The organism is Pseudodesulfovibrio sediminis, assembly GCF_020886695.1.
GTDB lineage: Bacteria > Desulfobacterota > Desulfovibrionia > Desulfovibrionales > Desulfovibrionaceae > Pseudodesulfovibrio > Pseudodesulfovibrio sediminis.
On the sequence record NZ_AP024485.1, the window covers coordinates 195,001 to 252,119 of the forward strand.

Below are 57,119 nucleotides of genomic sequence, written 5' to 3' on the forward strand. Positions count from 1 at the left end.
GATCTATCCATGAGCAGGCTGAAGCTTGAGTAAAATCAAGTGGAGGGCCGAACCAGTATCGGTTGAAAACGATTTGGATGACTTGTGGATAGGGGTGAAAGGCCAATCAAACCCGGTGATAGCTGGTTCTCTCCGAAATATATTGAGGTATAGCGTCACATTAGTTTGCCGGAGGTAGAGCACTGACAGGGCTAGGGGCCTCACCAGGTTACCAACCCCTATCAAACTCCGAATGCCGGTAAATGTTGTGTGGCAGTCAGGCTATGGTTGCGAAGGACCATGGCCAAAAGGGAAACAGCCCAGACCAACAGCTAAGGTCTCGAAATCAATGCTAAGTGGGAAAGGTGGTGGAGTTGCTGATACATCCAGGAGGTTGGCTTAGAAGCAGCCATCCTTTAAAGAAAGCGTAATAGCTCACTGGCCTAGCGATTCTGCGCCGAAAATGTAACGGGGCTAAGCATTGTACCGAAGCTTTGGGTTCATACTTTGTATGAGCGGTAGGAGAGCGTTCTCAGATGGGATGAAGGTGGACCGTGAGGTTAGCTGGACTAATGAGAAGTGATCATGCTGGCATGAGTAACGATAAAATAAGTGAGAAACTTATTCGCCGTAAACCTAAGGTTTCCTGGGTAAAGCTAATCTTCCCAGGGTAAGTCGGCCCCTAAGGCGAGGCAGAAATGCGTAGTCGATGGGAAACAGGTTAATATTCCTGTACATGTATATGTGTGCGATGGAGGGACGCAGAAGGATAGATGATCCGGGTGTTGGATATCCCGGTGCAAGCGCGTAGGGTTGAACTGTAGGTAAATCCGCAGTTCTGTATGCCTGAGACGTTATGCCGAGTCTTTAATCGACGGAAGTCATTAATTCCATACTGCCAAGAAAAGCTTCTAAGTTTAGCATATGCATACCGTACCGCAAACCAACACAGGTAGGTGGGTCGAGCAGACCAAGGCGCTTGAGAGAACTCTGGTTAAGGAACTCGGCAAAATGACCCCGTAAGTTCGCGAGAAGGGGTGCTCGAAATTGTGATCATTTAACTTTGTGAGCGATTTTGAGACGCAGAAAATCGGGGGGGGCGACTGTTTACTAAAAACATAGGTCTCTGCTAAGTCGTAAGACGATGTATAGGGACTGACGCCTGCCCGGTGCTGGAAGGTTAAGAGGTGGGGTTAGACTTCGGTCGAAGCTCTGAATCGAAGCCCCAGTAAACGGCGGCCGTAACTATAACGGTCCTAAGGTAGCGAAATTCCTTGTCGGGTAAGTTCCGACCTGCACGAATGGCGTAACGATCCCCCCACTGTCTCAACCAGAGACTCAGTGAAATTGAATTCCCAGTGAAAATGCTGGGTACCCGCAGAAGGACGGAAAGACCCTGTGCACCTTTACTGCAGCTTGACATTGGTATTTGATTAATAATGTGTAGGATAGCTGGGAGACTTTGAAGCATGTTCGCCAGAGTGTGTGGAGTCAACCTTGAAATACCAGCCTTTATTACTTAGGTATCTAATCCAATGCCGTGATCCGGCTTGGAGACAGTGTCTGGTGGGTAGTTTGACTGGGGCGGTCGCCTCCTAAATAGTAACGGAGGCTTGCAAAGGTTACCTCAGGCTGATTGGAAACCAGCCGTTGAGTGCAAAGGCATAAGGTAGCTTGACTGTGAGAGAGACATCTCGAGCAGGAACGAAAGTTGGTCTTAGTGATCCGGTGGTTCCGCATGGAAGGGCCATCGCTCATAGGATAAAAGGTACGCCGGGGATAACAGGCTGATCGCGTCCAAGAGTTCACATCGACGACGCGGTTTGGCACCTCGATGTCGGCTCATCACATCCTGGGGCTGAAGCAGGTCCCAAGGGTACGGCTGTTCGCCGTTTAAAGTGGTACGCGAGCTGGGTTTAAAACGTCGTGAGACAGTTTGGTCCCTATCCTCTGTGGGCGTAGGAGAATTGAAGAGGGTCTGCCCCTAGTACGAGAGGACCGGGGTGGACGAACCTATGGTGTTCCTGTTGTCACGCCAGTGGCATTGCAGGGTAGCTATGTTCGGAACGGATAACCGCTGAAAGCATCTAAGCGGGAAGCCAGCCTCAAGATTAGTTCTCCCTGGACATTTATGTCCCTAAAGATCCCTTGAAGACTACAAGGTTGATAGGCTGGAGGTGTAAGCAACGTGAGTTGTTCAGCTGACCAGTACTAATAGATCGTGCGGCTTATTTAAACATTATATGGAATTCTCTCTTCCCCTATTTACTTATATATTTGAGTAAATATTACTCAACTCTTTTTTCTTGGTGACCAAGGAGGAGGGGGTACACCCGGTCCCATTCCGAACCCGGTAGTTAAGCCCTCCATCGCCGATGATACTGCATGGTAGCGTGTGGGAAAGTAGGTCGTTGCCAAGGAATATTTCTAAAGCCCTGATTCATACGAATCAGGGCTTTTTTGTGTTCTATCCACAAGGCCTGGAGCCCATCCCGCCATCCAAGGCAGCCGTACCCGCACCAGGTCAACACCCGGCTGTTCGGCAAGCACCCACAGCTTCAAGTGGTGAGCGCCGGCTACAGGGACTGGCGTTGCCGATGACGCCTGATCCAGCCAGAACAATGCAGACTAGCTCACGGTTTCCCACCGCTTCGGCCTGTACTCCTATCTGTCTTTAATGATAGACGATCCTTGTGTGCGGCAGCGCCGTCTGCAATCGTTCATACCGTTGCTGGCTGATGCCGTCGCATCCTCATATGTCGAGCCGTTCAAGCGAAGTGTGCTTGGCTAGCTCCGGCACGGAAGCGTCAGTGATATCAGTGAACGAAATGAAAAGAAAACGAAGCGGCATCCCGGAAAATACGGACACACCCGCATCCGTAATTTTTATTCCGGGTGGGGTTCATATTTGAATTGTCGGTTTGTCAGATTGGTCTTCTTGATTTATGATAGATTCAAAATCATTAATATATTCATACACAAGGTCTATGTTGTTGATTCGAAGTTTTTTCTTCTCAGAAGGTCAGAAATCAGGAGTTGAGTATGTCACACCTCCAAATTGTTCCCAAGGTTATTCCAATACGAAATAAGGAACAGACAAAAGAAAAACTCATTCGAGCCGTAGGGAAGGTCGTGGCCGAAGTCGGATTCCAACGTCTTGGGGTTAATATGGTCGCTCGCGAAGCTGGTGTCGATAAGAAGCTCATATATCGATATTTCCGTGGGCTTCCTGGCTTGATGACGGAGTATGGTAAGACGATAGAGTTTTGGCCAACTGCTGAAGAGTTGATCGGAGATGATACAGATATCATCAGAAAGACTCCTCCTGGTAAGCTCATGGGGATTTTCTTTAAACGGTATTTACGCGCTATACTCAAGCGGCCTTTAACGCTAGAGATTCTTGCTTGGGAGGCAATAGAGCGCAATGAGCTGACTCAGTCCTTGGAAGATGTTCGCGCCAAGACAGCTTTAGAGTTTTTTGAGATGATGGAAGAAGATCCGCCAGATGAAATTGATTTGACCGCTCTCGTTCTTATTATGGCAGGGGCGGTGAATTTCCTGGCGGTTCGATCAAGGATTCATCGGACTCTAGGCGGGGTAGATATTCAGTCCGAAGACGGTTGGAAACGTATTGAAGATACAATTGACCTTATGCTGGAACGCACATTAAATCTGTCCTAAAAAAAGAGGCCCGGGTATTTCCCGAGCCTCTTTTATCACTTAGCTGTTCTGGCCTCGTTTCGTCCAGAGCTTCATTTCTTTCATTTTCTTTCTGCGTGCTCTTTGCAGGGATTTACATACCAATGGCAGTTTTTTCTTATAGCCATATTTTTCCCTGTATTCTTCAGGGGTAAGTCCATGGCTGGCAAGATGCTTTTTGGTGATGACTTTAAAAGACTTGCCGCAGACACAGCAAAGAATGGATTTTTCGCGAATAGCTTTTTGAGGATCAACTGCTGTTGATTCTTCTGCTGCGACAGGTGCTCCTTCTGCGATGGCCTTGATGCCAGTAGCCAGTTTTTGCACCATTGAAGTGATTTCGTCCTCAGTCATAGTCCTGACACTTGCCTGTGCTTTGACTATTTCCAAGGCTTCCTTCAAATAATCTTCCATAAAATAACTCCTTATATGTGTTAAGTAAGTATGCACCCGTATCTATGCCAGGCTGCAATAGTGTGAGTGCCTGTCGTGAATACAATAATACGAGGTGCAGAGTTTGTTAGGTTGCTCTTGATGTTAACATTAATAGTATACAGTATACTATTTTCAATATGTCAAGAAAGATTGCTAATAATCATATATGAGTTTGTGTACAATGGTAACTCTGTTATATTTGTCCATTCTTTATGTACTTTTACTTGGGCCTTGATTCCAAAACTGCCGTAGAGTAAGCTAAAATAATCGGCACTGCACTTATAAATTTAGATTACTGGAGAATTCAATGTCTATTGATAATAATGTTCATAAATTGAAAACAGTCAAACCTGATGAGTCACAGGTCGGGGAGTCTGAACAGACGGTTCAGGCCTCTATGGATCAGACTCAACGGGATATGAGCAAGGTCGCTATAATTGTCTCTCTGCTTGTTGTGGTACTTCTGATCATTTTCTTTTTTGGTATGAATCGAAATATTGCTGGATTGACCGATGAAGTGAAAAGCCTTGGAGCTTTGCGTGAAGACGTGTCTTCCCTTGATCAACGAGTTGTTCAGATGGAAGAAGATATGCCAGCCAAAATGAAACGCATGATCGCTCAGGATATTGTAAATGAAATGGCCATGCGTGCAGCTTATCTTGGTAATACTTTGGACGATGAAGCTCTTAGGGTAAAAATGCAGGAAATCTTGCAGAATCTTAAGGAAGTCCGTGGAGAATTGGCTGAGTAAATTCTAGCTCTCATATACAGTGCATTGGATGCGTCGGACATTTCCGACGCATTTTTTTTGTTTTTGATGATTTCTATTGATTGTTCATTGTTGTTTAAAAATATGTTGACAATAAAGAAAATTAACATTTATAAACATAGTGAAGAGCGATGATCAACAAGTGAGTAAGGCTATGAATAAAAAATTTATCAGCTTGAGAGAGGTTGGTCGACAGTTGGATATTCCGCCGTCGACTATCGTCTATTATAAAGATAAATTTGCAAAATATATCCCATCAGAGGGCGGAGAGGGGCGGCGCACGCGCTACCCAGTTGAGGTTCTTGAAATCTTCAGGAGGATTAGAAAGATGTTCAATGACAACTGGTCTACTGAACAAATTGAACGAGAATTAGCTCTCAAATTCAGTGTGTTAATGAATGATCAACAGCGTGATCAACTTTTTGAACAGCCTCTTTCGCGTCAAGGGTTGGACCACCTTTCAGGGGTGTTGTCCAAGATGTCTGACGTGCTGGAGAATCAATCACTCTTCAGGAGTGAGATACGTTCACTTCGGGATGAGGTCGCTGAGTTGCGCTCTGAGCGTGACGCTGAAAATTTGCGTCAGCAGGAGTCGATTGTCTCACTTCAGCAGGAGTTGGCTTCCCTGAAACGGCGTGTAGCTGGACAAGGGGGAGGCGACGGCATTGATTTCCCGCCTGCTGATTTTTTGGCCGGGCCGTTGGTTATTGAGTCCGGTGGTGAGTATCTTGGTGTGCAGGGGCGAGGAAAAAGTCCTTTTTCATTGGCTGATTTTGTTCAGCTTATCGAGCGTAAGCAGTCTGATGTCGTCTCGGTTGAAACTTCATGGAAACGGCAAAACGGTCATTGGGTGCTTGTAGTGAGTACTGATGACGCTGAAAACGGTCGTGAGCAGAATATTTTTTTGGTAGCCAGACAGACTGTGACGCCAAGCAAAAACACTGTTACCGAGATTATTCGATTGAACATCGATGGGCAGGATGCGCCGGATGCTTTGCTGCTGACTTTGTTCCGTCAGTTGAAGACCGTTTTTAATGGATAGTTTCTCTATTTTTATTAATAATATTCTAGAAAAACTCTTGATTGATTTGCGCGTTTCACTTATATAGCTACTGCTGATGAAACTAAAAAAGTATGTTTCGCCGGTTCATTTGGAGGAGACGGTATGCCCCAGGTTGCAGCTAGAATTACACATGATCAGGAAAAATGGCTCAAGGACTATTTTAAGACCAAGAGCGCTGGTGCAGAATTCATCCTGCCATGGGCTGTGGATGTCTTTTTCAAGTCTATCCGAAATGTCTCCAGTGACTTTTCCGTCGCAGAACTGAAGACCATCTTGGAGTCGCACAAGGAATTGAAGTTACTCCCGAACCAGTCGAAGCAGGCATATCTACTGCTGAGGGTCGAGGAAGCGTGTGACGAACACAGTGTGCATATTCAACACGGTGCAAGTAAGTCTAACCTCGAAGTGAAGCTTCGTCGTCTTTCTGATCTGCAGGCCACTGCCCTGATGATATGGGCCACGGCATACTGGGTATCCAAAGCGTGGAACGGAGTTTCTGTGGAAGATTATGTGAAGCTCTCCTGCGGTTAACCTTCCGCATAGTATTTTTTTAATGCGAATGTCGTGTGCCGGTGTTAGTACCAGCACACGACATTCGCATTTTTGGAGGCAAGAATGGATCGACTCCCTTGCATACTGACCATTGCCGGTTCGGATTCCGGAGGTGGGGCAGGTATACAGGCCGATATCAAGGCCATAACCATGCTCGGTGGATACGCAGCTAGCGTCATTACCGCGCTGACTGCTCAGAATACCAAAGCTGTGACGAGCATCCATGCTCCGTCGGCTAAGTTCGTGGCGAAACAGCTGGTCACGGTTCTAGATGATATAGAAGTGGATGCAGCCAAGACGGGCATGCTGTTTTCGGCTGCCATTATCAAGGAGTTGGCTCCCGTCCTCGCCAAAAAGACTTTCCCTCTGGTTGTTGATCCTGTCTGTGTAGCGACTTCCGGCACTAAGTTGCTAAAGGACGATGCGTTGGATGCCTTGATTGAGCACATCTTCCCGCTGGCTGACTTGCTGACCCCCAATATTCCGGAGGCCCAGCTTTTTACCGGCATTGAGATAAAAGGGAGGGATGACGTTTTCAAAGCTGCCGAAAAGTTGCTTGCAATGGGCCCGAAAGCTGTTTTGATTAAGGGGGGGCATTCCGATTCATTTGCTGTTACAGATTGGTTTGTGACACCCGGAGCCCAGCCTATGCCATTTATGCAGCAGCGAGTGGATACGAAAAACACGCATGGAACAGGGTGTACGCTTTCTGCTGCCATTGCTGTCGGATTGGGCCAGGGTTTGAACATGGGGGCAGCCATTCTCAAGGCCCAGGATTACTTGAATCTGGCTCTGCGGGCTGGGTACCGCCTTGGAGAGGGCGGCGGGCCACCTAATCATCTGGCTCCATGGTTCAAGGAGCAGGCGCGAAATGACGTTCTTGCACAGGTGGATGAAATAGGGCGACGGCTTATTGCAGCGTCTGGTTTCAAGGTCATGCTGCCGTTGGGACGTGCCAATATTGCAGTGGCATTGCCCTATGCTGACAACGTTTCTGAAGTTGCTGGATTTTCTGGTGGTTTTATAGTTTCCTCCAGGGATCATGTGTCTGTGGTTGGGTATCCTGAATTCGGTGCTTCGCTCAGGTCTGCTTCCGTCCTTTTGGCTGTGAACCGGCTACAGGGACAGTTTGGCGCTTGCATGGCTCTTGGGTCTACCCCGGTCATAAAGCTCGCCTTGGAGAAAGCAGGGGCGGAAGTCATCTGGATGGATCGGGATGGTATGCCGGAATCCATGCGAGATGAGAATGGGAGTTTTGAAGAGTGGGGCGCCTTTGAAGCTTACAAAAGTTGCACGAACCCCGAAGCTGTTCACGCTGTCGGTGATCCAGGTGCCATTGGGCGTGAATCCGTTATTTACATTCTGGCCGAAGACACCGAGGCCTTGATGGAAAGAATGCATGAAATAGCCGATGTTTTGACCGCAGATGTGGACAGTTTATAGTTTTAATGGTTTCAGTCGCCTTATAAGGTTGACATATCTTGAGGAGCTTGCTTAATAAGCACGTTCTTTTCGCGGGCGTGGCGGAATTGGTAAACGCGTCAGATTTAGGATCTGGTACCTCACGGTTTGGGGGTTCGAGTCCCTCCGCCCGCACCACAATTGCCATATTACGCGCCAACAGTGGCGTTTCAGGAGGATACATTTCATGGAATACAATGTTGAAGAGATCTCGCCGGTAAAACGGAAAATTACGGTCGAAGTCCCTGCCGAAGAGGCAAACGCCGCTATTTCTGCTGCCATCGCCCTGTATCGTATGCAGGCTGACGTCAAAGGTTTTCGTAAGGGCAAAGTGCCTTCTACTGTTGTGGAGTCCAAATTCCGCAAACAGATTTATGGCGAAGCTACTACTGATTTGATCAACTATCAGATCAATGAAATCATGAGCGGTCTGGCCATGCAGCCCATGTCCCGCATCGATGTCGATGCCAGGGAAATCGTTCGCGATGAAGATTTTTCGTATGCCATCGAATTTGAAGTGGCTCCCACTCTTGATCTTCCCGAGTACAAGGGGCTTCCTGTCGAGGAAGCCGATGTTTTCGTTTCCGACGAAGAAGTCGCCGAAGTGGAAAGCCGCATTCTGGCCAACAACGCCGAAGTCAAAGTCATTGAAGATGTGCGTCCTCCCAAGGATGGCGAAGTCGCTTCCGTGAGCTTCGGTGCGTATCAGGGAGACCAGATTGTTGAGGGCATACAGGCCGAAAACTTCGACCTGGTGCTTGGCGAGAATCAGGCCCTGCCCGAGTTCGAAGACATGCTCAAGACCATGACCACCGGCGAATCCGGTGAGACGGATGTCACTTTCCCGGCTGACTTCATCAATGAAAAGCTGGCTGGACAGACTGTGACCATGAAGGCCAAGCTGCATGCCATCAAGGAACGTATCACTCCCGAGATGAGTGATTCCGTTGCTCAGAAGGCCGGTTTCAAGGATGTTGAGACCATGCGTAACGGTATCCGTGAATCCTATTCTTCCCAGCGCAAGCAGATGAACAAGGCTGCCGCACAGTCCAACCTGCTCAACACGATTATTGATCAGATTACAGAATTCCCGCTCCCTCCTGCAATGGTCGAGGATCGCATCGATCGTCTGATTAAGGATCTGGAATACAAGCTTGACCGTCAGGGTAAAGGCTTCCAGTCTCTGGGCAAGAGCCCTGAGGAATTGCGTTCCGACTTCCGTGGTGAAGCGGAGTCGACCGTTAAGGCTGAAATTTTCCTGTTGGCTGTTGCTGCCGAAGAGTCTCTCGATATAACTCCCGAGGAGATCGAGTCCACGCTGGGCCAGCTCGCCATGCAGTCCCGTCAGCCGCTGCACGAACTCAAGAAGTACTATGAGGACAATAACCTCATCGTGCCTTTGAAGGATCGTCTGCTGTGCGACAAGGCTTCCGAACTGATTTACGACGCTGCCGAAGTAACGCTGGTAGCCGCTCCGACAGAAGGCAAGAAGGCCGCAGAAAAAGCGCCGGCCAAAAAAGCTGATGCTGCTACCGCTGACGGTCCCCAGTTTGCTTCCAAGGCTGAAGCCGTTGAGTGGGCCGTTGCCAACCTCGGTATCAAGGAAAGCACTGCAAAGGGATACTCTCTGGCAAAGCTTCAGGAACGGGCTGACAAGTTCACTGAGCAGGAAGCGTAAGTTCTTCGTTTACTCAGTCTCGAATGAAACGCGGCGGCCTGGATTCTCCGGGCTGCCGTTTTTTTATTGCTTCAGCCCTTGACCTTGGCTGCCAAATACCTATTTGGGACAATGCCGAGTAAAGAAGTTTCCCCTTGTCCTTGCAGGGGAAATATCTCATACTGATCATACTTGAAATAGAGTAAAGACGGCTGCTTTTTGATTGATACAAGCGGTAATGTTTTTACCTCTACCGTCCGATAACAAGCTAACGTTCCCATGAAGGAGACATACATGGTCGCCATCCCCATGGTCATCGAAACCACCGGTCGCACTGAACGTGCCTACGACATCTACTCTCGCCTGCTTAAAGACCGGATTATTCTGCTTGGCAGTGCCATTGACGACCACGTCGCCAGCCTCATTTGTGCCCAGCTTCTTTTCCTGGAGTCAGAAAATCCGGAAAAGGAAATTTATATGTATATCAATTCGCCGGGCGGCGTCGTGACCGCAGGCATGGCAATCTATGATACCATGCAATATATTTCAGCGCCCGTGGCCACACTGTGCCTTGGGCAAGCCGCCAGCATGGGCTCGCTCCTGCTTGCGGCAGGCGAAAAAGGCATGCGGTATGCACTGCCTCATAGCCGGATCATGATTCATCAGCCGTTGGGAGGAGCCCAGGGGCAGGCCACGGACATCGAAATCCAGGCTAATGAAATCCTGAGACAAAAGAAAATACTCAATCAAATTCTCGCCGATCATACCGGGCAGAAATTGTCCAAGATCGGCACGGATACCGACCGTGACTATTTCATGTCTGCTGAGGAGTCGGTAGAATACGGTCTCATCGACAAGGTCATGAAGTCCCGTGAAGATGTGAGTGAAGACAGCAAGGGTTAAAAACCATGAGTGAAAAGAAAGAAAATTCATCTGATTTGAGCTGCTCCTTTTGCAGTAAGAATCAGGTCGATGTACAACGGCTCATAGCCGGACCTGACGTGTATATTTGCGATGAATGCGTTGCGTTATGTAATGACATCATGGCTCAGGAGACCATCAGTGAAGAGTTCGAAGATGGTCGTCTGCTGCCGCCGCAGGAAATCAAGGCATTACTTGACGAGTATGTGATCGGACAGGAGCAGGCCAAGAAGATTTTGTCTGTGGCTGTGCACAATCATTACAAACGCGTTTTTTATGCTCAGGCCAACAATGGCCCGGATGAAGTGGAGATCGACAAGTCCAATATCCTTCTCATCGGTCCAACCGGGTCCGGTAAGACGCTTTTGGCCCAGACATTGGCGCGTGTGCTTAAAGTGCCGTTTGCCATTGCTGACGCCACCACATTGACCGAAGCTGGCTATGTGGGCGAGGATGTTGAGAACATCCTGGTTCAGCTGTTGCAAAATGCAGACTATGACATCGATTCCGCTTCTCGCGGCATTATCTACATTGATGAGATCGACAAGGTCGCTCGAAAGGGCGATTCCCCGTCAATTACTCGTGATGTTTCGGGTGAAGGCGTCCAGCAGGCGTTGTTGAAGATCATTGAGGGTACGGAGGCCAATATCCCGCCCAAGGGTGGCCGGAAGCATCCCCAGCAGGAGTTCATCCGCATGGATACCTCCAACATCCTGTTTATCCTTGGCGGTGCGTTTATCGGTCTGGACAAGATCGTACAGCAGCGCAATCAGGGCACAGGAATGGGGTTTGGCGCCAAGGTCGAGGCCAAGAAAGAGATGCCCCTGGACGAATTGTTCAGCATGTCTCAGCCCATGGATCTCATCAAGTTCGGGCTTATCCCCGAATTCATCGGTCGTATTCCGGTGCAGACAGCACTGCAGGAATTGACCGAGGATGATCTTGTTCGCATCCTTCAGGAACCCAAGAACGCTTTGGTCAAACAGTATCGCAAGCTTTTCGAGCTGGACAAGGTGGAACTCACCTTTACCGACAACGCGCTCAAGGCCATTGCTCGCGAGGCAGTGGAGCGCAAGACCGGTGCTCGTGGACTGCGCAATGTGCTGGAAAAGACCATGCTTGAGATCATGTACAAGCTGCCGGCCATGCCGGATGTACGCGAGTGCGTGGTCAACTCGGCTGTGGTGGAGAAGGACATGGAGCCGCTCCTGCTCTACCATCAGGAAGTGAAGTCGGCGTAAAGCCGATATCCGGGCGTTGACTTTCAGAACTCGGGCCTTACTTCCATTTTATCGTAGGCAATCGCTTCCCCGTTACTGCGGGGAGGCGTCGCTCCATATATAACCCCTCGGAGGAATAGATGCCGACATTTGGATTCGACGGCAAGAAGTCCCCTGAAATGCTGACCCTCCCCATGATGTCTCTTCGGGAAGTGGTCATGTTTCCAAAATCGATCGTTCCGCTGTTTGTGGGACGTGAGGCCTCTATCAAGGCTATTGAGACTGCTGTGGCCGATTACGGCAAGCAGATTTTTCTGGTAACGCAGAAGTCCCCGGAAAAGGAACATCCCGAACCGGAAGATCTGTATCGAGTGGGTACGGTCTCCAAGATTTTACAGATGCTCAGGTTGCCCGACGGAACCATCAAGGTTTTGTTTGAAGGCGTGTCTCGTGCCGTGTGGTCTCCTGAAGATGATATGCTCCAGTATGTCGAGGAGGAAGAAGGGGGGTATCCCAAGGCGAGATTTGCTCCCCTTGAGGAGTCGGGCGAAGCCTCCCCGGAGGCCAAGGCTCTTATCCGTGCCACGCATGAAGCGCTGGATGAATTCGGCAAGGTCAACAAGAAGGTGGCCCCGGAAGCAATTCTGGCAATGTCGACCATCAAGGATCCGGGGCAGCTTGCCGATCAGCTTATGCCCCATCTCAAGATTGATTTTGCTCGCAAGCAGGAAATCCTGGAAGAGCTGGATGCATCCAAGCGCCTTGAGCGCGTGTATGAGTTGTTGCTTGGCGAAATCGAAATCGTCTCCATTGAGAAACGCGTCAAAGGGCGCGTGAAAGATCAGATGGAGAAGAATCAGCGCGAATATTATCTCAATGAGCAGGTCAAGGCCATCAACAAGGAGATGGGCCGCGAGGATGATCCTCAGGCCGAAGCTCTGGAGCTGGAAGAGGCGCTTGATGCAAAAGTCATGACCGAAGAGAATCGCGAGCGGGTTCGTAAGGAAATCAAGAAGATGCGGACCATGCAGTCGTCCAGCGCGGAATATACCGTGGTTCGCAACTATATCGATTGGGTGCTCGATCTCCCGTGGGGCTCAATCAAGGACGATAAGGACGTTGATATTACCAACGCCCGGGCCATTCTTGACGAAGATCATTATGGTCTGGAAAAGCCCAAGGAGCGCATCCTTGAATATCTGGCGGTGCAGACACTGGTCGAGACCATGAAAGGTCCCATCCTTTGTTTTGTCGGCCCCCCTGGCGTGGGCAAGACATCCATCGCCAAATCCATTGCCCGGTCCATGGACCGTGAGTTCCTGCGTCTCTCTTTGGGCGGCGTGCGTGATGAGGCCGAGATTCGCGGTCATCGTCGGACTTACGTTGGCGCTATGCCCGGCAAGATTATTCAGTCCCTGAAACGGGTGAAGCACAATAATCCGGTCATTTGCCTGGACGAGGTGGACAAGATGTCCGCTGATTTCCGTGGCGATCCGTCTGCCGCGCTTTTGGAAGTGTTGGACCCGGAACAGAATTACGCATTCAATGATCACTACCTGGATCTCGATTACGATCTGTCCAAGGTGTTTTTCATTACTACGGCCAACAGCCTTGAAGGTATCCCCTTGCCGTTGCAGGATCGTATGGAAATCATACGACTGCCCGGTTATTTGGAAACTGAAAAGGTCGAGATCGCCAAGGGATTCCTGTTGCCCAAGCAGATTGAGCAGCACGGACTCAAGCCCGAGAACTTGAAGTTCTCCGAAAACGCCATTCTGGATGTTGTGCGGTATTACACCAGAGAAGCTGGTGTGCGTAACCTGGAGCGAGAACTCGCCTCCATCTGTCGTAAATCCGCCATGAAGATCGTGGAAGAGAAAGATCGCGACAAGGTTATCTCTGTCACAAAGCAGTCTCTGTCCAAGATGCTCGGTGTGACCAAGTTCTCTTACGGCGAACGTGAAAAGGAAGCGCAGGTCGGCGTCTGTAATGGTCTGGCCTGGACCCAGCTCGGCGGCGAGATGCTGCTGGTTGAGGTCGCGCTTATGCCCGGTAAGGGGAAGGTTGAGATCACCGGTAAGCTCGGCGATGTCATGCAGGAGTCGGCACGTGCTGCCATTTCCTACATCCGCGCTCGTTCTGACCTGCTCGGCTTGAAACCTGATTTCAACACCAAGGTCGACGTGCATATCCATGTGCCCGACGGTGCGACCCCCAAGGATGGTCCCAGTGCCGGTATTACCCTGACCACTGCGCTCATTTCCGCGCTGTTGAATATCCCGGTGCGTCATGATCTGGCCATGACTGGTGAAATCACCCTGCGTGGTCGCGTTTTGCCTATCGGTGGTTTGCGTGAGAAGTTGTTGGCAGCGCATCGTGGTTTGATTAAAACCGTGTTGATTCCGTCAGAGAATGAAAAGAACCTGAAGGATGTCCCCAAGGATATTCTCAAGGATTTGGAAGTTATTCCGGTCAAGACCATGGATGAAGTCATCGACAAGGCGCTTAAGGGTGGTCCCGAGACCGTCTGGAACAAGCAGCATGGCGAGGCACCGGTCGCGGCTGAACTCCTGAAGGAAGACAGACCGCAGGCTTCGCCTCAATAGACCTGGTAAAAAATGAAAAGATCAAGGCCGGACGATACATCGTCCGGCCTTTTTTTTGTCTGCGTTCAACGAGTTAGGGCAGTGATGGTGCCGCTTGTGTGTCTGTTGCTACAATCGAAAATGATCCTGGCATCCACTGCGCATTCCATATAAGGATGAGCTTGTCGGCCATGCCCAAAAGTCAATAATTCATGGCGGGGTGATCTCTACGCTCGCCGATATTTGCGGAGGATTCGTTGTCTGGGTCCGTTGCAAGCCAGAAAATTTTATTGCCATGATCACATTGAGAGTCGATTCTTTACGGCCTGCAGTGGCTCAGGATTTGTATGCAGAAGCGACAGTGCGTTTGCTGGGAAACAAGGTCGGTAACTCCCACGTTGTTTTTGGGTCAAAAAGGAGATCTGAAAACGCCTGTTGCCGAAGGGAGAGGTGTGTACAACATAAAACGTGGTAGATCATAACCATATTGTCCGGTTCAATTGGTTCGCGACTGCACGGACAAACGAATAGAGGCGGGTGGAATCTTCGCCGCTACGATATGCGAGTTTTCTGGCGTTGCTTTGGCCTCTTCAGTGCTGACTTCACGCGTGGAGTCGCACTGATATATTCTTCAAAAGAAAGCCCCCTGATTTCAGGGGGCTTTTTGATTAATCCCGGCATTATGTAGGAAACGCACAAGGGAGTGCTGAGCCTTGCTTATTGATCACGGTTTGCTAGGTGCTGGCAAACGTCTTCAGAATAATCATAGTCACTTACATCTGACTGCAACCCCAAGCTCATCCTGAGCAAAATGTTGATTGGGTCAGCAAGGTAATAAGGTGCAGCTGATCTTTCTATCGAATCTACACCAAGTACCTTTTTTATGTGAAACATATTATCAAAGTACGGCTCCTCTCTGTATTTGATGTTTTCTTCTTGCACAACAGGTATGCCGTATTTGGAGCAACGTGAGACATATTTTGCAGTGTCTATGAATGGTATTTTGTAGAAGATATTCCTTATTTCAAATGTTGCATAGCAAGAAGTTTTTTCACCTATTTTATCAAGCATATGCAGATACATGTTACACATTGAACGCAATGCTAACCCAATATGCGAAAGGTCGCAGAGATGTGTGCCATTAAAATTTTGTTCTTCGTATTGTGCATAAAAATCGGCAAAATACTTGTAGCTCTTTGCTCCCGTCTGCGAAAAAATATGATCAGGTGTTCCTGTATTGACTGGTATCTCAAAACGAACAGAGCGATCATGCCAAAACCTAATTGACGCAGTGGCCAATCCTGGGTCGTTATCCATTACTTGTTTTGCAACAAATCCATTTTTACAGGGAAACATAGTTTGCATCGGCATCAAATCGCCAAAATCTTGCTTATCTTCCGGATTTACACATGAGCAAAAATCCTCAAAAGACAAATCCTTTCCAGTTTGAATCGTATAAGGATCTGGCAATATGTTAACGTATACAAATGAATTTCCCTCTTGTTTTGTATGTACGCGCGGGATGTTGTTTATGTTGTCAGAAATCCTTTTTTTTGTTTTTTCGCGGCGGTCCAACATTTTATCCAGTAAGTATCTATCGGTAACAGGTTTGGGTTTAGATTGATCCGCTTGACGGATATAAATTTTACCACTGGAATGAATATGGGGTGGTTCAAAGCTGGCGAATATTTGTATTATTACAATAGCGCATTTATCTTCAAGTCCAATTTTCTCGCATGGCCCTTGTATCACTGCTTCATCATAAACGATGGGCGGGGAAGCATGTTCGTCAGAAGCTTCTCGTACGAGTGTTAAAGCCTTTTCAACATCACTTGAAGAGATACCATTAAAAACTTCTGCTTTGCGCTCTTGGTCAGATGATTCCGTAACTCCGAATATGAGATACCCACCAAATTGATTTGCAAACGCACATAAGTGCTTGCCTATATCTTTGATATTGATCAGTTTTCTTTTGTAGTCAACATACCACCCTTCGGAAATATCTTTCAATTTTTCAAGATCTTCTGCTGTTACATCGGACAATTTCTTACCAAAGGGATTGAAGGACATGGCTTTCCTGGATGTTAAGGTAAATGCAAACAGGGATACTATATGATCGATAAAACCTCATTTCAAGCTATTCAACTATGAATACTGCATATAATACCGGGGGTTGCGTATTCTAAAAGTCATGCCCCCATCTTACAACGGGGGCATGGTCTATCTCAACATGAGCCTTGTGCGGCTCCTACATAATGCCGATTAATCCAGTTTGGAAGTGATGTTGTATTTGATCCAGGTTCCGTCCCACCATTCAAAGGGTTGGGTGGGGATTCCGGCGACCGTGATGCCGTAGTGGAGGTGATCGCCTCCGGCCAGTCCGGTGGAGCCTGTATTGGCTATGATTTGTCCCTTGGTGACCATGTCCCCTTTGAGCACGTTGATGGAGCTGAGGTGGGCGTAGAGTGATTGCAGCCCCAGACCGTGGTCTATGACAACCACATTGCCATAGATGCCCAGGAAGTCGGCAAAGACGATTTTACCGTCATTGCCTGCCGGGACAGGAGCGTGCTTGAGGCTGGCAAGGTCCAGCCCCAGATGGGTCTGGAAGTCAACCTTCTTGCCTTGGTACATGTAGTCACGCGCGTCAGCGAATCGTGCGCGGTTGGCTGCGTTAGGCAGGCGGGCAAAGGGGCCGTTCCACAACATGGTCGGGCTGGTTTCCCTGCTGAATTCCACCAGTTTGGCCCTGTTTTCCTTGCGAATGGTATTATTGATGTAGAGGTACTGATCAAGCAGAGATCCCTGATTGGGAACAAGTCCCTGGAACTCGGGAATGGTCCGTTCCATGAAACTGTCGGAAAGGTTGATTTTGTCACGGCGGAACGTGCGGGCGTTAGTGTGGTAGTTGAATGAACGCTTGGCACTGTTGCCAGCCGTATCAGAGGCAACGATAAATGGCTTGAAATCGGCGACAGATGTGTCCCAGGGGTGGGCGAACATGCATTGATAGACGAACTTGCCGTTGCCCCCGGGCTGGAGGTAGGCCGGGAAGAAGCGTTCGCCAACCTGGATACCGGCCTTGGGGGCTTCCTCTGACAGGGCAAATACCATGAGTCCGCAACCACCCTGATTGAGGTTGTTGGTATGGGATTGGACAAAAATACGAGGCGGAGTGGTGTCCAGCGTGTATGCCCGTTCTGCGGAAGCCTTTCCTGCCGCACCAAAGGGATAGATCGAGGTATCCTTGGCGGTGATCTCAATGGTGAAGTCGCCTTCCTTGATGGCGTTCTCCCCAATGGCGATCTCCTGTTCGGTCTGCATAATCTTGCCTGTGAAATTCTTGGACCAGAGCAGGATGCGCTTTTGGCCTTGAATGGCTTCAATTTTGAGGAACTTCAGGCCGCTGTCTTCATCAATAACCTTGACTGTGACAGTGGAAGCCTTGCCCAGTTCCGTTGTATCCGGTGAAATTGATATTGTTGGCGGGGTCGTGTCACGGAACAGCATGAAAATGCCTGCACCGAGAGCGAGTACGACAATAATGGAAATGAGGGATCCCGGGATCCCTTTTTTACTTTTCTTTTTGCTCAAACTAACTTCGTTACTCATGATCCATCCTATAATGTAAATGTCTAGACTATTTCTATAGGACTCCGGGGCAGGAAACAAGGGGGAGACGATAGAAAGTCACCAATAAAATCATAACTATTTGGTATGGCAGGAGAAGCCGCATTCAGCTGAATGCGGCTTGTTGAGAGGACGGAGTGCTTTTCATGGTTTCGAATTCAGGCCGTCCATTAAATTGATGGTCAGGCGGAGGAAATCGGCCTCTGTGAGAATCCCTATCAAATCACTCAGTTGAACCACCGGCAGACAACCATATTTGTTGTTGAGCAGAATCTGGGCCGCTGATTTGAGCGAGGTCTCCGGCTCGACACTGGCGATGTCTGTGCGCATGATTTCCCGGATGGGGATGCCGATATCAATCTCTTTCTGGGTTTCAGGGTCCAGCTTGGCCAGATGCGAAATAGTCGCTGATAAGATGTCGCGGTGAGTGACCAGGCCGATGAAGACGTTTTCGATGGTTACAATAGGGATGTGGCGAATGCGTTGTAAGTTCATGAGTTCTCGAGCACTGTGTAGTGAATCGGTCTCTCTGAGAGAAAATACTGGTGAAGACATGAGGTCCTTGACTTGAAGCATGAACACCTCCTGATTATGCATTAATTATTCGTGAATGTTGTAAATCTGTCAAGAATTTGCGAAGTAATCCTCTGGGTTTTTCGTGCCTTCGGTTGACTTGATGGTCAAAATCTGTTCAGCATCCCGCAGGTGTTTCGACTGTCGGAGCACAGTGATTTTCAGGAGTTTGCATGGTTGATCCGGTACGGCTCAGGGAGCGCATGGTGCGCGAACAGATCATGGCGCGCGGTGTGACGGATTCGTCCGTGCTTGTCGCCATGAAGACAATCCCCCGCCATCTTTTCGTGGAAGAAGCTTTGGCATTCAAGGCATACAACGACAGCCCCCTCCCCATCGGGGAAGGGCAGACCATTTCACAGCCCTATATTGTGGCGCTCATGTCCGAATTATTGGAAATCGAACCGGGCATGACCGTCCTTGAAATAGGTACGGGGTCCGGCTATCAGGCTGCGGTTCTGGCCCAGATGGGAGCCGATGTTTTTACTGTCGAGCGGATCAGAAAGCTGTTTTACACCGCCCGGAAACGGTTTATGGACATGCGCATGTTCAATGTGAAACTTAAGTTGGATGATGGAACCATGGGGTGGCCGGAACAGGCTCCCTATGATCGTATCATAGTTACTGCAGGCGGCCCCGAGATTCCTGAGCCTCTGATAGATCAGCTCGCGGAGTCGGGCCGGATGCTAATACCCGTAGGTGAGACCAAGCGAAATCAGACTCTCGTTCTTATTGAAAAGAAGGACGGTAAGATCATTCGCACTGACAAAGGAAGTTGTGCCTTTGTTGATCTGGTCGGTAGCCACGGATGGTAAGGAATATTCACTGTGGTCAACAATTCCAGGTCTCTCAGGGACGCTTTCATGTCCACCCCCGGACCGACTTCCCTCAAGTCGGCGTTGTTGCTTTGGCTCAAGGGAGTCTGCATGGGCGGAGCGGATATCATCCCCGGTGTGTCCGGCGGGACAATCGCCTTTATTACAGGTATTTATTCCCAGCTTGTTGACGCTATCCGCTCCTTTGATCTCGCTTTTGGCAAGCGGCTCATTACATTTGATTTTCCCGGTGCTCTGCGCACTGCCCACCTTCGTTTTATTCTGATTTTGCTTTTTGGCATCATGACGGCTATCGTGACCATGGCGCGTGTCATGAACTATATGCTGCACTCGCATCCTGTGGAAATCTGGTCGCTCTTTTTCGGTCTCATAGCTGCCTCCATTTTTGTGGTGGGTCGGGAGATAAAACCACTCAACGCTGTCAATCTCGCGGGAGTGGCTTTGGGGGCCGTGGGCAGTTTTCTTCTGGTCGGTATGATTCCGGTAACGACTCCCGAAACCCTGCCGTTTGTATTTTTATGTGGTTCCATAGCTATTTGCGCAATGATATTGCCGGGCATCAGCGGAGCGTTCCTGCTGTTGATGCTGGGTAAATATGAATATGTGACCCGGACATTGAAGAATCCTTTTGTCTGGGACAATTTCGTGATCATCGCGGCCTTTGCGGCTGGGGCGGTCTGCGGTATAATGTTGTTTTCCCGCGTGCTCCATTTTTTGTTGCATAGATGGCATGCGGCCACCATGAGTGTCCTCACAGGGGTGATGATCGGCGCGCTACGTAAGGTCTGGCCGTGGAAGGAAGTGCTCGAATCAGCTGTCATTCGTGGCAAGATGCTTGTTCTTCGTGAACAGAATGTTCTGCCGGGTGAATGGAGCTGGGAAGTGGGGGCCGCCTGTTGTCTGGTACTTGTCGGGGTGATGATTGTTGTTGCCCTTGAATGGTTTTCACGGGAAAAGAAATCTGTTTAGTGTATCCCGAACGGGACAAATATAAAGAGAGAATTATCATGAGCGATTGCAGTTCCGGCTCCTGCGCTAGTGCAGGAAAACCCAGTGCAAAAATGAAAATTCAGGATGAGATGATCAAATCCACCCTGGGAAAGATCAAATATAAGCTGTTTATCATGTCCGGCAAAGGCGGAGTGGGCAAAAGCTCCGTTTCAGTCAATGTGGCCGCCGCTCTGGCCGCACGTGGCTTCAGGGTCGGTCTGTTGGACGTGGACATCCACGGCCCGAGCGTACCGACTCTGTTGGGAATCTCCGGTAATCTGGATGTTGACCGCGGTTCTTTGATGATACCCAAGGAGTACAGCGAGAATCTGCATGTGGTTTCCATGGAATCCCTGCTCAAGGATCCTGATCAGGCGGTTTTGTGGCGCGGCCCCATGAAGACATCGGCGATTCGCCAGTTCGTCTCTGACGTGCAGTGGGGCGAGCTTGATTTTCTCGTGGTGGATTCTCCCCCCGGTACCGGTGACGAGCCTATGACCGTCCTCAAGACTGTGCCTGACGCTCTGTGTGTTGTTGTGACGACACCGCAGGAAGTCTCTTTGTCTGATGTTCGAAAATCCATCAATTTTCTTCAGTATGCACAGGCCAATGTACTCGGCGTGGTGGAAAACATGAGTGGGTTGATCTGCCCGCATTGTCACGAGTCCATTGATTTGTTCAAGAAGGGTGGCGGCAAGGAGCTGGCAGAGAAATACGGTCTGCAGTTTTTGGGAGCCATTCCGCTTGATCCGGCCACGGTGGTTGCCGGTGATCTTGGTAAACCGGTTGTCTTGCTCGAAGAAGATTCCTTTGCCAAGACAGCTCTGATAGAGTTGGCTGACACTATCGCAGAGGCAGCCCAGAAGAGCTTTGAGGCTGCTTCCACAACTCACGCTTAGGTGGTTTGGATGAATAAGGATATTTATAATCTTCCCAATTGTTTGACCATGGCCAGAATTCTGGCCGCGCCGATCATTGTCTTTATGCTGTATCTGGAGATGTGGTATGAATTCAAATTCGGCTCCTACTTTGGTTTTGGTTTGTACTTTATTGCTTCCATCACGGATTACTTTGATGGCAAGATTGCCCGCGAGCAGAATATCATTACCAATCTGGGCAAATTTCTCGATCCCCTTGCAGACAAGCTGCTCATCGGTTCGCTGTTGATCATGCTTGTCCGTCTTGGTGAAGGATGGTGTGTACCGGCCTGGGTTGTCATTATAATTATCTGTCGAGAGTTGGCTGTGACCGGGATGCGTGCCATTGCGGCCGAAAAAGGGCAGGTGGTTGCCGCTGACAAGCTGGGTAAGGCCAAAACAATGGCCCAGTCTCTGGCTGTCGGATTCCTGATTTTCCACTATCCTTTCTTTGGTATTGACGTGCGTCCCATTGGCCAGGTCTTACTGTATCTGGCGCTGATTCTGACTGTGGTTTCCGGTGGTAATTACCTGTACGACTTTTACAAGACCTGGATTGTCTCTTCAGAGTAGTGTGCCTTTTATTGTTATGTCGCATCTTTAGCCGCGTCAATTGGTCAGAATCTCTGATCCCTTGGCGCGGCTTTTTTGCTGCCTGTGATGGTGTCGGCTCTAGAAAAAATTGAGAGAAAATCTTGTCTTGAGTTGAGGCGTTGTGCGTAACGTGTTGTTATTGTGTCTTAAAATGGGTGGTGACAGGGGCCGAATTACATGATATTTGATAGCTTGAGTCACTGTACAAAATCCCCGAAAAAGGGTTATTGAATCAGGGAATTGAATAATACCACGAGATGCTCATGACAGATTCCAGTTCGGTTAAACATCTTGTTCGCATAACCAACTGTCTCCAAACCATTCTGGACCTTGAGTCCCAGCTTGAAAACCTGGAGCACGGAAATTCGCTTTTGGACGAATTTGCCGTGCTTAAGTCTTTTTTGGAGAAGATCGACAAGGTGGATCTGAGTGAGGGCGATGTGGAGCGGATAGAGATAGCTACAGCCAACTTCCTCAGGGAGTTGGAGGGACCGTTGTCCAAGAGCCGGATACGAAAGAAATTTGAGCGGAGACTACAGTAACCTTTATGCGTGGTCGTGTCGTCATTATAGCCGTGCTCCTTGTCATCAATGTGTTTCTGCTTTTCAGATTAATCTGGAGCGATCAGGGGATGTTTACCTATCTTGAACTCAAGAACAGGTATGATGTCCTGCAGCAGCGCATAGATAACGTTGATGAGAAGAGTCTTGATTTGAGCCAGGAAATACGCAGATTGAAATCAGACAAGGGCTACCAGGAAAAAGTGGTCCGTGAGCGTATGAATTTTGTGCGAAAGGATGAACTGCTGTATATATTCCCGGACGAGAATACCAACCTCGGTGGAGATGGAACAGATGAGCAATAAAATTGAATGGTACCAAGAGGTTCTCTCCCTGGAACCCGGTTCAAGAGTGTTCTTTCCACTCGCCAAGCTGTTCGTGGAGAACGGGATGCCCGAAGAGGCTGTCCAGACACTTCGCCAAGGCCTGGATCGTCATCCTGATTATCTTGAAGCGCGTATGTTGCTTGTGGAGCTGCTCACAGAGTTGGAGCGGGAAGATGAAGTGCATGACCAGTTGGCCCGCGTTATCGATCCTTTGCGGGACTATCCTGCTTTTTGGCGAGGGTGGGCCAGGAGTCTTCCAGAGAATGAACGGGATTTATCCGTCTTTTTGATGTTGGTGGCTTCCAATATTTCCGGCGACACCATCAAGTGGACCGATGTGGTTTTTGAGGGTATTGGTACTTTGGCAGACCGTCTGGTCGGCGCACCGTTGCCACCGCCATGCGAATGTCCTCCTCCCTCGCAACCTCGGTTTGAGGCTGTGAGTGATGCAAATTTCGACGCCCCAGATGCGGAATTCAAGCATGGGGCCGGTTCTTTTCGTACCAAGACCATGGCTGATCTTCTTGCGTCGCAGGGGGATGTGGCCGGAGCACTTGAAATCTACCGGGAATTGTTGCAGTCAACGATGTCCGACGAACGTCGAGCCGAATTGCAGGAACGTATTGTTCAGTTGGAACAGAATCACAATAGTGGTGCCGGTTTGAATGCGGAACTCAGTGATGCTTTCAGCGTCCATGCGAAGAACCGCCTTATCAGCACCTTGGAAACACTGGCTTCGCGTTTTGAGGCCAGGGTACAAAGTTAATTCATCAGATACGCAATCCAGGACGCATCGATCAGATGATGCGGATGTCCATGTATCAAGCGGGAAATATGAAATATATCTTATTGAGCCTATTGGCGGCTGCGATGCTGCTTGGCGGCTGCAGTGTGTGGGATACCACTGCTGAAGTCACCAAGGATTCGTGGAATTCCACCAAGGAATTTGTCGATCCTCCGCCGGAGATCGACACGGAAAGGTACCAGTTCACCAACCCGAATCAGGAAAAATTGGCCAAGCTTATTGCTCCGGTTGACGGCCCGTTGACTTCCCTGTCGCAGTTTGTCGACAATACCGACACACTGCCTGGAGTCGACTGGCTTGACCTTCTTCGTGCCAGATATCCGTGGGTAAACCGCGTACTGGTAACCGATGAAGAGGGCACGATCATTTTCATGCAGCCGGAGCTCCCTGTAAAAAAGATTACCAAGCCGCTTATTTTTAAAGGGGTATGGCGTTCGATCAAGCTGCTCACCGTGGTTGATTACTCCGAGTTGGGAGCCGAACTCTATATTGGTCGCCCCTACTTCAAGGATGTATCGTTCAGCGGGCTTATCGGCGTCGGTTTTGATCCGAGGGCGTTGCTTCGGTTAAGCCCCAACCCTTCTGAATTGATTATTATTCATCCTGGCGGTGGCGTATGGTCCATCGGGGCTGATATCGATGAAGAAGCGATCATGGCAGTCCCTTGGGAAGAGATACTCAAGGAAGATGTCCATGGTGAAATCAAGGTTGGAGAAAAGTATTATACCTGGCTGACACGCTACGTCGGTGAAGACCAGTATGTCTATGCTACGGAAAGCGTTGATCCGGGAAATACCGGTTCTTCCTGGTACTGGCCGTTTTAGGCGATAACTCAGATTACTGGCTCATACGGTCAAGGATACTCTATGCCACAACAGGTAACGGTTACAGAACACTTGCTCCTGCATCAGAAGATGGTGCCGGGTGCGACCGGGCAGTTTACCCGGCTTTTCAATGAAATTGTTTTATCCGCAAAGATTATATCCCGTGCCGTGAACAAGGCGGGGCTCGTTGACGTGCTTGGCTTTACCGGCGACGTCAACGTGCAGGGAGAGGAAGTCAAAAAACTGGATGAATACGCCAATCGGATTCTGATTCATCGTCTGGCCCGGTCTGGTGTGCTCTGCGCCATGGCTTCCGAGGAAAATGCGGATGTCATCGAGGTTCCGGAATCGTTGCCTCGTGGCGATTATATTATTATTTTCGATCCGTTGGATGGTTCCTCGAATATTGATGTCAATGTCAATATCGGGACGATCTTTTCCATCTTCAAGCGAAAAAGCGTTCCGGATGCTGCGCTCATGTCCAGTGATGTATTGCAGAAGGGGAGTGAACAGGTCGCGGCGGGGTATGTTCTATACGGCTCCTCCACCATGCTGGTTTTCACCTGTGGTGAAGGCGTACACGGGTTTACCCTGGACCCCAGCGTGGGCGAATTCATCCTTTCCCATCCCAACATCCGTATCCCCGAACAGGGAAAGATCTATTCGGTGAACGAAGGATATGAGCGGTACTGGGATCGCGAGACCAAAAAGGTGCTAGCCTATTTCAAGTCGCCCAAAAATGCTCTTCGCAAACCCTACAGCGGCAGATACATCGGTTCTTTGGTTGCCGATTTTCATCGCAATCTCATTTATGGCGGTATTTTTATGTACCCCGCTGATTTGCGCGATCCCAAAAAGCCGGAGGGCAAACTGCGGCTGACCTGCGAATGTAATCCTATGGCTTTCATTGTGGAGCAGGCAGGAGGGATGGCTACCAATGGTCTGGAGCGCATCATGGATGTCGACCCCGAACATCTGCATCAGCGTATTCCGTTTTTCTGCGGCTCTCTCAATGACGTTCAGATCGTCAAGGACATTTATGAAGCAGGCTCTCGGATAAAGAAGAACAGGTAATGTTAACACTTGGAATCGAGACTTCCTGTGACGAAACTGCTGTCGCCCTTGTGGAGGATGGCCGTCTGCTGGGTGAGAAGCTGGCTACGCAGGTGGATATGCATGCCTTGTTCGGTGGTGTGGTGCCGGAAATAGCCTCGCGCGAACACCTTCGTGTGCTGCCTCGTCTCTATAAGGAGCTGCTGGCGGAAACAGGTAAGGAGCCGGGTGAAATCGACACAGTGGCTGTGGCCCGTGGCCCAGGACTGCTCGGTAGTTTGCTTGTGGGGGTCAGTTTTGCCAAGGGGCTTTCCCTTGCCATTGGCGCACGACTGATCGGTGTCAATCACCTTTGGGCTCATCTGCTTGCTCCCGGTCTGACGGGCGACTTGTGTTTTCCCGCTCTGGGGCTGCTCGTTTCGGGAGGGCACACCCATATCTATCGCATCCAATCATCCATTGAGTTCGAATTGCTCGGAAGAACTCTGGATGACGCTGCCGGTGAGGCCTTTGACAAGGTCGCCAAGCTCATGAATTTCCCGTATCCTGGTGGCCGGTATATCGATGACCTGGGGCAGGAATCCACGCCCGATAAGAAGCTGTTTCCCCGTCCCTATATCGATCATCCCAGTCTTGATTTCAGTTTCAGCGGCTTGAAGACGGCTGTTGCCCTGCATGTGGCGACTCGTCCTGATCTGGTGTTTGAGACCATGGCCGACCCGGAAGCTGTGGCCAATCTTGCAGAGGACAAGCGGGCAGATATCGCAAAGATTTGCGCCTCATTCAACTGGAGTGTGGCGGATACGCTCAGGATCAAAGTTGAACGGGCCTTGGATTCCATGGAAGGGGTCAAGAGTGTCATCGTTGCCGGAGGCGTGGCAGCCAATTCTTTGGTTCGCAAGACCATGGCCGGCGTCGCCAAAAAGCACGGGCTGGAATTGACCTTGCCCGATTTGGCCTTATGTACGGATAATGGCTCCATGATTGCGTATGCCGGATGGCAGCTCGCCAAAGCCGGTTGCAGTCATGGGCTTGAGCTTGAAGCCATTCCCAGGGGGCAGGTTGTTCCCCTTGATTGGAAAATTTCCTCACAATCCGTAGTGGGTGCATAATATTTTGTTCCATGCTTCTTGACAGTAAGGGACATGGAGACCTATTTTAAATAAATTGTGAGAACAATTGCGGCATGTGGCCGCTCCCGGCATGAGCCGGATACTGAGAATGCGACGGTTTTTTGCCGGTAAAAAAAGGAGAATAACATGGCGAATCAGATCACTGACGGCACTTTCGAACAAGACGTCCTGCAGAGCGAAGTCCCCGTTCTTATTGATTTTTGGGCTCCCTGGTGTGGCCCGTGCCGTGCGATGGGACCTGTGATTGATGAATTGGCGGAAGAATTTTCTGGCCAGATTAAAATCGTCAAGATGAATGTGGATGAAAACTCCGCAACTCCTGGCAAATACGGCATTCGTGCTATTCCCACTCTGATTCTGTTCAAGGACGGCGAAGTCGTTGACCAGTCCACTGGTGCAGTCTCCAAGAGCAGCATCAAGGAAATGATTACCAAAAAGGCTCTGTAATTTATGAAATCTTATGACGCCGTAGTCATAGGGGGCGGCCCGGCAGGAATGACGGCTGCCCTTTATCTTTTGCGGGCTGGCGTGAAAACCGCCATGATTGAAAAACTTTCACCCGGTGGTCAGGTCCTCATGACGGCCGAGATAGAAAACTATCCCGGATTTCCAGAGGGGCTTCAAGGGTGGGAGTTGGCGGACAAGTTTGCCAATCATCTGGACAAGTATGACCTGGATCGGATCAATGACGAAGTGCGCGGCATCGAAATCGGTGCCCCTTTTCACACCATTAAAGTTGGTGATGAAGATGTGCAGGCCAAGGTCATTATCCTGGCTACCGGCTCCAGGTATCGTCGACTTGGAATTCCGGGTGAGGAACGTTTGCTCGGCAAGGGCGTCTCTTACTGTGCGCTGTGTGACGGAAACTTCTTTCGTGGTCAGGAGGTCGCAGTTATCGGCGGAGGCAACTCCGCTCTAGAGGAAGCCCTGTATCTGGCTCGTCTTGTGAACAAAGTGTATCTCATTCATCGTCGTGATGAGTTTCGAGGATTGCTCTGTTATCAGGACAAGTGTCTTACCAATGACAAAATCGAGCCTATCCGGGCAACTGTTGTAGACGAGATTCAGGGTGAAGATCAGGTCGAATCCCTGTTGCTCAGAAATGTCAAGACTGATGAAACTTCCGAACTCAAGCTGGATGGCGCGTTCATTTTCGTTGGATTTGAACCCATTATGGACTTTGTGCCTGATGAGGTCGACAAGGAACAGAACGGTGTCGTGACTGACGTTGAAATGCATACCAATATCCCGGGCATTTTTGCTGCGGGAGATATTCGGGCCAAGATGTGTCGTCAGGTCGCATCCGCTGTTGGCGACGGTGCCACAGCTGCCACGGCTGCCTTTTCGTACCTTGAGCAGATGGAAGACTAGGAGTCTGTATGCGTCGATTGATGGTGCCTGTTCTGGTGGCAACCCTTCTCTTGCTTTCCGGTTGTATCTGGATAGATTCGTATTTCCTGCCGCCTCCTGAGGATACGGCTCAGGAATTGTACGAAGCAGGTACGGACGCCATGGCCGAGAAGGATTACAACGATGCCCAGGAGTACTTTAGCAAGCTCAAGGATAGGTTCCCGTTCAGTCCGTTTGCCCTCAAGGGTGAGCTGGCGCTCGGCGATGCCTATTATCTTGATGAAGAGTATGTCCTCGCGCTGGAGGCGTATAAGGAATTTGAGGCGTTGCATCCGAGCAACGAGAATATTCCCTATGTGCTTTACCAGATCGCCAAAGCCAATATTGACATGTTCCGATCCATTGATCGGCGGCAGGAAAATATCAAGGAAGGGCTGGAGTATCTCTACCGACTTGTGGATACCTACCCTGATTCTCAATACGCGGAAGCTGGCAAGAGTCTGATCGTGAAAAGTCGGAGAATTCTGGCTGAGCATGAAGTGTACATGGCGGACTTCTTCTGGCGTACTGAGCAATATGGTCCGGCCTGGCATCGATATCAGTATGTGGTTGAGAACTTCTCAGATATTCAGGATCTGCGCGACTATGCTGCCAAACGTGCTGAATACTCCTATTTTGAGTATCAGAAAACGTTGTCTGAAGAAGAGAGACAACGTATTCAAGGCAGTTGGATACGCTGGATCAAACAGTGGCTCTAATCTAACCCACGGTCTCGGACCGATATGACACATGCAGAAAACGGAGTTTCAGTTTCCCGAATTCATTAATGAACTCGTTGTTGACGACACTCTTTTCGCGCGTGCCTATCAAAATTCGGTCGACCAGGATCGAGCCGTATTAAAAACATGTATTGCCGGGCTGTACGATTGGTACGGCCCGCGCAAACAGACTGCTCAACGTTCCACTCAAGTCTGGCGTAGCGGCCTCGAAAGCACGCTGCATACAACGCCTGTCGATTGTACCATCATCCTTTTCGATGCCTCGCTTTGTTCCCCAACCCGCCTTTTGGCTGCGTTGGTTCCAGCCGTTGCCTGTGGCGTTCGCAATGTGTTGGTTGCACGCATTGGTGATGAAGACAGTCCCTGGCCTGAGGCTATATTGACCGGGTTGGAGTTGGCTGGGCTGGAACTGGCCGTCAACATGACCGGAGACCAACTCGACGAGCTTTTGGAATCGGTGCAGCACGGTGGTGGCACTGGCAGAGTCATTGATTTTCGTGAGGATGCTCTGCAGTGTGCCACAGCAGGTAATATCATGGTCATGTGCCCTCGATTTGACTCGGTTGGCGCGATTTGGTTGGATGAAAGAACCGGTTTGGACCTCGACGCCGTGGCCTTTGCGCATCCCGACATGACATTTTCCGTTTTTGGTGCAGAAGTACCGCTTCCCAATGACCGGTTTTCATACTGCAGCGCCAATATGGACGATTTTCTGGCAACTCCCTGTACTGTTGCTTTTACCCAGACGTTTTCTCTCGACATGGTGCCCACATCGTCACAATTGGTGCTGGGGCCAGGGCTGGAGGGATCCTGGATATTGCCCGAATTGCATCCTGAATTTTTTGAATCCCATCGTATCTTCTGGACAACCGGAGTCTGATCGTGAGCAAGACACACGCCCCCTCGGCGAAGGTGCTTGGCACTCTTCGCAATATCGGTATCATCGCGCATATTGACGCTGGAAAAACCACGTTGACCGAGAGAATCCTCTATTATGCCGGGCGTATCCACCGGATCGGTGAAGTCCATGAGGGGACCGCTACCATGGATTATATGCCGGAGGAGCAGGAGCGGGGCATAACCATCACCTCGGCCGTGACCTCCTGTCAGTGGAATCCATGCATGATCAATATCATTGATACTCCGGGGCATGTTGATTTTACCATTGAAGTGGAACGTTCCCTGCGCGTATTGGATGGCGCTGTCGGTGTATTCTGTGGAGTGAGCGGGGTTGAGCCGCAGTCCGAGACTGTATGGCGGCAGAGTGAAGCGTACGCTGTGCCCAAGTTGGTCTTTGTCAACAAGATGGATCGGCTGGGAGCCGATTTCGAGAGCGTGCTCGACTCAATGGTCACGAAACTCGGCGCCAACCCGGTGGCTATTCAATATCCTGACGGTGCCGGGCAGGAATTTGAAGGGGTATTTGACCTCATTGAGATGAAACGCCTTGAGTTTGATCAGGATACAAACGGAGCCGAGTTTACCAGCCGGGATTTGACGGAGGAGGAAGCCGACAGGATTGCTCCCTGGCGGGAGAAACTTATCGAGGTTGCTTCTGACGAGGATGAAGACATTTTGGATTTATATCTGTCCGGGGAGGCTGTCCCTGCGGAGCAGATCCGGGCGGCTGTCAGAAAAGCCACGCTGGCCCGAACGATCGTTCCTGTACTGGTGGGATCGGCTTTGAAGAATGTCGGCGTACAGCCAGTGCTTGATGCTGTCTGTCACTATTTGCCCAGTCCGCTTGATGTACCGGTGCCGGTTGGTGTCGACCCTCGAAACAATACGAAGAAGTCGTTTGCGGTTGCTCACAATGAGCCCTTATCCGCTCTGGTCTTCAAGGTAGCCATGGATTCAGGGCGCAAGTTGGCCATGATGCGTATTTATTCAGGCAGGATCGGCGCCGGTGACTCGGTGTACAATGTGACGCAGGACAAGACCGAGAGGGTGGCACGGTTGTTCCGTCTCCATGCCGGGCACAAGGAAAAGATCGACGCTGCATATGCAGGGGATATGGTCGCCGCCGCAGGCATGAAATTCGCTCGAACCGGAGATACCCTGGCCGAAAAGGACGCTCCTATCATTCTGGAGCAGATCGCAAACTACAAGCCGGTCATTTCATTGGCCATCGAGCCGCGTAATTCCGAAGAAGGTGACAAGCTCGATGAGGTGCTGGAAAAGTACATCATGGAGGACCCGACTCTTGATTTGAAGCGGGATGAAGATACCGATCAGATCATCCTTTCCGGCATGGGCGAGTTGCACCTTGAAGTTATTCTTGAGCGCCTCAAGCGCGAGTACAAGCTGGAACCGAGGGCCGGTAAACCTCAAGTTGTGTATCAGGAAACAGTCGGCTCAAAGGGTGTGGGCAAGGGTGTCTTTGATCGCGAACTGGGTGAAGTGGTTCATTATGGAGCCGTTGAGCTTTCCGTGGAGCCTGTTGATCGGGATGTTGAACGCAGCATTTCTTTTGAAGTGGATATGGAGGCATGGCCGGACGCGTGGCTGGAGGCCGTGGAAGATGGCATTTCCGATGGATTGCAGAGCGGTGTGATTCGTGGCTACCCTGTACAGAACGTACGGGTTCGGGTGCGTAATCTGGAAAAACGGGATAGCGACTCCAGTCCTGTGGGGTACCGTATGGCATCTGCCATGGCGCTGAAGGACGCGCTTGTCCAGGCTGACTCCAAGCTTATGGAACCCATAATGTACGTGGAGATTGGTGTCCCTGAAGAATTTATCGGAGAGGTGGTCGGCCTGCTTGGCTCAAAGGGAGCCAAGATTGAGAACATGATTGATCGTTCCGGTCAGAAAGTCGTTCAGGGATTGGCTCCATTGGCCAAGTTGTTCGGATTTTCCACCGAACTTCGTTCAGCGACTCAGGGAAGGGCTGGATTTGTCATGAAATTTTCCTGCTTTGATGTGATGGAGTAAGAGTTGGCAGATATTCGACGTCATGATGCACGCCAGGAGCCCAAGGTGGGACGTTTTCGTGTGTGGTGGACAGGCAGCAAGCGGTGGACCAAGTATTGGTATCTCCGACTTATGCGTCAGCAATCATCTCCCAAGAATCTTGCGACTGCCTGCGCTCTGGGGATGTTCATCGGAGCATTGCCGATTATTCCGTTTCAGTCCGTTGTGGTCATTGCCCTGGCTTTTGTTTTGCGAGTCAACAAGTTGGCGGCCTGGCTGGCTACCTGTTATTCCAACGCGGCCACTATGGTTCCATTTTATTATTTCCTCTTTATGGTGGGCAAAACAGTTGTCCCCGTTGAAGGGGTGGTCTTTGATCCAAACAATTTGCGTATGGTCGATTTGATCGATGCTGGCTGGAAGCTCTTTGGAGTCATGTTCGCCGGTGGTTTGGTCTTTGGCATTCCGGCCACAATTGTGACATATTTTGGCTCCTTGTTTGTCATTCGGCGATATCGTGAGCGTCGAGCTATTCGATTATTGCGCAAACGCACAAGCGGTTAGCCCGCTTCATCCTCCTTTCCATAGCTCTGGAAGTTGATTGCTTTCGGCGTTATTATCTCTTCAATTTTGTTATCATGAATTGCCATTGCTGGTAATTATGCGTATTTATTACGCGAGTAATCATGCTATTGTGATATTTGATAATTACTGTTCATCTCAACAGGAGTTCATACAGATGGTTGTGCGACCTCTGTCAACATTGATAGCTCTCGGATTGTTTCTCTGTTGTATTTTTGCAGGGGCCACCTATGTTGGTGGCTGGCTGGCTTACAGTATCGGGGCTGGTTGTACTTTGGGAGCAACGTTAATTGTCGGCGTCCTGTTTAGAAAAGAACTACGGCAGATCGCCGATATCCTTGCTTCTCTTACGCAGGGGGAGTCTCGGGAAATCTCTGATGCCATGATAGCAGGAAAGATCGGGGAAGGGCTGACTTCGTGCAGGATCGCCGTGGGAGAAATGGCGGCCCAGGTGTTTTTTTTCAAGGCCGCTGTTCATGAACTTGGAACGCCTGTCATGATTTGCAACGAAAAGGGTGTGGTGGTTCTGGCGACAAAGTCCATGCTGGAACTTTTGCAAAAAACAGAAGGGCAGGTCGTCGGGAAGAGTGTCAGTGAGGCCTTGTACAACAAAACCGGTACATCGCTGACCGAACGCGCTCTTCGAAACAGGAGAGGGCTGGTTGACGCGCGTGATCTGGTTCTCTGGGACGGTCGCTCTCTCGCTGTCGAGTTGGCAATCTCCATCTTCAAGGATGCGTCCGGCAAGGTCATTGGTGCCGCGACCTCTGTTATCGACATGACAGAAAGGGTTGAACGGCAAAAACTGGTTGAACAACAGAGTGCGCAAATGATTTCCGCCGGAGAACGGCTGAGCAAGTTGGCTGAACATGTGGCCTCTGCCACCGAACTGCTTTCCGCTTCGGCTGATGATCAGGCCCAGGGGGCACAGAAACAGAGCGCACAAACAGCATCCGTGGCAACAGCTATGGAAGAGATGACTGAGACCGTGCTTGAGGTGGCACAGAATGCCACTGCTACCCGGAAGGCAGCCGACGAGGCTCATGAATCCGCTGCCGAAGGCGTGGACATGGTCAACAAGGCCGTGGCGGCAATCAATCAGGTAGCCGAATCTGCTCGACAGCTTGAGCATGAAGTGAAGGAGCTTGACTCCCAGGCAGATGCGATCGGGCAGATTATCAGTGTTATCAATGATATTGCTGATCAGACAAATCTACTTGCTCTGAATGCGGCCATCGAAGCAGCGCGTGCTGGAGAAGCCGGGCGCGGTTTTGCCGTTGTTGCCGACGAGGTTCGCAAGCTGGCTGAGAAGACAATGGATGCCACCAAGGATGTAGAGAAAGCCATTTCAATGATTCAGTCCAGCTCTCGATATGCCACCACAAGTATGCAGGCTACGGCTAGGCAGGTGGATGAGTCCACGGAACTGTCCAATCAGGCTGGTGAAGCCCTGCAACATATCATGAGCAGCATAAAGGACATGGTGAGTCGTGTTGGAGATATTGCCACCGCTTCCGGCGAACAGTCTGTTGCGGCAGAGGAAGTCATGCACAATGTCGAAGAGATCGCGAGCATTGCCGGTGACGCGGACGAAGCCGCTGGTCAGGCTGCCAGTGCAACCCGAGATATGGCTGAACTGGCCAAGGATCTGTTGACCGTATCAAAGGAATTCTTGGATCATGATGGCGACATCGAAGAGCATGCGTCAGATACCAAGATGAAGGGAGTGCTGCTCAAATATGCCCAGGAGTATGTGAAGGACACATATGACAGCGCTGTTTATCAGGCAATGCAGGAAGGGTTGGGCAATCCGGTTTTTCTCCCGACTGACAGTTATCCCGATCAATATCTGATGCGGATCGCGGAGTTGACGTCTCGCGCAGCCGGTGTATCTGTGCGCGATTTCTTCCTTGATCTTGGCCGGTTTACCGTTGTAAAATTTAAGGGTATGTATCCGAGATATTTCAAGGAAGAGTCGCTCAAGAGCTTTTATCTTCGTATGAACGATGTGCATGCTCATTTGACCAAGGATCAGCCTGGCATCAAGCCTCCCAACTTCACATATGAGGATAAAGGGGATGAGCTGTTCATGAATTATCGGTCGAAAAGAGGACTCTTCGATTATTTTGAAGGGATTCTTCTGGGAGCGGCGGAAGCGAAGGGAGAGCGTGTTTCCGTGAAGATCAAACCGTTCGATGCTGAGAGTGCGCGTGCCGAGATAGTCTTTCATGGCAAGATTGTTTAAAAAAGTGTAAAAAATAATTATAACAGGCTTTCTGTTTGTTTATGAGTGCTATACGGTAGTATTGTTTTAATTGGTCGACCTAGGCCCAAAATGCGGCCATGTGAATAGCGTTGTGATTTGAGGAGAGTGCCCGGATGTCAGATGATCTGAATAGGCAGATATTCAAAGAGGAAGCATACGACCTCCTGCGCGAGCTTGAGGGAGCCCTGCTCGAGTTGGAAGAAGCGCCGGAAGATATGGATCTGGTTAACCAGATATTCAGAGCCCTGCATACCATCAAGGGATCTGGCTCCATGTTTGGTTTTGAAGATATCGCCAATTTTACTCATGAACTGGAAACGGTTTTTGATATGGTGCGAAATGGTGATATTCATGTGACACCCGTTTTGTGCAGCCTTTCACTGCAAGCCAGAGATCAGATTCGGAGCATGCTTGAGTCGGAAGACGAGGACAATGTGGACGCAGACGGCGTGGATTCTGGAGCCATGGAAGCTATTCTTCAGGGCTTGAAGGATTTTGTTGCCGGAACAGATGAGAGTGAAGCGGGCCCCGAAGAGGGGGAAGACGCCTCCGATGTTTCTGTTGCTGAAGAATCCGAAGAAGTATCAAAAGAGCAAACCAACCTTGTTCAGTATGCCATCACGCTGACACCTACTGGTGAAGGTGAAGTGGATGCAACGTCTGTTGAAACATTTTTTGAAGAACTGGAGATTCTCGGCGAGCTTGAAACCCTTTCCAGACATGCGGATACCAAGGCTGGTTGGGAGCTTGCGCTGACCACTGATGCAAACAAGGAAAATGTAGAAGATGTTTTCCTTTTCCTGAGCGCTGACGTGAAAGTTACTGTTGCTGATGGAAAGCCGGTAGAGAGAACGGAGTCGGTTGCAGGGGAAGAGCCTGAAGCTGAAGTCACGGACAAATCAACTGTCGTGAAGACGATTGAGCCGGTGCAGGTTTCTCCAACTATTCCTCCGGCACCACTTGTTTCCTCTTTCGTGGGTGATGACCATTTCGACCACTCTGAGGTACCGAAAATCGGTGAGATCCTTGTGGAGAGTGGTGATTTATCTGAAGCAGACCTCCACGCCGCGCTCAAGAGGCAGAAGGATAAGGATGACGACAAGCCTCTTGGTCAGATTTTGGCCGAGGAGGGCAAGATTGCGCCCGAAGGTATTAGCAAGGCCGTCAAGAAACAGGGAGAAGTCAAGGAGCAGGAGGTCCACAAGAAGCGGCAGGAGGCGTTGTCTTCAATTCGTGTGGCTGCCGACAAACTTGATTATCTCGTTGATCTGGTGGGTGAACTGGTGATTGTGCAGGCGCAGATCACACAGGTCGTCAGTGAGCGCAAAGATCCGGCAATGACTCTGCTGGCAGAGGAGCTGGAGCGGCTCAGTGATGAACTCAGGGACTCGACGCTGGGTATCCGGATGCTTCCTATTGGAACTTCATTCAGCAAGTTCAGGCGGTTGGTAAGAGATTTGTCAGCCGATCTCGGCAAGCAGATCGGGTTGTCCACCAGTGGTGCGGAGACCGAACTCGACAAGACTGTCATTGAGCGTTTGGGTGATCCTCTTGTTCACCTGCTGCGCAATTCCATAGGTCACGGCATCGAACTGCCGGAGGTGCGTGAAGCCAACGGCAAGCCTCCTCAGGGCAACATCCTTCTTTCAGCAGAACACTCCGGCGGTGAAGTGCTTATTCGCATTACCGACGACGGCAAGGGCATGAGCAGTGAAATGATCCGTGAAAAAGGTATTGAGCGAGGGCTGATTGCCAAGGACACGGAGTTGACCGAAAAAGAGTTGCTCAAGCTCATATTCGAGCCGGGGTTTTCAACCGCTAAGGAAGTGACCAACGTGTCTGGTCGAGGCGTGGGAATGGATGTCGTCAAGCGCGCCATTGATTCTTTGCGAGGCACGATTGATATTGATTCCAAGCCTGGCACAGGCACAACCATCACCATACGGTTACCGCTTACGCTCGCTATTATTGATGGGTTGCAGGTTCAGGTGGGTGATGAGTTTTATGTTATTCCATTGTCCCTGGTTGAAGAATGTGTTGAATTGGTCAGTAGTGATGTAGATGATGATACTGATCAGAAAATTCTGCATCTCAGGGGCGAGATCGTTCCCTATATCCATATTCGAGAGTGGTTTGAAGTGGAGGGAGACAATCCTCCCATTGAACAGATTGTCATTACCGGAGTGGAAGGCAGTCGGATCGGTATTGTTGTGGATACCGTTATTGGTGAACACCAGACTGTCATCAAGAGTCTGGGACGTGTCTACAAGGACGTGGAAGGTATATCCGGAGCCACCATTAAGGGAGATGGTTCGATTGCACTTATTCTCGATGTGCCGAGTCTTGTTAGACGTGTTATATCTGATTCGCAAAAATCCTTCTAGTTCAAGAGTATAATGCATGCGTAAAATTCGAGTTCTTATAGTCGATGATTCAGCTGTGGTTCGTCAGACCCTGGTTGATATCCTTTCTTCTGACCCGCAGATTGAAGTCATGGGGACAGCGGTGGATCCCTATGTGGCTGCTGAAAAGCTCAAGAAGGAAGTGCCCGATGTCATCACATTGGACATTGAAATGCCCAGAATGGATGGGCTGACCTTTTTGCAGAAGCTGATGAAGCAACGTCCTGTTCCCGTTGTCATTTGTTCTTCCGTTGCGGAAAAGGGAACAGCCAATGCTATGAAAGCCTTGGAATTTGGTGCCGTAGAGGTTATACAGAAGCCAAAAATTGGCACCAAGAAGTTTCTTGAGGAATCGAGTATTCGTCTCATTGACAAGGTCAAAGCTGCTGCGCATGTTCGACCAAAATCTCTCAAGGCTGCTCCTATGAAGATTAGTCCGAAGCTGGATGCTGACGTCATACTACCCAAGGGAAAACCGGTCCCTGTTTCAGTAACTGAAAAAATTTGTCTTGTGGGAGCGTCTACAGGAGGCACTGAAGCCTTGCGTGTCTTTCTGGAGGCTCAACCTCCGGATTGTCCGCCTATCGCCATCGTTCAGCATATGCCTGAGCACTTTACCCTGGCTTTTTCCAATAGGTTGAATTCCATCTGTCGTATACACGTCAAGGAAGCCGCCAACGGAGATCAGTTGATGCGAGGGCAGGCGCTTATCGCACCGGGCGACAAGCACATGCTTCTGAAGCGTACTGGCTCCAAATACTATGTGGAAGTCAAAGCCGGGCCATTGGTTTCACGCCACCGGCCTTCGGTCGATGTTCTTTTCCGTTCAGGTGCCCGCTATGGTGGCAAGAATGTGGTCGCCGCCATCATGACCGGCATGGGAGATGATGGTGCCAAGGGAATTAAAGAGCTTTTCGATGTTGGGGCTTATACCATAGCTCAGGATGAGGCCTCCTGCGTTGTCTTTGGCATGCCGCAGGAAGCGATCAAGACCGGCGGCATCAAGAAGATTATGTCTTTGTCCAGTATTGCAGGAGAGATTGTTCGCGCTTGCGGTTAATCAGTATGCTCTTCTCAAGTGAACATAAACGCCTCGCAGATGGTCTGTGAGGCGTTTTTATTATTTTGAGTGACGATAGGCCATGACTTCGATCGGTTCGCGTGTGATCATTCCGTCGGTGACGAGTTTTTCCAGGCGTTCCAGAAATTTTTCTAGCCTGTCGGGATGATCCACTACTTCGATGATCACGGGGAGGTCTTCGGATAATCGCAGGATTTTGGTGGTTCGTATGCGGCTGTTGGCGCCGAAGCCTGCCATGCCCCGAAAGACTGTCGCCCCTGCTAGCCCCAGTTCCTTGGCTTCCCTGAGGATAACGTCGGAAAGGGGGTGCATTTTATGCTTGTGGTCCTCGCCTATATATATTCTGATTCGTTCAGCTTTTTCGAGCAGTATCATGTTGCCTCCTCTGTGGCAGTTACAGAAGTTTGCCCAGGGCCATGCCGGTTAGCACAAGGGCCAGTCCCACCAGGCTTTGCCCAACCACATTGATCATGGCTGCGAGCATCTGGCCGTACTTGACCAGCTCTGCCGTCTCAAACATGTATGTCGAAAAGGTTGTAAAGGCACCCATGAAGCCGGTCAGAATCAGCAGACGCAACTCGCTGCCGGCAAGTATGCGGTTTTCAAAAAAGCCCCATACGGCACCGAACAGGAGACAACCTGCCATATTCACTGCAAAGGTACCGAAGGGAAATGATTCGCCGCCCAGTCTTTGAGCTACGCCGGAGAGCCAGTACCGGGAAAGTGATCCAGCCGCTCCGCCGATGGAGATATATAGAATTTTTGTCAGCATTTTCGTATCCTGATAGAACCATAGCAAGTCAACGGGAGAAAGCCAATGGTGCTTGAGTGTGAATTGAAATACTTGAATGTCGACCTCGCAGCGACAAGCCGCCGCCTGAACGATGCCGAGGGGGAGTTCCTTGGGAAATATTTTGAATCAAACAGAGTCTTCGATCATCCAGACCGGGCTTTGAAGAAGGCGGGCACACTTTTGCGCCTGCGTGAAAAGCAAGGGCAGTGCGTGTTGACGGTCAAGCGTCCTCCTGCAGCAATCGAACCTTCAAAGTTGAAGATATTCGAAGAAATCGAGACTGGTGTCGATGACTGTAAAATTATGGCGAAGATGTTGGAAGCCCTCGGTTTCATATCGGTTTTTTCATATGAGAAAGTTCGGGAGAAATGGCGATTCATGGACTGTGTCATCTGTTTGGACAGGTTGCCTTTTGGCGATTTCGTGGAGATTGAAGGTACAGACGCAACGGTTTCGGCGTGTGCCGCAGCACTAGGCCTGGACCCCAATGATACGACCAAGGCGACATATCATGGACTGAATATTGAAAACCGGCTGTTGAACGGGTTGGAGCCGGACGAGAATTTTGTATTTGAAGAAGATGTCCGGGTGGCCATTTGCAACGAACTTGCGAAAGATTCCCCTTAAGCCCTCGACAGGGGCGCAAAAGGAATTTATATTAGAGACTCAGAAATAAACCAAGGATTGTTGGAGTACAACCAATCATGAGTGACCCTTTTACTGGCGACCGATTTGAATCCGAGCTGCTCGATGAACGTGAAATCAAGGAGCCTCGGAAGTATAAGGTCTTGCTGCATAATGACGATTATACAACTATGGACTTTGTGGTCGAAGTTTTGGTGCGTGTGTTTCGGAGAAATGAAGCTCAGGCTACAGCCATCATGCTCTCCGTGCACAATAAAGGGTATGGGGTGTGCGGTACCTATACGGCCGAAGTGGCTGAAACCAAGGTGGATCTGGTCCATAGATTGGCTAAAAGTGCTGGTTTTCCGCTCAAGTGTAGCATGGAAGGTGAATAGAATATGACTATGCTCAGTAAGGAACTTGAAAGTGCGTTGACCTCTGCTGTCAACGAGGTAAAGAGCAGGAATCATGAATTCCTCACGCTCGAACACCTTCTCTACGCTATCTCCATTGAGGAACAGGGTGAGGAAATCCTGGAGGCGTGTGGCGCGGAAATGGAGCGTCTTCGTGATCAGTTGGGGCGTTTTTTCGTGGAAAATATGGAAGCTTTGCCCGAAGGCACCGAGTCTGAGGTCATCCAGACATTGGGTGTGCGTCGGGTTCTTCAACGCGCAGTCTGGCAAAAAAAGGCTTCGGGCAAGACCACGGTAGAGGTCGGAGATGTCCTGGCCGCCATGTTTGATGAAGAAGACTCCTATGCCGTGTACTTCTTGCGGACCCATGACGTTTCCCGTCTCGATATTTTGGAATTCATCTCGCATGGGATGTCCATGAGTGAGGATTGGAATGATCTCGGCACAGATCACACCAAGCCTGATCCTTTGGAAACACGTCCTGGAGACAAGAAAAGTCCGCTGAAGGAGTTTACGGTCAATCTGACTGACCGTGCGGCCGAAGGGCTTATTGATCCGCTCATCGGTCGAGGACCAGAGCTGGAGCGTACCGTTCAGGTTCTGGCCCGTCGTCGCAAGAATAATCCCATCTATGTGGGCGATCCCGGTGTGGGCAAGACAGCCATGGCCGAAGGGTTGGCACTTATGGTTGTGGAGGGGAATGTTCCCAAGGAATTTATCAATGCCGAGATCTACAGCCTCGACATGGGCTCGCTTTTGGCAGGGACCAAGTACCGAGGTGACTTCGAGGCACGGCTCAAGGGTGTGCTTGAAGAATTGAAGCAGAACAAGGAAGCCATCCTGTTCATGGATGAAATCCATACCATCGTCGGTGCCGGTTCCGTCAGCGGCGGGAGCATGGACGCATCGAATATTCTGAAGCCGTTGTTGCAGTCCGGCGAGATCCGTTGCATGGGGTCCACGACTTTCGAAGAATACAAGAATCATTTCGAAAAGGATCGCGCACTGTCGCGTCGTTTCCAGAAAATTGAAATAAATGAACCCACAGTGGAAGAGACTGTGGCTATTCTCAAGGGATTGAAGCCCCATTACGAGGCATTTCACGGAGTCAATTACACACATTTTGCTCTCAAGGCTGCGGCTGAACTGGCTGAACGTCATATCACTGATCGGTATTTGCCTGACAAGGCTATTGATGTCATGGACGAGGCTGGGGCGCTCTATAAGCTCTCCACACGTCAGAGAAAGGGCAACCGCATAAAGGTGGCCGACATTGAAAAGGTTGTAGCCCGTATGGCCCGCATCCCGGCTCGCAGGTTGACGATGTCCGACAGGGCGCGTCTGCAGAGTCTTGAGGACGATCTCAGGTCAGTGCTTTTTGGTCAGGATGAAGCCGTGGCAGCGTTGTCCCAGTCCATTAAGCGGTCCCGCGCAGGCATGCGGCAGGTCGGGCGTCCCGTTGGCAGTTTTCTGCTTACCGGGCCTACCGGAGTGGGTAAGACCGAACTGGCCCGTCAGTTGGCAAATGTTCTTGATATCGGATTTATCCGTTTCGACATGTCCGAGTATATGGAAAAGCATGCAGTGGCTCGGCTCATTGGTGCGCCTCCCGGCTATGTCGGTTTTGATCAGGGCGGCTTGCTGACCGAAGGTGTGCGCAAGAAGCCGCACTGTGTTGTTTTATTTGATGAAATTGAAAAGGCGCACCCGGATGTATTCAATATCCTGTTGCAGGTGATGGATTACGCCACGCTCACTGATAATAATGGCCGCAAAGCCGATTTCAGGCACGTTATCCTGCTGATGACTTCCAATGCCGGAGCGCGCGAGATGTCCAAGGGCGCCATTGGGTTCCAGCGTAATGAGAACGCTGACCGCGAAGGTGGAGCCTTGAAGGCACTGGAGAAACTCTTCAGCCCGGAATTCAGAAACAGGCTTGATTCCATAGTGACGTTCAAGGCGCTTGAACAGCCGGTGATGGAATTGATTGTCGACAAGTTCGTACATGAATTGAACGATCAGCTTCAGGATCGCCGGGTGGTGGTGACGCTTTCGGACAAGGCCCGCGCCAGACTGGCCGTGCTCGGGTACGATACAGCCATGGGGGCACGTCCCCTTGGGCGGGTGATCCAGACCGAAATCAAGGACGTCATTGCTGATGAGCTGCTCTTTGGTGAGCTGGTTAATGGCGGAGTGGTTTCTGTTGATGTGCCGGCAAAGGTTAGGAAATCCCGCAAAACCTCCACACCGGAAGAAGTCGGAGAGTTTGTCTTCAGCTTCGAGCCAACAGGTCGGAAACAATAGATATGGTAAAAGGGGCGGCACTGGCCGCCTCTTTTTTTGGCAGCGCATGATTTACCGACTTTTCGATGAACCCGTATTCCCCGATCCGGAGCAGGCTGATCCTGACGGTCTCCTTGCCGTGGGCGGAGACTTGAGTCCACAACGCCTGCTTAACGCGTATTCCAACGGAATTTTCCCTTGGTATGCCGAAGATTCCCCTATCCTGTGGTGGTCTACCAACCCTCGTTTAATCCTGATTCCCGATGAATTCCACATGCCACGCAGTCTGCGCCGAGTGCTCAACAAGGGAACGTTTACCTTCACCATGGACACGTGCTTTGAGGAGGTCGTGCGAAAATGCGCCTGTTGTCCCCGCCCTGGGCAGGAGGGCACGTGGATTGTCGAGGATATGGTGGAAGCGTATGTCATGCTCCATGAGCTTGGGTATGCCCATTCGGTGGAGGCGTGGCAGGGGGGCGAATTGGTAGGAGGACTTTACGGCGTTTCTCTTGGATCGGTTTTTTTTGGCGAATCCATGTTTTATTCTGTGCCGGACGCATCCAAGGCCGCATTTGCCATGTGTATCGAGCAACTGAAGAAGTGGAATTTCAGCCTGATAGATTGTCAGCAGACGACACAGCACCTCCTTCGCTTTGGTGCCCGGGAAATGCTCCGTTTCCGCTTTTTGGCCATGCTCCACGAAGCAATGGAAGTCCCGACCCGAGAAGGGCTGTGGCGGTTTGATGATCAGCAATAGGTGGTTTTATTCTTCCACCATGGGTTGATGCTGATTCAGGTCATAAAATCCTTTCAGAGGGATATCCAAAGGATAGCTTGGTATTTTTTCGAACTCGATAAAGCCTCTGGCCTTGCCTGGTTCCACCTGTGTCAGTCCTGTCAAACCAGCTGGCACCGGAAAGGTCAAGACAGCGGAGCGTATGCCTGTAAGTCTTGTGGAATATTGCTCTTTGAGGTAGCTTATTATTCTGTCTCGCTCCACGTCCGTAAAGGATTCGAGAATGATTTTTCGACTCCCGGCAGGGTCAGTATGAGTGGCGTCCAAAGGGGGGCCGATGAGTGTCGCCCAGTCAAGGTTTTCATCTGAAGGACCCCATTGTCCTCGGAAGAGATGCACTGCGACGTCGCGTCGTCCCTTGAAACTTTTGATGACCATGGAAAGAGTGTGGGCGCGATCGGTCGGCAGAGGGGAATGAGGCGTATCTATGCTGATGTCCATGGTAGTCTCCGGATGAAGTGGTTACAGTTGTCATCTGATTATTACGTGTTTTAGCGGGCTTCCTCAAGCCCTGGATTATCAAATAATGCCTGATTTTACGCTTGTAAGTGAATACACCCTCAAAGGAGACCAGCCCGCGGCCGTGGCCGAGCTTATTGCAGGGCTGAAAGGCGGTGTGCGCGACCAGGTCCTGCTGGGTGCGACCGGGACAGGAAAGACCTTCACCATGGCCAATGTGGTGGCCCAGCTCAATCGTCCCGCCTTGGTGCTTGCTCCCAATAAGACCCTTGCCGCACAGTTGTATACGGAGTTTCGTGGGCTCTTCCCTGATAACGCGGTTGAATATTTCGTTAGTTATTACGACTACTACCAGCCCGAAGCGTATCTGCCGCATTCGGATGTCTACATTGAAAAGGATTCGTCCATCAATGATGACATTGATAAGATGCGGCACGCTGCGACCCATGCATTATTGACGCGAAAAGATGTACTCATCATTGCGTCTGTGTCCTGTATCTATGGGCTTGGTTCCCCGGAGTTCTATGCCAAAATGGTGATTCCGGTTGAGCAGGGGCAGATCTTGTCCATGGAGTCGCTTCTGGAGCGGCTGGTGGAGATCCATTACGAACGAAACGATTATGATTTTCATCGTGGTACATTCCGTGTGCGTGGCGATGTGGTGGAGATCATTCCGGCCTATAGCCGCGAAAAAGCATTGCGCATCGAATTTTTCGGCGACGAAATCGACTCCATCTGCGAGACTGACCCGCTGACCGGCGAGATCAAGGACAGACTCAGAAAAACCGTTATTTATCCGGGCAGTCACTTCGTTTCAGACAGGGACAATCTTGACCGTGCCGTATCTGATATCCGTGACGAGCTGCAGAAACGCCTTGCCTATCTCAAGGGCAGGAATCAGTTGGTCGAGGCCCAGCGTCTTGAGCAGCGGACCATGTACGACCTCGAAACCATTGAGGAGCTTGGATACTGTAATGGTATCGAGAACTACTCCCTGCATCTGGATGGCCGACATACCGGGCAACCGCCGGCAACGTTGCTCGATTATTTCCCTGACGATTTTATCCTGTTTGCGGATGAATCCCATATCGCCTTGCCGCAGGTCGGAGGGATGTTCAAGGGAGACAGGTCGCGCAAGACCACGTTGGTGGATTTCGGGTTCCGGCTGCCTTCAGCCCTGGATAACCGACCTCTCAATTACGAAGAATTTCAGGAGCGGATAAATCAGGCCGTGTATGTGTCGGCTACGCCCGGCCCTCTTGAGATTGATCTTGCAGAGGGTGTGGTGGTGGAGCAGATCATCCGTCCCACCGGGTTGCTGGATCCTCTGGTCGAAGTGCGGAAAACACAAGGGCAGATTGACGATTTGCTTGCGGAATGTAAGAAAAGACAAGCGAGAGATGAACGGGTTTTGGTGACCACGTTGACCAAGCGTATGGCAGAGGACCTGAATGAATATCTGAACCAGATGGGGGTAGAAGCCAAGTACCTTCATTCAGATATTGATACCCTTGAGCGGATGGCAATTATTCAGGCGCTTCGTGCCGGTGAATTTTTTGTGCTTGTGGGTATTAATTTGTTGCGCGAAGGCCTTGATATCCCAGAAGTTTCGTTGGTATCAATCCTTGACGCCGATAAGGAGGGGTTCCTGCGCTCCACGCGGTCGCTTATCCAGACATTTGGGAGGGCTGCACGAAACTCTGACGGGCGGGTCATTCTGTATGCAGACAAGGTTACGAAATCCATGGCGCAGGCCATGGATGAAACCAGCCGCAGGCGTCAGAAACAGCTGGAATATAATGAGCTTAATGGTATCACGCCTACCACTATCCGTAAAAAAGTCGACAATCTCTTTGGTGAGCTGTCTGGCGGCAAGGTGGAGTCTTCCATGGGCGTGGCCGCTGAACCTGGCGCCGGATACGGAAGTGACCCGAAGGTCTTGAAAAAAAATATCAAGCGGTTGGAGCGTGAAATGCGCGAGGCGGCAAAAGAACTGGAATTTGAGCGGGCAGCAGAACTCAGGGATCGTGTTGCCCTGCTTCGCGAGCGCATACTTGAGCTGGGGTAGGTTATGATTAATACCTTGCATCGACGAATGTTACGCCAGAGAGCAAAGCTTGGCTCCTTCTGGAGCATTGTCCTTGGTTTCATATACATGTTCGTGATCTTCCTTGTGGGGATCGGTTTTTACATGGGGTATGAGCACTGGGACTTTACGAGCGCCTTCTACATGGTTGTTATCACTCTATCCACTGTGGGGTTCATGGAAGTGAACCCTCTCTCCGAAGAAGGCCGTATCTTCACAGCATTCATCATTATGGGTGGTGTGGGTGGCTTCGTATACATAGCGGGTGCATTTGCTCAGATTTTGATTGACGGTCGACTGCAAATTTTGTGGGGTAAACATAAGATGATGAAAGAAATAAGTCGTTTAAGAAACCATTTTATTATATGTGGTTATGGCCGTATTGGCAGTATCGTTGTGCAGGAAATTACTGCAGAAGGTCATGATATCGTGGTTATTGAGCAGAATGCCGAACTTATCGACAAGATGGAGCAGGATGGCATTCTCTGTCTTGATGGCGATGCCACAAGTGATGAAGTGCTGCTGAGTGCCGGATTGCTCCAGGCGAATTCCCTTATTTCCGCCTTGTCCAGTGAAGCTGCCAACGTGTACGTGACTTTGACAGCTCGTCAGCTTAACCCGGATATCAGCATTGTGGCCCGTGCTGGTGACAAAACACATATTTCACGCCTTGAGCTGGCCGGTGCGGATCGCGTCGTTCTCCCGCATTTCATAGGCGGTCTGCGCATGGCGCAGAATGTCCTTCGTCCGACTGTGACCAACTTTATGGAGCTCGCTGTGCGCGGAGGCATTGACCTCCAGATGGAAGAGCTGAAAGTCTCTCCGACTTCTGCTCTCGTGGACAAAAATCTTATTGAATCCAAGATCCGTCCCAATTATAATCTTATCATCATTGCCATCAAGAAAGATTCCGGTGAAATGGTCTTCAATCCCGGTCCCAAGGAAGTCATCAATGCGGATGACACGCTGATTGCCGTGGGCAACAGAAAGAACCTCTCTGAAATTAAAGAAATTTTATAACAACTGCCAAACAGGTTGGATATATGGCTTCATCAAGCGTCATAGAGCGCGCAGCATTCTTGCGTGAAAAAATCGAGTACCATAACCATAGATATTACGTGCTTGATGCACCGGAAATCACCGATATCGAATACGATGCGCTTTTTCGTGAGCTGGCCGCTCTGGAAGAGACGCACCCTGAGTTGGATGATCCCAATTCACCCACCAGGCGTGTGGGAGGAGAGCCTGCCGAAGGGTTTACTCCCTATGAACACGCTCAGCGTATGTACAGCCTGGACAACGGTATGAATCTGGAGGCATGGCAGGCGTTTACGGAGCGTGTGGTCAAAGGTCTGGACAGCGATGACATTCAGTATTGGGCTGATCCGAAGATGGATGGTCTGGCCATGGAAGTGATCTACGAACAAGGGCGGTTTGTCAGGGCGGCAACCCGAGGCGATGGGTTGATAGGTGAAGACGTGACCCATAATATGCGCACTGTCATGAATCTGCCCTTGACGCTTCGTGGACAGGCGGTTCCGGAGTTACTGGAAGTCCGTGGCGAAGTCATCATGTCCAATGTTGATTTCGCCGCACTTAACACTCGACAGGCCGAGGCTGGTGAAAAGGTCTTTGCTAATCCTCGAAACGCGGCAGCCGGGACCATTCGTCAGCTTGATCCCAAAGTGGCAGCATCGCGCCCGTTGCAGTTCATGGGCTATGGCATAGGGCGTGTACAGTCGGGGGGAGAGGAGTCTCCCTGGACCACCCAGCAGGAGATTATGGAAGGGCTTGGGCAACTCGGTTTTGCTGTTGCTGCCGAAGCTCGTTTGTGCCGGACTAGCCAGGATGTCGCAGCGTATTTTGAAACGCTCATGGCTCAGAGGGATGACCTGCCCTATGAGATTGATGGTGTGGTTGCCAAGGTCAACAGCATTGAGATGCAGGAAGCGCTCGGCTTTACCTCCCGCGCTCCCCGTTGGGCGTTGGCGCTCAAATTTCCAGCGCATCAGATCAAGACACGACTCCATGCTATCCGTATCCAGGTGGGCCGGAGTGGCGTGTTGACACCTGTCGCTGAACTGGAGCCGGTTCGACTGGCTGGCGTTGAGGTTTCCAAGGCGACACTCCATAACAAGGGATATATTGAGGAACGGGATTTTCGTATCGGTGATACCGTGCTTATCCAGCGGGCCGGAGATGTCATTCCGCAGGTTTTGTCTGTGGATCTTGAACAGCGTCCTGCATCCGCCAGGAAGTACGAATTTGTCATGAAATGTCCGGTCTGTGGGAGTGAGGCCGTTGAAGATGGGGAGCGGGTGATCTGTACCAACCCGACCTGTCCAGCCAAGACGGTTCAACGAATGATTCATTTTGTTTCCAAGGCCGGGCTGGACATGGAAGGCGTAGGCAAGAAGTGGGTCCAGAAGCTTGCTGAAGAAGGCGTCCTGACAACACCTGCGGATCTTTTCACACTCAAGAAAACCGATCTGCTCAAATATGAGCGTATGGGCGACAAGTCAGCTGAAAAATTTATTGCAGCTATTGAAAAAGCAAGGAAAGTGGCCCCGTTATGGCGACTTGTTGCCGGACTCGGTATCCGTCATGTGGGCGAACAGACAGCCCGCACACTTGCCAATAATTTTGAAGATCTGGAAGCCATTGGCAGGGTTTCGCGTGAAGAGTTGCAGGATTTGAACGATGTCGGTCCTGTTGTCGCTGAAAGCCTTTCAACATACTTTCAGAGTGAGGAAGCCAGGGAACTGTTCGATAAATTCAAGGCCATTGGTTTCTGGCCAAAAGGCGGAGGCGTAAAAAGCGAAGCCGCCGAAAGTCTTCCCCTTGAGGGAAAGGTGTTCATTTTTACCGGCTCATTGCCTGTGAAGCGACCGGAAGCGCAGGCAATGGTCGAAGCGCAGGGCGGCATCTCTGTCAACGCTATTTCCAAGAAGGTGGACTATGTGGTTGCAGGTGAAAAAGCTGGCTCAAAGATCGCCAAAGCCGAGAAGCTGGGACTTGATATTATTGACTTTACGACCTTTCAGGCATTACTGCACACGCAGGAGCAGGACGTTTCTCCAAAGCCTGAACTGAAGAAACAGAAGTCCTTGTTGGACTTCTAAGTATACAATTTTAACGACTTACGAGGAGAAGGACCATGGCAGTCAACATTGTTATCTTAGGTGCCAAGGGACGGATGGGGAATACCCTGGCCAATATGACCCTGGCCGATGATGAACTGAATCTGGTGGGTGCGTGCGAACGTAAGGGCAATGCAGACGGTATGGTCTATGAAGATTGTGAGGTCTCGGATTGTCTTGAAGATTTGCTGCCCAAGGTTCCGGGCGCGGTTGTCATTGATTTCACTGCCCCTGAATCCTCTGTTGCAACCGCGAAACTGGCTGCCAGGTTTGGCAATCCGGTTGTGATCGGCACCACCGGCATCAACAAGGAGCAGGTGGCCGAATTGGAAGAGTCTGCCAAGAAAGCTCCCATCTTCTGGGCACCGAACATGTCTGTTGGCGTCAACGTACTTCTTTCTTTCATGCCAAAGCTGGTTGAGGCTTTGGGCGAGGACTACGACATTGAGGTAGTGGAAACACACCACAAAATGAAGAAGGATTCTCCCAGCGGCACGGCGCTTAAGCTGGCTCAATGCCTGGCTGAAGCGCGTGGCTGGGAATATGATGATGTCAAAAAACATTGCCGTGACGGCATCATCGGCGAACGCCCGAAAAAGGAAATTGGGGTGCAGACCCTGCGCGGTGGCGATGTGGTCGGTGACCACACCATGTATTTCTTCGGCCCAGGCGAGCGTATCGAGGTCACGCATCGTGCGAGTACCCGTGATACCTTTGCGGCCGGTGCGTTGCGGGCGGCGAAGTGGATGTCCACGCAGAAGCCTGGAAAGCTCTATGCCATGGCAGACATGTTCTAGAGTCAGAGAACGCTGTTAAACAAAAAAGGGAACCTTCAATCGAAGGTTCCCTTTTGGGTTGGAATGTATTGAGTATCCCAGCCGAGGACTTACAGGATCGGGGAAAACAGCCGGGCAAATTTGATGGCGGTTTTGTATAAGAAATTCTTGTGGTCGAATTCGTCAGGCCCGGTTTCGATACAGCGTTTGAAATCATCCAGAAACATGGCTTCGATTTTCTGGCAAAAGGGTTCATCTTCGATGAGCATGGTGATTTCGAAGTTGAGTCTGAATGAGCGGTTGTCCAGATTGGCGGTTCCCACACCTGCGAGGATGTCGTCCACGAGGAAGGTTTTCTGGTGTAAAAAGCCTTCAGTGTAGCGATAGACCCGGACACCGGGCAAGTCCAGCTCCTTGAGGCAAGCGAATCCGGCTAGATAAACGAGGCGGTGATCGGCTTTCTCCGGCAGCATGATACGGACATCCACGCCGCGTAAGGCTGCGAGCTGGATGGCTTTCATGACCGCACTGTCGGGTACGAAGTAGGGGCTGGCGATCCAGAAACGCTCCTGGGCTGCTTCGATAGACCGGATGAACATCAGTGAGCACGCTTCCAGCCGGTCTTCCGGGCCGGTCCCGAGAGCCAGAACTTCGGCGTTTCCAGTATGGGCGGGCATGGACAGGTCGAGGTCGAGGATATCCTGTGTCGCCCAGTACCAGTCCTTGCCAAAGCTGACTTGTACACCGAGCACCGCTGGCCCGGTAATGCGCATGTGGGTATCTCGCCATCCACTGAAATTTTTGGATTTTCCCATATACTCATCACCGATGTTGTGTCCGCCGACAAAGGCTGTTTTTCCATCGACGACAACGATTTTCCGGTGATTCCTGAAGTTGAGTTGGAACCGGTTGCCCGGACCTTTTGTGGTATGGAAGGGGCGAATATCAACGCCGGATGCGCGTAGCGTCTCCCAGTATGAATTCGGCGTGTTGTGGCAGCCTATTTCATCATAGAGAAAATGTATCCGTATTCCCTCACTGGCTTTTCTGATCAGGAGTTGTTGTATGCGTTTGCCCAGAGTATCGTCGTGGACAATGAAGAATTGAATCAGGACATAGCGCTTGGCTCTTTCGATTGCAGCACAAATAGCCTCAAAAGTCGCGGGGCCGTCGATGAGCAATTCAAGGTCGTTACCCCCCAGGAAGGGTATTCTGGCAAGGGTCTCAAAGACTGTTCTCGGGGCGTGGGGGCTGCGCCTTTCCGCCAGGTCCCGTACCCCTGGAATAGCATGTTCGTTACCAATGAGGGCCCTGAACTCTTCTCTACCGGCACGGATTGCGTCCACATAGCCATGGAATTTCGGGCGGCCGAAAATCCAGTAGAGGGGAAGGGCGACAATCGGGAAAGTAATGAGGGAAATGGCCCAGGCGATGGCTCCTTGTGGAGTGCGTGTGTCGTTGACCGCAATAAAAACAGTAAAAATCGCCGTTAGTTCAATAGTTGTATACAGCAGGCTGATAATGCCGAGAATGAGTGATAGTTCCATGGATTCCATAGCTGTTGTGGTATCAGAAAAAATGAATAAAAGCGAAGCCTCTCCTTGCCATTTAGGAGGGAATATGGTCAGGCTGTCCCGATATAAGGACACCCATAAATGTCAGACACGCATACTTCTTCTTCAGCACGCCATTCATATATCGACAAACCCAATCGGACTTTGATTACTCTGACCATACCGGTTTTGTTTTCTCTGGTTGCAGAGCCGTTGACCGGCCTTGCGGATACCGCGTTCGTGGCGCGGATGCCCGGCTCGGAACCCGTGGCGGCTCTGGGTATCGGAACCGTCGCCTTTTCGTCCATGTTCTGGGCGTTTACCTTCCTCGGTATCGGTACGCAGACAGCCGTGGCTCAGGATTCCGGAGGGGGCGACAGAAGCCACTCCGTTAAAGTGCTTTCCGTGGCGTGCCTGTTGGCGGCAGTAATCGGCCTGATGCTTATGCTTGGTGCAATGTGGTTTTTGGAACCAATAGCCGGTATCTTTGGAGCAATGGGACAGGTCAATGATCTCGCTTGCGACTATATGACCTATCGTCTTATGGGCGCACCCGCTGTCCTGATATCGCTGGCCTGTTTTGGTGGGTTGAGAGGAGTGCAGGATATGCGTACGCCTCTCTATGTCGCCGTAGGCATCAACCTTATCAACCTCCCTTTGGATTGGTTGCTCATATTCGGCATCGGGCCCATCGCTCCCATGGGGGTCGCGGGTGCGGCGATCGCAAGCACGGTCAGTCAATGGATTGGAGCCATCTGGTGTCTACTGGCTGTCAAATCGAGTATCGGATTGACGTGGGACATGAAAGGAGCCGGGGTCAGTAAACTGATGAAAGTGGGAGGAGACCTGTTCGTACGAACCGGGGCCGTGCTCATTTATCTGGCTCTCTGTACCCGTGTTGCCAATCGGTTCGGGGCAGACGAAGGCGCTGCATTTCAGGCCATCCGTCAATTCTTCACTTTCTCTGCATTGTTTCTGGATGCTTTTGCCATCACCGGGCAAAGTCTGGTCGGTTTTTTTCTTGGATCAAATGACCGATTCCAGGCCAAGCGAGTGGCAAAATCAGTATGCTTGTGGAGTTTTGGCACTGGTGTTGCCATGTGTGTGCTTATGTTGCTGGGGCAGGAGGGAGTGGCCTGGCTTCTGGTTCCCCCGGCGGCCTACGGGGTCTTTGCTCCCGGGTGGATTGTGGTCGCCTTGACGCAACCTATTGGTTCATTGTCTTTCGCGACCGATGGTATTCATTGGGGAGCCGGCGATTTCAGGTATCTGCGTAACTCCATGATTATTGCTGTGGCTGTCAGTTGCGTCTGCATACTGGCCATTAAGGCAATACATCCTGACCATGTTCTGGTCTATATTTGGCTGACCACAGCGCTGTGGACATTTATCCGAGCCGGGTTCGGCTTTGTTCGAATTTGGCCCGGTATAGGGAAAGCCCCACTGGCGAATATATGAGAAAAGGCCCGACAGATTATCTGCCGGGCCTTTTTTATTGGAATGGCTGAGTGTTAGTGATCAGCCAGATATTTGAACATGAAGGCGTACGCTTTGCGCATTTCAGATTCCAAATTGTCAAAATGCGTCATGGCGGCATCCATGTCTTCAGCCTTTGATGCGTTTTCCAGGTTCAGACAGCACTCACGTACGCGTTCGACGCCTATGGTGGCGGCCCCTCCTTTTAATGAGTGGGCTAGGTAGCGTAACCGTTCGATATCCCTGGCTTCCATGGCGTCTTTGATTTCCTGAATGCGTTTCGGCTCCTGGGAAATGAAGACAGTGAACATTCGCTTGAGAAACGGGCGTTTGCTCTCCATTGATTCCATGAATTTGCTGTCTATAATTTCTTTTTTCACATTGCTTCCTTTTACCTCAGGTCGCATTCCCCCACGACCACGTTAATAGCCTTTCATACTCCGACAGTTCTTTTTCGGCAATATGTTTGAGCAGAAAAGAGGGGCAGATTTGTTTCGTGTGTATCGAATGAAAACAATTCCAAAGGTATGGGCCAGATCAGCCTTGCTGGGGAAAAGGAGCGCGTTTCAAATCAAAAAACAAAGGGGTGAAAGCAGCTGCTTTCACCCCTTTATTTTTTAAATGCAGTTGGTTACATTGCGTACAGCTTGTCGCCGGGGATGGTGGCGATGCCGTTTTTCTGCAAAAGTTCAATGCCCTGATCTGTACGATCAAAGCGGAAGATCAGAACAGCTGAGTCTCCTGACTGACGGACGAATGCGTACATGTATTCCACATTGATACCGGCATCCTGCAGCATGCTCAGAATGTTGTGCAGTCCGCCGGGGGCGTCAGAGACTTCGACGGCGACCACAGAGGTACGACCGACGGTGAATCCGGCTTCCTTGAGTTTTTCCTTGGCTTTGTCAAAATCGGATACGATCAGGCGCAGAATGCCGAAATCCGATGTGTCCGCAAGAGACAGGGCGCGGATGTTGACATCGGCTTCGGATAGAATGCGAGTGACTTCGGCCAGACGACCGGAGCGGTTTTCCAGAAATATGGAGAGTTGATTGACTTTCATTGTATTCTCCTTGAATTATTGGCAATGATTTATCTGTTGTCGATGATGCGCTTGGCTTTTCCCATGGAGCGCTCAATGGTTTTAGGTTCAACCAGTTTGACCTTGGCTGTGACGCCGAGGAATTCTTTGATATTTTTCATTACCTTTGATTCCACACGCTGTAAACTCTTGATCTCGTCCGAGAACATGGATTCGTTCACTTCCACCTGTACTTCCAGGGTGTCGAGGTTGCCATGGCGTTCGACGATGAGTTGGTAGTGCGGGGTAAGCCCTTCAGTTTCGATGAGAATGGATTCGATTTGGGACGGGAAGACGTTGACACCGCGGATGATGAGCATGTCGTCAGAACGGCCGGTGACGCGTTTCATGCGGGCTGTTGTGCGGCCGCATATGCACGGTGTGGTGTTCAGGGTGGTCAGGTCGCGGGTGCGATACCGAATCAGCGGGATGCCTTCCTTGGTCAGAGTCGTGAAGACCAGCTCGCCTTCTTCGCCAGGAGCAACGGGTTCGCCGGAGACCGGGTCAATGGTCTCTGCCAGGAAGTGGTCTTCCTGAATGTGCAGGCCATCCTGCGCTTCGTGACATTCAATGGCAACGCCTGGTCCCATGATTTCTGAAAGTCCATAAATATCAATGGCCTTGATGCCGAGTTTCTTCTCGATTTCAAGACGCATTTCATTGGTCCACGGTTCTGCGCCGAAGATGCCGATGCGCAGTGGCAGATCGCGGATATCAATACCCATATCCTCGCCGGTTTCAGCCAGGAACAAAGCGTAGGAGGGGGTACAGCAGATGACATCCGGGGCAAAGTCCTTGAGCAGAGTGACCTGTCTGCGAGTGGCTCCGCCGGAGATGGGAATAACGGTCGCGCCCAGGGCTTCAGCGCCGTAGTGCGCTCCCAGCCCACCAGTGAAGAGGCCGTAACCGTAAGCGTTGTGCACGGTGTCGGATGCGGATGCACCAGAGGCCACCAGGGAGCGGGCCATAAGCTCTCCCCAGTTCTTGATGTCGCGGGCAGTATAGCCAACGACCGTCGCGGTACCCGTGGTACCGGAAGAAGAGTGGATGCGGACGATCTGGTCCTTGGGAACAGCGAACAGCCCGAAGGGGTATTGGTCGCGCAGATCCTGTTTTACCGTGAACGGCAACAAGGTGATGTCTTTAAGGGACTTGATATCTTGAGGTTTGATCCCTTTTTCATCAAATTTTTTCTTGTAGAACGGGACGTTGGCATAAACCCGTTCGCACACGGCCTGAAGGCGTCTTAACTGGAGTTTTTCCAGGTCCTCTCTGGGAAGGGTCTCTTGTTGTACGTCGTAAATCACCTTAAACCTCCTTGGGCGGTCTGGATCGACCATATTGTCCACTAAAAAACCACGGTCAGTAAGCCCGTGGTCAGGTCGGCGTTATCTTCGCCTGAAAATCTCCACGAGCGGCCTAAATGGTGCTCATAAAGAAGAAAGTACGCGAAAATAAGAAATTTTTCATAGCGAAAAGAGTGCCCCATGTTGCAAATTGCGTCAAGGGGTTTATCCTTTGTGACAGGCGTACATCGGGGAATATCTGTCTTTTGATGGATGAATGTGACATTGCAGAGTGAAGCAAAGTACATTACATCCTGTTCGATGTCGAAAAAGGAGGCCGTATGCAGTTGAGAGAGCTGATGGAACTGAATCGGACAAGACGAAAATTCGATCAGTCACAGCCCATTGATGTCGGAACGTTGGAGGCGCTGGTGGAGCTGACGCGTTTCATGCCATCCGGGATGAACAAGCAGCCGCTCAAGTATATAGTCACAACAGAGCCGGATCAATGTGACGCCATATTTCCTCTGCTTGGATGGGCCGGATATCTTCCGGACTGGAAAGGCCCGGATAAGGGCGAGCAGCCGACCGGGTATATCATAATGATGCTTGATACTGCGATTGCGGATTCGCCCGGCTGTGATCATGGCATTGCGTGTCAGTCCATAATGCTCGGTGCCGTTGAGCAGGGGCTGGGCGGATGCATCATCGCCACGGTGAACAGGAAAAAACTGGCCCGGATATTCGACCTTGACGACAGGTTTGAGATCCTTATGGTGCTAGCGCTTGGTGTTCCGGCTCAGGAAGTGGTAATAGAACCTCTTCCCTCTGACGGCGACATCAAGTATTGGAGCGGAGAGAACGGCAGACATCATGTGCCGAAACGGAGTCTGGATGAGCTTCTGATTGGGCGATTCCCAGCGAAATAGTATAGAACAAGGAAATACATTGTTGAATAAAGAAAAGAAATTTCAGGACATTAGCAGCGAAGAAAAAGCCCGTATCGTGGCGCAGTGGTTGGATGAAAAACAAGGCGAAGATGTCATTGTGCTGGATGTGTCCAAAATCAGCTCCGTGACGGATATGACCATTATCGTGTCAGCCCGAGGTGTGAAGCATGCCAAGGCGCTTGCCGAAAACATCCTGCAACGGTCCGCCGAAGAGAAACTCGAATTTCTGAGCATGGAAGGTCATAAGACCGGCGAATGGGTGTTGGTGGACCTCAATGATGTCCTAGTGCACATCTTCCTGGTTGAACTCAGGGACTTTTACAACATTGAAGGCATGTGGTCCGAAGCGCTCACAATTGACATTTAGTCTGGAGAAATCATGGCCGAGATGACCAAAACCCTGCTGCTGATTCTTGATGGATGGGGACTCGCTCCTGAGGGCAAGGGAAATTGCGTGCGGAATGCCGCAACGCCGTTCCTTGATGGATTATTCGAGACGTATCCTCATTCACAATTGCTGTGCTCCGGGCGTTCCGTCGGTCTGCCTGATGGGTTCATGGGGAATTCGGAAGTTGGGCATATGAACATCGGCGGCGGTCGTGTCATTTATCAGGACATGACCCGGATAGACATGGCCATCGAAGATGGTTCCTTTGCTGACAACGCTGTCCTCAAGGACCTCATGGACAAGACCCGGGCGGGTACTGGGCGTTTGCATCTCATGGGGCTGGTTTCAGACGGTGGTGTGCATAGTCATCAGAATCATATTTATGCGCTTCTGGAAGCCGCAAAGGCTGCGGGTCTGGAGCAGGTGTTCGTCCATGTGTTCATGGACGGGCGTGACACCGGTCCAACGAGCGGGTTGGGATATGTTCGCCAGCTTATGGAAAAAATGGAAACACTCGGCATCGGACAGGTCGCGACAGTCAGTGGCCGGTATTGGGCCATGGATCGCGACAAACGATTTGAACGGGTGGAAGTGGCCTACAAGGCGTTGATTGAAGGCGAGGGCGTTGAGATCAACGATCCGCTTGTCGGTATTCAGGCCTCCTATGACGCCGGTGAAAACGATGAGTTCATCAAACCGAGCATAGTGACCGGTGTTGATGGAACCATCGGTGACGGTGACGGCCTCTTCTTTTTCAACTTTCGTGCAGATCGCGCTCGAGAAATCAGTCGGGCTGTCTTCGAAAAGGATTTCAGTGAATTTGAACGTGGCAAAATGGTTGAACCAGCCATGTTTGCGACCATGACGCAGTATGAATCAACCTTCCCGTTGGCTATGGCATTTCCCCCGGAAAGCTATGATGGCACTCTGGGCGAGGTTGTGTGTGAGCACGGCATGAAGCAATTGCGTATCGCCGAGACTGAGAAATATGCCCATGTGACCTACTTCCTCAATTGTGGACGCGAAGAGCCTTTTGAAGGAGAGGATCGTGTCATGATTC

Annotated in this window: 52 protein-coding genes, 1 tRNA gene and 2 rRNA genes (2 of these 55 only partly in view); 44 read left to right on the top strand and 11 right to left on the bottom strand. The window is 50.6% G+C overall.

The genetic code is table 11. The features are described 5' to 3' along the window. The 3 genes from SRBAKS_RS00935 to SRBAKS_RS00945 form a co-directional block, all read left to right on the top strand. A 23S ribosomal RNA gene (locus SRBAKS_RS00935) occupies window positions 1-2,215 on the top strand (it extends 727 nt beyond the left edge of the window). Window positions 2,216-2,284: 69 nt separating this feature from the next. After that, window positions 2,285-2,399 (top strand): 5S ribosomal RNA (rrf, locus tag SRBAKS_RS00940). Window positions 2,400-3,021: 622 nt separating this feature from the next. Continuing rightward, window positions 3,022-3,660 carry a TetR/AcrR family transcriptional regulator gene (locus SRBAKS_RS00945; protein WP_229592671.1) on the top strand — a complete coding sequence of 213 codons (639 nt, stop codon included), beginning with the start codon at window positions 3,022-3,024 and terminating at the stop codon, window positions 3,658-3,660. A gap of 39 nt (window positions 3,661-3,699) precedes the next feature. Here the strand turns inward: SRBAKS_RS00945 and SRBAKS_RS00950 are convergent, their stop codons facing one another. After that, entirely contained in the window at window positions 3,700-4,092 is a 393-nt protein-coding gene (locus tag SRBAKS_RS00950; RefSeq protein ID WP_229592673.1) for a Ros/MucR family transcriptional regulator, read from the bottom strand. 328 nt (window positions 4,093-4,420) lie between these two features. Here SRBAKS_RS00950 and SRBAKS_RS00955 point away from each other — a divergent pair, with 328 nt between their 5' ends. From SRBAKS_RS00955 to SRBAKS_RS01000, 10 genes are all read left to right on the top strand, one after another. Beyond that, window positions 4,421-4,864, top strand: coding sequence for a hypothetical protein (locus SRBAKS_RS00955; protein ID WP_229592675.1), 444 nt, complete (start codon window positions 4,421-4,423; stop codon window positions 4,862-4,864). Window positions 4,865-5,036: 172 nt separating this feature from the next. Further along, complete coding sequence (locus tag SRBAKS_RS00960; protein ID WP_229592677.1) at window positions 5,037-5,924, top strand: MerR family transcriptional regulator; 888 nt, start codon at window positions 5,037-5,039, stop codon at window positions 5,922-5,924. Between the two features lie 123 nt (window positions 5,925-6,047). Then, the gene (locus SRBAKS_RS00965) at window positions 6,048-6,476 is read left to right on the top strand and encodes a hypothetical protein (RefSeq protein WP_229592679.1); all 429 of its coding nucleotides are present in this window, start codon (window positions 6,048-6,050) and stop codon (window positions 6,474-6,476) included. Window positions 6,477-6,560: 84 nt separating this feature from the next. Continuing rightward, window positions 6,561-7,940, top strand: coding sequence for a bifunctional hydroxymethylpyrimidine kinase/phosphomethylpyrimidine kinase (thiD, locus tag SRBAKS_RS00970; RefSeq protein WP_229592681.1), 1,380 nt, complete (start codon window positions 6,561-6,563; stop codon window positions 7,938-7,940). Window positions 7,941-8,011: 71 nt separating this feature from the next. Next, a tRNA-Leu gene (locus SRBAKS_RS00975) sits at window positions 8,012-8,096 on the top strand. 49 nt (window positions 8,097-8,145) lie between these two features. Then, window positions 8,146-9,636, top strand: coding sequence for a trigger factor (tig, locus tag SRBAKS_RS00980; protein WP_229592683.1), 1,491 nt, complete (start codon window positions 8,146-8,148; stop codon window positions 9,634-9,636). Window positions 9,637-9,894: 258 nt separating this feature from the next. Next, entirely contained in the window at window positions 9,895-10,518 is a 624-nt protein-coding gene (gene clpP / locus SRBAKS_RS00985) for an ATP-dependent Clp endopeptidase proteolytic subunit ClpP (RefSeq protein ID WP_347339440.1), read from the top strand. Window positions 10,519-10,523: 5 nt separating this feature from the next. After that, on the top strand, window positions 10,524-11,777 hold the full coding sequence (gene clpX, locus SRBAKS_RS00990) for an ATP-dependent Clp protease ATP-binding subunit ClpX (protein WP_229592687.1): 1,254 nt from the start codon (window positions 10,524-10,526) through the stop codon (window positions 11,775-11,777). A gap of 119 nt (window positions 11,778-11,896) precedes the next feature. Next, on the top strand, window positions 11,897-14,362 hold the full coding sequence (lon, locus tag SRBAKS_RS00995) for an endopeptidase La (RefSeq protein WP_229592689.1): 2,466 nt from the start codon (window positions 11,897-11,899) through the stop codon (window positions 14,360-14,362). A gap of 187 nt (window positions 14,363-14,549) precedes the next feature. Beyond that, on the top strand, window positions 14,550-14,816 hold the full coding sequence (locus SRBAKS_RS01000) for a PaaI family thioesterase (protein ID WP_229596873.1): 267 nt from the start codon (window positions 14,550-14,552) through the stop codon (window positions 14,814-14,816). A 242-nt stretch (window positions 14,817-15,058) separates the two neighbouring features. Here the strand turns inward: SRBAKS_RS01000 and SRBAKS_RS01005 are convergent, their stop codons facing one another. The 3 genes from SRBAKS_RS01005 to SRBAKS_RS01015 all read right to left on the bottom strand — a co-directional run bounded on the left by SRBAKS_RS01005 (window position 15,059) and on the right by SRBAKS_RS01015 (window position 18,547). Further along, entirely contained in the window at window positions 15,059-16,411 is a 1,353-nt protein-coding gene (locus SRBAKS_RS01005; protein ID WP_229592691.1) for an AlbA family DNA-binding domain-containing protein, read from the bottom strand. Window positions 16,412-16,603: 192 nt separating this feature from the next. Next, window positions 16,604-17,953, bottom strand: a complete 1,350-nt coding sequence (locus SRBAKS_RS01010; protein ID WP_229592693.1) for a M23 family metallopeptidase — start codon at window positions 17,951-17,953, stop codon at window positions 16,604-16,606. A 162-nt stretch (window positions 17,954-18,115) separates the two neighbouring features. Beyond that, window positions 18,116-18,547, bottom strand: coding sequence for a CBS domain-containing protein (locus tag SRBAKS_RS01015; protein WP_229592695.1), 432 nt, complete (start codon window positions 18,545-18,547; stop codon window positions 18,116-18,118). Window positions 18,548-18,717: 170 nt separating this feature from the next. Here SRBAKS_RS01015 and SRBAKS_RS01020 point away from each other — a divergent pair, with 170 nt between their 5' ends. The 19 genes from SRBAKS_RS01020 to SRBAKS_RS01110 all read left to right on the top strand — a co-directional run bounded on the left by SRBAKS_RS01020 (window position 18,718) and on the right by SRBAKS_RS01110 (window position 37,934). Continuing rightward, a complete protein-coding gene (locus tag SRBAKS_RS01020; RefSeq protein WP_229592697.1) occupies window positions 18,718-19,359 on the top strand; it encodes a protein-L-isoaspartate(D-aspartate) O-methyltransferase in 642 nt (213 codons plus the stop codon). Between the two features lie 48 nt (window positions 19,360-19,407). After that, the gene (locus SRBAKS_RS01025) at window positions 19,408-20,349 is read left to right on the top strand and encodes a DUF368 domain-containing protein (protein ID WP_229592699.1); all 942 of its coding nucleotides are present in this window, start codon (window positions 19,408-19,410) and stop codon (window positions 20,347-20,349) included. A gap of 38 nt (window positions 20,350-20,387) precedes the next feature. Further along, complete coding sequence (locus tag SRBAKS_RS01030) at window positions 20,388-21,269, top strand: Mrp/NBP35 family ATP-binding protein (RefSeq protein ID WP_229592701.1); 882 nt, start codon at window positions 20,388-20,390, stop codon at window positions 21,267-21,269. Window positions 21,270-21,278: 9 nt separating this feature from the next. After that, the gene (gene pgsA, locus SRBAKS_RS01035; RefSeq protein WP_229592703.1) at window positions 21,279-21,860 is read left to right on the top strand and encodes a CDP-diacylglycerol--glycerol-3-phosphate 3-phosphatidyltransferase; all 582 of its coding nucleotides are present in this window, start codon (window positions 21,279-21,281) and stop codon (window positions 21,858-21,860) included. Between the two features lie 284 nt (window positions 21,861-22,144). Beyond that, the gene (locus tag SRBAKS_RS01040; protein WP_229592705.1) at window positions 22,145-22,423 is read left to right on the top strand and encodes a hypothetical protein; all 279 of its coding nucleotides are present in this window, start codon (window positions 22,145-22,147) and stop codon (window positions 22,421-22,423) included. A gap of 5 nt (window positions 22,424-22,428) precedes the next feature. Next, entirely contained in the window at window positions 22,429-22,746 is a 318-nt protein-coding gene (locus SRBAKS_RS01045; RefSeq protein ID WP_229592707.1) for an FtsB family cell division protein, read from the top strand. Beyond that, on the top strand, window positions 22,736-23,533 hold the full coding sequence (locus SRBAKS_RS01050; protein WP_229592709.1) for a tetratricopeptide repeat protein: 798 nt from the start codon (window positions 22,736-22,738) through the stop codon (window positions 23,531-23,533). The genes SRBAKS_RS01045 and SRBAKS_RS01050 overlap by 11 nt, the downstream gene beginning before the upstream one ends. 68 nt (window positions 23,534-23,601) lie before the next feature. Continuing rightward, on the top strand, window positions 23,602-24,396 hold the full coding sequence (locus SRBAKS_RS01055; RefSeq protein ID WP_229592711.1) for a hypothetical protein: 795 nt from the start codon (window positions 23,602-23,604) through the stop codon (window positions 24,394-24,396). Between the two features lie 42 nt (window positions 24,397-24,438). Then, the gene (gene fbp, locus SRBAKS_RS01060) at window positions 24,439-25,470 is read left to right on the top strand and encodes a class 1 fructose-bisphosphatase (RefSeq protein ID WP_229592713.1); all 1,032 of its coding nucleotides are present in this window, start codon (window positions 24,439-24,441) and stop codon (window positions 25,468-25,470) included. Continuing rightward, a complete protein-coding gene (gene tsaD / locus SRBAKS_RS01065; protein ID WP_229592715.1) occupies window positions 25,470-26,561 on the top strand; it encodes a tRNA (adenosine(37)-N6)-threonylcarbamoyltransferase complex transferase subunit TsaD in 1,092 nt (363 codons plus the stop codon). Before fbp ends, tsaD begins: the two co-directional genes overlap by 1 nt. A 147-nt stretch (window positions 26,562-26,708) precedes the next feature. Beyond that, complete coding sequence (gene trxA / locus SRBAKS_RS01070) at window positions 26,709-27,029, top strand: thioredoxin (protein WP_229592717.1); 321 nt, start codon at window positions 26,709-26,711, stop codon at window positions 27,027-27,029. Between the two features lie 3 nt (window positions 27,030-27,032). Further along, the gene (gene trxB, locus SRBAKS_RS01075) at window positions 27,033-27,953 is read left to right on the top strand and encodes a thioredoxin-disulfide reductase (RefSeq protein ID WP_229592719.1); all 921 of its coding nucleotides are present in this window, start codon (window positions 27,033-27,035) and stop codon (window positions 27,951-27,953) included. 8 nt (window positions 27,954-27,961) lie between these two features. After that, a complete protein-coding gene (locus SRBAKS_RS01080) occupies window positions 27,962-28,690 on the top strand; it encodes an outer membrane protein assembly factor BamD (RefSeq protein WP_229592721.1) in 729 nt (242 codons plus the stop codon). 31 nt (window positions 28,691-28,721) lie between these two features. Next, on the top strand, window positions 28,722-29,591 hold the full coding sequence (locus SRBAKS_RS01085; protein WP_229592724.1) for a hypothetical protein: 870 nt from the start codon (window positions 28,722-28,724) through the stop codon (window positions 29,589-29,591). A 2-nt stretch (window positions 29,592-29,593) separates the two neighbouring features. Then, complete coding sequence (fusA, locus tag SRBAKS_RS01090; RefSeq protein ID WP_229592726.1) at window positions 29,594-31,645, top strand: elongation factor G; 2,052 nt, start codon at window positions 29,594-29,596, stop codon at window positions 31,643-31,645. Window positions 31,646-31,648: 3 nt separating this feature from the next. Further along, window positions 31,649-32,188, top strand: a complete 540-nt coding sequence (locus tag SRBAKS_RS01095) for a DUF2062 domain-containing protein (RefSeq protein ID WP_229592728.1) — start codon at window positions 31,649-31,651, stop codon at window positions 32,186-32,188. A gap of 175 nt (window positions 32,189-32,363) precedes the next feature. Further along, window positions 32,364-34,451: a methyl-accepting chemotaxis protein gene (locus tag SRBAKS_RS01100; RefSeq protein WP_229592731.1), complete on the top strand. Its 2,088-nt coding sequence runs from the start codon at window positions 32,364-32,366 to the stop codon at window positions 34,449-34,451. A 134-nt stretch (window positions 34,452-34,585) separates the two neighbouring features. Next, window positions 34,586-36,856, top strand: a complete 2,271-nt coding sequence (locus SRBAKS_RS01105) for a chemotaxis protein CheA (RefSeq protein ID WP_229592735.1) — start codon at window positions 34,586-34,588, stop codon at window positions 36,854-36,856. A gap of 16 nt (window positions 36,857-36,872) precedes the next feature. Next, window positions 36,873-37,934, top strand: coding sequence for a protein-glutamate methylesterase/protein-glutamine glutaminase (locus SRBAKS_RS01110; protein WP_229592737.1), 1,062 nt, complete (start codon window positions 36,873-36,875; stop codon window positions 37,932-37,934). A 60-nt stretch (window positions 37,935-37,994) separates the two neighbouring features. Here the strand turns inward: SRBAKS_RS01110 and SRBAKS_RS01115 are convergent, their stop codons facing one another. Together SRBAKS_RS01115 and crcB are read right to left on the bottom strand one after the other, a co-directional pair. Next, the gene (locus SRBAKS_RS01115; RefSeq protein ID WP_229592739.1) at window positions 37,995-38,330 is read right to left on the bottom strand and encodes a DUF190 domain-containing protein; all 336 of its coding nucleotides are present in this window, start codon (window positions 38,328-38,330) and stop codon (window positions 37,995-37,997) included. Between the two features lie 19 nt (window positions 38,331-38,349). Continuing rightward, on the bottom strand, window positions 38,350-38,724 hold the full coding sequence (gene crcB, locus SRBAKS_RS01120; protein WP_229596875.1) for a fluoride efflux transporter CrcB: 375 nt from the start codon (window positions 38,722-38,724) through the stop codon (window positions 38,350-38,352). 48 nt (window positions 38,725-38,772) lie between these two features. On the opposite strand from crcB, the gene SRBAKS_RS01125 reads away from it, so the two are divergent. From SRBAKS_RS01125 to aat, 4 genes are all read left to right on the top strand, one after another. Further along, on the top strand, window positions 38,773-39,375 hold the full coding sequence (locus SRBAKS_RS01125; RefSeq protein ID WP_229592741.1) for a class IV adenylate cyclase: 603 nt from the start codon (window positions 38,773-38,775) through the stop codon (window positions 39,373-39,375). Window positions 39,376-39,452: 77 nt separating this feature from the next. Beyond that, window positions 39,453-39,767: an ATP-dependent Clp protease adapter ClpS gene (clpS, locus tag SRBAKS_RS01130; RefSeq protein WP_229592743.1), complete on the top strand. Its 315-nt coding sequence runs from the start codon at window positions 39,453-39,455 to the stop codon at window positions 39,765-39,767. Between the two features lie 9 nt (window positions 39,768-39,776). Beyond that, window positions 39,777-42,089 (top strand): ATP-dependent Clp protease ATP-binding subunit ClpA, encoded by a 2,313-nt coding sequence (clpA, locus tag SRBAKS_RS01135; protein WP_229596877.1) that lies wholly within the window; start codon window positions 39,777-39,779, stop codon window positions 42,087-42,089. A 46-nt stretch (window positions 42,090-42,135) separates the two neighbouring features. Further along, on the top strand, window positions 42,136-42,825 hold the full coding sequence (gene aat, locus SRBAKS_RS01140; RefSeq protein ID WP_229592745.1) for a leucyl/phenylalanyl-tRNA--protein transferase: 690 nt from the start codon (window positions 42,136-42,138) through the stop codon (window positions 42,823-42,825). Window positions 42,826-42,831: 6 nt separating this feature from the next. On the opposite strand, the gene SRBAKS_RS01145 is transcribed toward aat, so the two are convergent. Continuing rightward, window positions 42,832-43,305 (bottom strand): hypothetical protein, encoded by a 474-nt coding sequence (locus SRBAKS_RS01145; RefSeq protein WP_229592747.1) that lies wholly within the window; start codon window positions 43,303-43,305, stop codon window positions 42,832-42,834. 85 nt (window positions 43,306-43,390) lie between these two features. Between SRBAKS_RS01145 and uvrB the strand changes: the two genes are divergently transcribed. Genes uvrB through dapB form a run of 4 tightly spaced genes read left to right on the top strand, consistent with a single transcriptional unit; the run spans window position 43,391 to window position 49,346 of the window. Beyond that, window positions 43,391-45,391 (top strand): excinuclease ABC subunit UvrB, encoded by a 2,001-nt coding sequence (uvrB, locus tag SRBAKS_RS01150; RefSeq protein WP_283816504.1) that lies wholly within the window; start codon window positions 43,391-43,393, stop codon window positions 45,389-45,391. A gap of 27 nt (window positions 45,392-45,418) precedes the next feature. Further along, window positions 45,419-46,429 (top strand): potassium channel family protein, encoded by a 1,011-nt coding sequence (locus SRBAKS_RS01155; protein ID WP_229592750.1) that lies wholly within the window; start codon window positions 45,419-45,421, stop codon window positions 46,427-46,429. Window positions 46,430-46,452: 23 nt separating this feature from the next. Further along, window positions 46,453-48,531, top strand: a complete 2,079-nt coding sequence (gene ligA / locus SRBAKS_RS01160) for an NAD-dependent DNA ligase LigA (protein ID WP_229592752.1) — start codon at window positions 46,453-46,455, stop codon at window positions 48,529-48,531. A 35-nt stretch (window positions 48,532-48,566) separates the two neighbouring features. Next, window positions 48,567-49,346: a 4-hydroxy-tetrahydrodipicolinate reductase gene (gene dapB / locus SRBAKS_RS01165; RefSeq protein ID WP_229592754.1), complete on the top strand. Its 780-nt coding sequence runs from the start codon at window positions 48,567-48,569 to the stop codon at window positions 49,344-49,346. 89 nt (window positions 49,347-49,435) lie between these two features. Here dapB and cls read toward each other — a convergent pair whose 3' ends face one another. Then, window positions 49,436-50,872 carry a cardiolipin synthase gene (cls, locus tag SRBAKS_RS01170; RefSeq protein ID WP_229592756.1) on the bottom strand — a complete coding sequence of 479 codons (1,437 nt, stop codon included), beginning with the start codon at window positions 50,870-50,872 and terminating at the stop codon, window positions 49,436-49,438. Window positions 50,873-50,980: 108 nt separating this feature from the next. Here cls and SRBAKS_RS01175 point away from each other — a divergent pair, with 108 nt between their 5' ends. Further along, window positions 50,981-52,336: an MATE family efflux transporter gene (locus tag SRBAKS_RS01175; protein ID WP_229592758.1), complete on the top strand. Its 1,356-nt coding sequence runs from the start codon at window positions 50,981-50,983 to the stop codon at window positions 52,334-52,336. 53 nt (window positions 52,337-52,389) lie between these two features. Here the strand turns inward: SRBAKS_RS01175 and SRBAKS_RS01180 are convergent, their stop codons facing one another. The 3 genes from SRBAKS_RS01180 to SRBAKS_RS01190 all read right to left on the bottom strand — a co-directional run bounded on the left by SRBAKS_RS01180 (window position 52,390) and on the right by SRBAKS_RS01190 (window position 54,742). Beyond that, a complete protein-coding gene (locus SRBAKS_RS01180; RefSeq protein WP_229592761.1) occupies window positions 52,390-52,734 on the bottom strand; it encodes an Hpt domain-containing protein in 345 nt (114 codons plus the stop codon). Between the two features lie 251 nt (window positions 52,735-52,985). Then, entirely contained in the window at window positions 52,986-53,417 is a 432-nt protein-coding gene (locus tag SRBAKS_RS01185; RefSeq protein ID WP_229592763.1) for an ACT domain-containing protein, read from the bottom strand. A 29-nt stretch (window positions 53,418-53,446) separates the two neighbouring features. Beyond that, window positions 53,447-54,742, bottom strand: a complete 1,296-nt coding sequence (locus SRBAKS_RS01190; protein ID WP_229592765.1) for a phenylacetate--CoA ligase family protein — start codon at window positions 54,740-54,742, stop codon at window positions 53,447-53,449. A 320-nt stretch (window positions 54,743-55,062) separates the two neighbouring features. Here SRBAKS_RS01190 and SRBAKS_RS01195 point away from each other — a divergent pair, with 320 nt between their 5' ends. The 3 genes in view from SRBAKS_RS01195 to gpmI are tightly spaced (at most 19 nt apart) and all read left to right on the top strand, a layout consistent with a single transcriptional unit that may run on beyond the window. Then, window positions 55,063-55,650, top strand: coding sequence for a nitroreductase family protein (locus tag SRBAKS_RS01195; RefSeq protein WP_229592767.1), 588 nt, complete (start codon window positions 55,063-55,065; stop codon window positions 55,648-55,650). Between the two features lie 19 nt (window positions 55,651-55,669). After that, entirely contained in the window at window positions 55,670-56,038 is a 369-nt protein-coding gene (gene rsfS / locus SRBAKS_RS01200) for a ribosome silencing factor (RefSeq protein ID WP_347339441.1), read from the top strand. Between the two features lie 12 nt (window positions 56,039-56,050). Next, window positions 56,051-57,119: the 5' portion of a 2,3-bisphosphoglycerate-independent phosphoglycerate mutase gene (gene gpmI / locus SRBAKS_RS01205; RefSeq protein WP_229592769.1), read on the top strand. 461 nt of this gene lie beyond the right edge of the window; the window shows 1,069 of its 1,530 coding nt (coding positions 1-1,069); it begins with the start codon at window positions 56,051-56,053; its stop codon lies beyond the right edge, outside the window.

Bases quoted from the DNA above. Each gene is read 5' to 3' on its own strand.
- SRBAKS_RS00945 (WP_229592671.1), top strand. From the start codon at position 3,022: ATGTCACACCTCCAAATTGTTCCCAAGGTTATTCCAATACGAAATAAG.
- SRBAKS_RS00950 (WP_229592673.1), bottom strand. From the start codon at position 4,092: ATGGAAGATTATTTGAAGGAAGCCTTGGAAATAGTCAAAGCACAGGCA.
- SRBAKS_RS00955 (WP_229592675.1), top strand. From the start codon at position 4,421: ATGTCTATTGATAATAATGTTCATAAATTGAAAACAGTCAAACCTGAT.
- SRBAKS_RS00960 (WP_229592677.1), top strand. From the start codon at position 5,037: ATGAATAAAAAATTTATCAGCTTGAGAGAGGTTGGTCGACAGTTGGAT.
- SRBAKS_RS00965 (WP_229592679.1), top strand. From the start codon at position 6,048: ATGCCCCAGGTTGCAGCTAGAATTACACATGATCAGGAAAAATGGCTC.
- thiD (WP_229592681.1), top strand. From the start codon at position 6,561: ATGGATCGACTCCCTTGCATACTGACCATTGCCGGTTCGGATTCCGGA.
- tig (WP_229592683.1), top strand. From the start codon at position 8,146: ATGGAATACAATGTTGAAGAGATCTCGCCGGTAAAACGGAAAATTACG.
- clpP (WP_347339440.1), top strand. From the start codon at position 9,895: ATGAAGGAGACATACATGGTCGCCATCCCCATGGTCATCGAAACCACC.
- clpX (WP_229592687.1), top strand. From the start codon at position 10,524: ATGAGTGAAAAGAAAGAAAATTCATCTGATTTGAGCTGCTCCTTTTGC.
- lon (WP_229592689.1), top strand. From the start codon at position 11,897: ATGCCGACATTTGGATTCGACGGCAAGAAGTCCCCTGAAATGCTGACC.
- SRBAKS_RS01005 (WP_229592691.1), bottom strand. From the start codon at position 16,411: ATGTCCTTCAATCCCTTTGGTAAGAAATTGTCCGATGTAACAGCAGAA.
- SRBAKS_RS01010 (WP_229592693.1), bottom strand. From the start codon at position 17,953: ATGAGTAACGAAGTTAGTTTGAGCAAAAAGAAAAGTAAAAAAGGGATC.
- SRBAKS_RS01015 (WP_229592695.1), bottom strand. From the start codon at position 18,547: ATGCTTCAAGTCAAGGACCTCATGTCTTCACCAGTATTTTCTCTCAGA.
- SRBAKS_RS01020 (WP_229592697.1), top strand. From the start codon at position 18,718: ATGGTTGATCCGGTACGGCTCAGGGAGCGCATGGTGCGCGAACAGATC.
- SRBAKS_RS01025 (WP_229592699.1), top strand. From the start codon at position 19,408: ATGTCCACCCCCGGACCGACTTCCCTCAAGTCGGCGTTGTTGCTTTGG.
- SRBAKS_RS01030 (WP_229592701.1), top strand. From the start codon at position 20,388: ATGAGCGATTGCAGTTCCGGCTCCTGCGCTAGTGCAGGAAAACCCAGT.
- pgsA (WP_229592703.1), top strand. From the start codon at position 21,279: ATGAATAAGGATATTTATAATCTTCCCAATTGTTTGACCATGGCCAGA.
- SRBAKS_RS01040 (WP_229592705.1), top strand. From the start codon at position 22,145: ATGACAGATTCCAGTTCGGTTAAACATCTTGTTCGCATAACCAACTGT.
- SRBAKS_RS01045 (WP_229592707.1), top strand. From the start codon at position 22,429: ATGCGTGGTCGTGTCGTCATTATAGCCGTGCTCCTTGTCATCAATGTG.
- SRBAKS_RS01050 (WP_229592709.1), top strand. From the start codon at position 22,736: ATGAGCAATAAAATTGAATGGTACCAAGAGGTTCTCTCCCTGGAACCC.
- SRBAKS_RS01055 (WP_229592711.1), top strand. From the start codon at position 23,602: ATGAAATATATCTTATTGAGCCTATTGGCGGCTGCGATGCTGCTTGGC.
- fbp (WP_229592713.1), top strand. From the start codon at position 24,439: ATGCCACAACAGGTAACGGTTACAGAACACTTGCTCCTGCATCAGAAG.
- tsaD (WP_229592715.1), top strand. From the start codon at position 25,470: ATGTTAACACTTGGAATCGAGACTTCCTGTGACGAAACTGCTGTCGCC.
- trxA (WP_229592717.1), top strand. From the start codon at position 26,709: ATGGCGAATCAGATCACTGACGGCACTTTCGAACAAGACGTCCTGCAG.
- trxB (WP_229592719.1), top strand. From the start codon at position 27,033: ATGAAATCTTATGACGCCGTAGTCATAGGGGGCGGCCCGGCAGGAATG.
- SRBAKS_RS01080 (WP_229592721.1), top strand. From the start codon at position 27,962: ATGCGTCGATTGATGGTGCCTGTTCTGGTGGCAACCCTTCTCTTGCTT.
- SRBAKS_RS01085 (WP_229592724.1), top strand. From the start codon at position 28,722: ATGCAGAAAACGGAGTTTCAGTTTCCCGAATTCATTAATGAACTCGTT.
- SRBAKS_RS01100 (WP_229592731.1), top strand. From the start codon at position 32,364: ATGGTTGTGCGACCTCTGTCAACATTGATAGCTCTCGGATTGTTTCTC.
- SRBAKS_RS01105 (WP_229592735.1), top strand. From the start codon at position 34,586: ATGTCAGATGATCTGAATAGGCAGATATTCAAAGAGGAAGCATACGAC.
- SRBAKS_RS01110 (WP_229592737.1), top strand. From the start codon at position 36,873: ATGCGTAAAATTCGAGTTCTTATAGTCGATGATTCAGCTGTGGTTCGT.
- SRBAKS_RS01115 (WP_229592739.1), bottom strand. From the start codon at position 38,330: ATGATACTGCTCGAAAAAGCTGAACGAATCAGAATATATATAGGCGAG.
- SRBAKS_RS01125 (WP_229592741.1), top strand. From the start codon at position 38,773: ATGGTGCTTGAGTGTGAATTGAAATACTTGAATGTCGACCTCGCAGCG.
- clpS (WP_229592743.1), top strand. From the start codon at position 39,453: ATGAGTGACCCTTTTACTGGCGACCGATTTGAATCCGAGCTGCTCGAT.
- clpA (WP_229596877.1), top strand. From the start codon at position 39,777: ATGCTCAGTAAGGAACTTGAAAGTGCGTTGACCTCTGCTGTCAACGAG.
- aat (WP_229592745.1), top strand. From the start codon at position 42,136: ATGATTTACCGACTTTTCGATGAACCCGTATTCCCCGATCCGGAGCAG.
- SRBAKS_RS01145 (WP_229592747.1), bottom strand. From the start codon at position 43,305: ATGGACATCAGCATAGATACGCCTCATTCCCCTCTGCCGACCGATCGC.
- uvrB (WP_283816504.1), top strand. From the start codon at position 43,391: ATGCCTGATTTTACGCTTGTAAGTGAATACACCCTCAAAGGAGACCAG.
- SRBAKS_RS01155 (WP_229592750.1), top strand. From the start codon at position 45,419: ATGTTACGCCAGAGAGCAAAGCTTGGCTCCTTCTGGAGCATTGTCCTT.
- ligA (WP_229592752.1), top strand. From the start codon at position 46,453: ATGGCTTCATCAAGCGTCATAGAGCGCGCAGCATTCTTGCGTGAAAAA.
- dapB (WP_229592754.1), top strand. From the start codon at position 48,567: ATGGCAGTCAACATTGTTATCTTAGGTGCCAAGGGACGGATGGGGAAT.
- cls (WP_229592756.1), bottom strand. From the start codon at position 50,872: ATGGAACTATCACTCATTCTCGGCATTATCAGCCTGCTGTATACAACT.
- SRBAKS_RS01175 (WP_229592758.1), top strand. From the start codon at position 50,981: ATGTCAGACACGCATACTTCTTCTTCAGCACGCCATTCATATATCGAC.
- SRBAKS_RS01185 (WP_229592763.1), bottom strand. From the start codon at position 53,417: ATGAAAGTCAATCAACTCTCCATATTTCTGGAAAACCGCTCCGGTCGT.
- SRBAKS_RS01195 (WP_229592767.1), top strand. From the start codon at position 55,063: ATGCAGTTGAGAGAGCTGATGGAACTGAATCGGACAAGACGAAAATTC.